The 57,671-nt window shown below is 38.1% G+C and carries 46 protein-coding genes (2 of these 46 running past the window's edge); 21 read left to right on the top strand and 25 right to left on the bottom strand.

Annotation, left to right across the window (positions count from 1 at the left end):
* Positions 1 to 528: the 3' portion of a hypothetical protein gene (locus tag ACFSR6_RS05125; protein WP_379075848.1), read on the top strand. 207 nt of this gene lie to the left of the window's left edge; the window shows 528 of its 735 coding nt (coding positions 208-735); its start codon lies off the left edge, out of view; the stop codon is at positions 526 to 528.
* Positions 529 to 735: 207 nt separating this feature from the next.
* On the opposite strand, the gene ACFSR6_RS05120 is transcribed toward ACFSR6_RS05125, so the two are convergent.
* The 4 genes from ACFSR6_RS05120 to ACFSR6_RS05105 all read right to left on the bottom strand — a co-directional run bounded on the left by ACFSR6_RS05120 (position 736) and on the right by ACFSR6_RS05105 (position 4,088).
* Complete coding sequence (locus ACFSR6_RS05120; protein WP_379075845.1) at positions 736 to 2,094, bottom strand: MATE family efflux transporter; 1,359 nt, start codon at positions 2,092 to 2,094, stop codon at positions 736 to 738.
* A 273-nt stretch (positions 2,095 to 2,367) separates the two neighbouring features.
* Positions 2,368 to 2,997, bottom strand: a complete 630-nt coding sequence (locus ACFSR6_RS05115; protein ID WP_379075842.1) for an AlbA family DNA-binding domain-containing protein — start codon at positions 2,995 to 2,997, stop codon at positions 2,368 to 2,370.
* 10 nt (positions 2,998 to 3,007) lie between these two features.
* On the bottom strand, positions 3,008 to 3,493 hold the full coding sequence (locus tag ACFSR6_RS05110; protein ID WP_379076154.1) for a DUF4442 domain-containing protein: 486 nt from the start codon (positions 3,491 to 3,493) through the stop codon (positions 3,008 to 3,010).
* Positions 3,494 to 3,773: 280 nt separating this feature from the next.
* Entirely contained in the window at positions 3,774 to 4,088 is a 315-nt protein-coding gene (locus ACFSR6_RS05105; protein ID WP_379075840.1) for a hypothetical protein, read from the bottom strand.
* Between the two features lie 79 nt (positions 4,089 to 4,167).
* Here ACFSR6_RS05105 and ACFSR6_RS05100 point away from each other — a divergent pair, with 79 nt between their 5' ends.
* Positions 4,168 to 5,400, top strand: a complete 1,233-nt coding sequence (locus ACFSR6_RS05100) for an MFS transporter (RefSeq protein WP_379075837.1) — start codon at positions 4,168 to 4,170, stop codon at positions 5,398 to 5,400.
* 113 nt (positions 5,401 to 5,513) lie between these two features.
* Positions 5,514 to 6,428 carry an oxygen-dependent coproporphyrinogen oxidase gene (gene hemF / locus ACFSR6_RS05095; RefSeq protein WP_379075834.1) on the top strand — a complete coding sequence of 305 codons (915 nt, stop codon included), beginning with the start codon at positions 5,514 to 5,516 and terminating at the stop codon, positions 6,426 to 6,428.
* A 37-nt stretch (positions 6,429 to 6,465) separates the two neighbouring features.
* Here the strand turns inward: hemF and ACFSR6_RS05090 are convergent, their stop codons facing one another.
* The 5 genes from ACFSR6_RS05090 to gyrA all read right to left on the bottom strand — a co-directional run bounded on the left by ACFSR6_RS05090 (position 6,466) and on the right by gyrA (position 13,572).
* Positions 6,466 to 7,164, bottom strand: coding sequence for an endonuclease V (locus ACFSR6_RS05090; RefSeq protein WP_379075831.1), 699 nt, complete (start codon positions 7,162 to 7,164; stop codon positions 6,466 to 6,468).
* A gap of 51 nt (positions 7,165 to 7,215) precedes the next feature.
* Positions 7,216 to 8,388, bottom strand: coding sequence for an alpha/beta hydrolase-fold protein (locus ACFSR6_RS05085; protein ID WP_379075828.1), 1,173 nt, complete (start codon positions 8,386 to 8,388; stop codon positions 7,216 to 7,218).
* Positions 8,389 to 8,623: 235 nt separating this feature from the next.
* The gene (locus ACFSR6_RS05080) at positions 8,624 to 9,769 is read right to left on the bottom strand and encodes a tetratricopeptide repeat protein (RefSeq protein ID WP_379075825.1); all 1,146 of its coding nucleotides are present in this window, start codon (positions 9,767 to 9,769) and stop codon (positions 8,624 to 8,626) included.
* 99 nt (positions 9,770 to 9,868) lie between these two features.
* Positions 9,869 to 10,957 carry a tetratricopeptide repeat protein gene (locus ACFSR6_RS05075; RefSeq protein WP_379075822.1) on the bottom strand — a complete coding sequence of 363 codons (1,089 nt, stop codon included), beginning with the start codon at positions 10,955 to 10,957 and terminating at the stop codon, positions 9,869 to 9,871.
* Positions 10,958 to 10,983: 26 nt separating this feature from the next.
* Positions 10,984 to 13,572: a DNA gyrase subunit A gene (gyrA, locus tag ACFSR6_RS05070; RefSeq protein WP_379075819.1), complete on the bottom strand. Its 2,589-nt coding sequence runs from the start codon at positions 13,570 to 13,572 to the stop codon at positions 10,984 to 10,986.
* Between the two features lie 272 nt (positions 13,573 to 13,844).
* Here gyrA and ACFSR6_RS05065 point away from each other — a divergent pair, with 272 nt between their 5' ends.
* Positions 13,845 to 15,056 carry a TCR/Tet family MFS transporter gene (locus ACFSR6_RS05065; RefSeq protein ID WP_379075816.1) on the top strand — a complete coding sequence of 404 codons (1,212 nt, stop codon included), beginning with the start codon at positions 13,845 to 13,847 and terminating at the stop codon, positions 15,054 to 15,056.
* 216 nt (positions 15,057 to 15,272) lie between these two features.
* Here the strand turns inward: ACFSR6_RS05065 and ACFSR6_RS05060 are convergent, their stop codons facing one another.
* Positions 15,273 to 16,625, bottom strand: coding sequence for a PhoH family protein (locus ACFSR6_RS05060; RefSeq protein ID WP_379075813.1), 1,353 nt, complete (start codon positions 16,623 to 16,625; stop codon positions 15,273 to 15,275).
* 828 nt (positions 16,626 to 17,453) lie between these two features.
* Between ACFSR6_RS05060 and ACFSR6_RS05055 the strand changes: the two genes are divergently transcribed.
* Positions 17,454 to 19,613: an FUSC family protein gene (locus ACFSR6_RS05055; protein ID WP_379075811.1), complete on the top strand. Its 2,160-nt coding sequence runs from the start codon at positions 17,454 to 17,456 to the stop codon at positions 19,611 to 19,613.
* A gap of 105 nt (positions 19,614 to 19,718) precedes the next feature.
* A complete protein-coding gene (locus ACFSR6_RS05050; protein WP_379075808.1) occupies positions 19,719 to 20,129 on the top strand; it encodes an organic hydroperoxide resistance protein in 411 nt (136 codons plus the stop codon).
* 157 nt (positions 20,130 to 20,286) lie between these two features.
* Here ACFSR6_RS05050 and bioB read toward each other — a convergent pair whose 3' ends face one another.
* Together bioB and mgtE are read right to left on the bottom strand one after the other, a co-directional pair.
* Positions 20,287 to 21,288 carry a biotin synthase BioB gene (gene bioB, locus ACFSR6_RS05045; RefSeq protein ID WP_379075805.1) on the bottom strand — a complete coding sequence of 334 codons (1,002 nt, stop codon included), beginning with the start codon at positions 21,286 to 21,288 and terminating at the stop codon, positions 20,287 to 20,289.
* A gap of 98 nt (positions 21,289 to 21,386) precedes the next feature.
* The gene (gene mgtE, locus ACFSR6_RS05040) at positions 21,387 to 22,736 is read right to left on the bottom strand and encodes a magnesium transporter (RefSeq protein WP_379075802.1); all 1,350 of its coding nucleotides are present in this window, start codon (positions 22,734 to 22,736) and stop codon (positions 21,387 to 21,389) included.
* Positions 22,737 to 23,359: 623 nt separating this feature from the next.
* On the opposite strand from mgtE, the gene ACFSR6_RS05035 reads away from it, so the two are divergent.
* Entirely contained in the window at positions 23,360 to 24,355 is a 996-nt protein-coding gene (locus tag ACFSR6_RS05035) for a serine hydrolase (protein ID WP_379075799.1), read from the top strand.
* Between the two features lie 104 nt (positions 24,356 to 24,459).
* On the top strand, positions 24,460 to 25,863 hold the full coding sequence (locus ACFSR6_RS05030; protein WP_379075796.1) for a sigma-54-dependent transcriptional regulator: 1,404 nt from the start codon (positions 24,460 to 24,462) through the stop codon (positions 25,861 to 25,863).
* Positions 25,864 to 26,155: 292 nt separating this feature from the next.
* Here the strand turns inward: ACFSR6_RS05030 and ACFSR6_RS05025 are convergent, their stop codons facing one another.
* From ACFSR6_RS05025 to ACFSR6_RS05000, 6 genes are all read right to left on the bottom strand, one after another.
* Positions 26,156 to 27,946: a chloride channel protein gene (locus tag ACFSR6_RS05025; RefSeq protein WP_379075793.1), complete on the bottom strand. Its 1,791-nt coding sequence runs from the start codon at positions 27,944 to 27,946 to the stop codon at positions 26,156 to 26,158.
* Between the two features lie 76 nt (positions 27,947 to 28,022).
* Entirely contained in the window at positions 28,023 to 28,745 is a 723-nt protein-coding gene (locus tag ACFSR6_RS05020) for an RluA family pseudouridine synthase (RefSeq protein ID WP_379075790.1), read from the bottom strand.
* 215 nt (positions 28,746 to 28,960) lie between these two features.
* Positions 28,961 to 29,650: a response regulator transcription factor gene (locus ACFSR6_RS05015; RefSeq protein WP_379075787.1), complete on the bottom strand. Its 690-nt coding sequence runs from the start codon at positions 29,648 to 29,650 to the stop codon at positions 28,961 to 28,963.
* Positions 29,651 to 29,753: 103 nt separating this feature from the next.
* Complete coding sequence (locus tag ACFSR6_RS05010) at positions 29,754 to 30,866, bottom strand: redoxin domain-containing protein (RefSeq protein WP_379075785.1); 1,113 nt, start codon at positions 30,864 to 30,866, stop codon at positions 29,754 to 29,756.
* On the bottom strand, positions 30,866 to 32,329 hold the full coding sequence (gene gatB, locus ACFSR6_RS05005) for an Asp-tRNA(Asn)/Glu-tRNA(Gln) amidotransferase subunit GatB (protein ID WP_379075782.1): 1,464 nt from the start codon (positions 32,327 to 32,329) through the stop codon (positions 30,866 to 30,868). Before gatB ends, ACFSR6_RS05010 begins: the two co-directional genes overlap by 1 nt.
* A 109-nt stretch (positions 32,330 to 32,438) precedes the next feature.
* The gene (locus tag ACFSR6_RS05000) at positions 32,439 to 33,587 is read right to left on the bottom strand and encodes an ATP-binding protein (RefSeq protein ID WP_379075780.1); all 1,149 of its coding nucleotides are present in this window, start codon (positions 33,585 to 33,587) and stop codon (positions 32,439 to 32,441) included.
* Positions 33,588 to 33,890: 303 nt separating this feature from the next.
* Between ACFSR6_RS05000 and ACFSR6_RS04995 the strand changes: the two genes are divergently transcribed.
* Both ACFSR6_RS04995 and ACFSR6_RS04990 read left to right on the top strand, forming a co-directional pair.
* The gene (locus ACFSR6_RS04995; protein WP_379075777.1) at positions 33,891 to 34,388 is read left to right on the top strand and encodes a hypothetical protein; all 498 of its coding nucleotides are present in this window, start codon (positions 33,891 to 33,893) and stop codon (positions 34,386 to 34,388) included.
* Between the two features lie 124 nt (positions 34,389 to 34,512).
* Entirely contained in the window at positions 34,513 to 35,019 is a 507-nt protein-coding gene (locus tag ACFSR6_RS04990) for a hypothetical protein (RefSeq protein WP_379075774.1), read from the top strand.
* An 88-nt stretch (positions 35,020 to 35,107) separates the two neighbouring features.
* On the opposite strand, the gene alaS is transcribed toward ACFSR6_RS04990, so the two are convergent.
* Positions 35,108 to 37,726: an alanine--tRNA ligase gene (gene alaS, locus ACFSR6_RS04985; protein WP_379075771.1), complete on the bottom strand. Its 2,619-nt coding sequence runs from the start codon at positions 37,724 to 37,726 to the stop codon at positions 35,108 to 35,110.
* Positions 37,727 to 37,842: 116 nt separating this feature from the next.
* Between alaS and ACFSR6_RS04980 the strand changes: the two genes are divergently transcribed.
* The 6 genes from ACFSR6_RS04980 (at position 37,843) to ACFSR6_RS04955 (ending at position 46,341) form a co-directional block, all read left to right on the top strand.
* Positions 37,843 to 38,178, top strand: a complete 336-nt coding sequence (locus ACFSR6_RS04980; protein ID WP_379075768.1) for a MerR family transcriptional regulator — start codon at positions 37,843 to 37,845, stop codon at positions 38,176 to 38,178.
* 327 nt (positions 38,179 to 38,505) lie between these two features.
* On the top strand, positions 38,506 to 40,536 hold the full coding sequence (locus tag ACFSR6_RS04975) for a ComEA family DNA-binding protein (RefSeq protein ID WP_379075766.1): 2,031 nt from the start codon (positions 38,506 to 38,508) through the stop codon (positions 40,534 to 40,536).
* Between the two features lie 3 nt (positions 40,537 to 40,539).
* A complete protein-coding gene (locus ACFSR6_RS04970) occupies positions 40,540 to 42,627 on the top strand; it encodes a ComEC/Rec2 family competence protein (RefSeq protein WP_379075764.1) in 2,088 nt (695 codons plus the stop codon).
* Between the two features lies 1 nt (position 42,628).
* Positions 42,629 to 43,405, top strand: a complete 777-nt coding sequence (locus tag ACFSR6_RS04965) for an enoyl-CoA hydratase/isomerase family protein (protein ID WP_379075761.1) — start codon at positions 42,629 to 42,631, stop codon at positions 43,403 to 43,405.
* Positions 43,406 to 43,427: 22 nt separating this feature from the next.
* Positions 43,428 to 44,075 (top strand): hypothetical protein, encoded by a 648-nt coding sequence (locus ACFSR6_RS04960; RefSeq protein ID WP_379075758.1) that lies wholly within the window; start codon positions 43,428 to 43,430, stop codon positions 44,073 to 44,075.
* A 97-nt stretch (positions 44,076 to 44,172) separates the two neighbouring features.
* On the top strand, positions 44,173 to 46,341 hold the full coding sequence (locus tag ACFSR6_RS04955) for a S9 family peptidase (RefSeq protein WP_379075755.1): 2,169 nt from the start codon (positions 44,173 to 44,175) through the stop codon (positions 46,339 to 46,341).
* A gap of 33 nt (positions 46,342 to 46,374) precedes the next feature.
* Here ACFSR6_RS04955 and ACFSR6_RS04950 read toward each other — a convergent pair whose 3' ends face one another.
* Together ACFSR6_RS04950 and ACFSR6_RS04945 are read right to left on the bottom strand one after the other, a co-directional pair.
* Entirely contained in the window at positions 46,375 to 47,082 is a 708-nt protein-coding gene (locus ACFSR6_RS04950; protein WP_379075752.1) for a DUF3307 domain-containing protein, read from the bottom strand.
* The gene (locus ACFSR6_RS04945; protein ID WP_379075749.1) at positions 47,082 to 47,693 is read right to left on the bottom strand and encodes a SatD family protein; all 612 of its coding nucleotides are present in this window, start codon (positions 47,691 to 47,693) and stop codon (positions 47,082 to 47,084) included. Before ACFSR6_RS04945 ends, ACFSR6_RS04950 begins: the two co-directional genes overlap by 1 nt.
* Before the next feature lie 155 nt (positions 47,694 to 47,848).
* Here ACFSR6_RS04945 and ACFSR6_RS04940 point away from each other — a divergent pair, with 155 nt between their 5' ends.
* From ACFSR6_RS04940 to ACFSR6_RS04920, 5 genes are all read left to right on the top strand, one after another.
* The gene (locus ACFSR6_RS04940) at positions 47,849 to 48,877 is read left to right on the top strand and encodes a ligase-associated DNA damage response exonuclease (protein WP_379075746.1); all 1,029 of its coding nucleotides are present in this window, start codon (positions 47,849 to 47,851) and stop codon (positions 48,875 to 48,877) included.
* Between the two features lie 2 nt (positions 48,878 to 48,879).
* A complete protein-coding gene (locus ACFSR6_RS04935; protein ID WP_379075743.1) occupies positions 48,880 to 50,469 on the top strand; it encodes an ATP-dependent DNA ligase in 1,590 nt (529 codons plus the stop codon).
* Between the two features lie 246 nt (positions 50,470 to 50,715).
* Positions 50,716 to 53,190 carry a ligase-associated DNA damage response DEXH box helicase gene (locus ACFSR6_RS04930; protein ID WP_379075740.1) on the top strand — a complete coding sequence of 825 codons (2,475 nt, stop codon included), beginning with the start codon at positions 50,716 to 50,718 and terminating at the stop codon, positions 53,188 to 53,190.
* 72 nt (positions 53,191 to 53,262) lie between these two features.
* Entirely contained in the window at positions 53,263 to 53,901 is a 639-nt protein-coding gene (gene pdeM, locus ACFSR6_RS04925) for a ligase-associated DNA damage response endonuclease PdeM (protein ID WP_379075737.1), read from the top strand.
* Positions 53,902 to 53,921: 20 nt separating this feature from the next.
* Entirely contained in the window at positions 53,922 to 55,046 is a 1,125-nt protein-coding gene (locus ACFSR6_RS04920) for a hypothetical protein (RefSeq protein WP_379075734.1), read from the top strand.
* Here ACFSR6_RS04920 and trxA read toward each other — a convergent pair.
* The 4 genes from trxA to ACFSR6_RS04900 form a co-directional block, all read right to left on the bottom strand.
* A complete protein-coding gene (gene trxA / locus ACFSR6_RS04915) occupies positions 55,036 to 55,332 on the bottom strand; it encodes a thioredoxin (RefSeq protein WP_183760438.1) in 297 nt (98 codons plus the stop codon). The genes ACFSR6_RS04920 and trxA overlap by 11 nt on opposite strands.
* 160 nt (positions 55,333 to 55,492) lie before the next feature.
* Positions 55,493 to 56,107, bottom strand: a complete 615-nt coding sequence (locus ACFSR6_RS04910; RefSeq protein ID WP_379075731.1) for a hypothetical protein — start codon at positions 56,105 to 56,107, stop codon at positions 55,493 to 55,495.
* Positions 56,108 to 56,170: 63 nt separating this feature from the next.
* Complete coding sequence (locus ACFSR6_RS04905; RefSeq protein ID WP_379075728.1) at positions 56,171 to 57,532, bottom strand: dihydrolipoamide acetyltransferase family protein; 1,362 nt, start codon at positions 57,530 to 57,532, stop codon at positions 56,171 to 56,173.
* 56 nt (positions 57,533 to 57,588) lie between these two features.
* Positions 57,589 to 57,671, bottom strand: partial view of a competence/damage-inducible protein A gene (locus ACFSR6_RS04900; protein ID WP_379075726.1) — the 3' end only. 1,162 nt of this gene lie beyond the right edge of the window; 83 of the gene's 1,245 nt are visible here — the last part of the coding sequence; its start codon lies off the right edge, out of view; its stop codon occupies positions 57,589 to 57,591.

Raw genomic sequence — 57,671 nt, 5'->3', positions numbered from 1 at the left:
TCGAGGATGAACAGTGAACGGAAAACCAAAGATTTTGGACATAAACTGATTGAGATTGGTGGCGGTTATTTTGATACTTTTGGCCCTGATAATAACCGGATCATCGAAATTTATGGTGGTGTAGGAAAAGGCTGGAGCGATATTACTTTCCGTGATTTTAAGAATGATGTATTGGTTAGCAGTGAATTGCAGGAGGTAGATTACCGCAAAGCTTTTTTGCAGGTTAATTATAGCTCTAAAAAAAAGAACAACCTTCATTTATTTGGAAAGGATTTTCCGATTAATTATGGCACGGCATTAAGGATCAGCCACGTAAAAATGGATCGGTTCTTTTTAAATGGAGTAGTTCAGCCTAAAGAAGATAATATTTTCTTTGAGCCCGTTTTCTTTACGCGTATGGCTTTGAGTAAAACTTTTCAGCTCCAATATACTACGAGCAGCAATATTGGCTTAAAGAGCCGTAAATATATGTCTGCCGGCAATTCTATCTTTACCATTGGTGTAGTGGTGAATGTTGGAGGGAAGTAATACAGTTGCCATGAGTGAGAAATTATGCATTATAGATTTCTCCACTGCTGTCGAAATGACGATTCGTGTTAGGACAAACTTCTCATTTTATTATGCAGCTCGCGTCATTTCGACTGAAGCGTAGCGAAATGGAGAAATCTGTCTCTAAGAAATTATGTATTATAGATTTCTCCACTTCGGTCGAAATGACGGTTCGTGTTAGGGGAACTATCCCTCTTTTAAACTCCTGGTCTTATTCTGAAACCTTAAAAACAATAGGATAGAAGCAGTCAGTAAACCCAGGGTTAACCCGTACCAGATTCCATTTACACCCAGGCCGAAATGAAATCCCAGTAAATATCCGATAGGAATACCTACTACCCAATAAGCTAAAAAGGTAATAATGGTCGGGATGTTTACATCTCCCATACCACGTAAAACGCCTAGTCCCACCACTTGGGTCCCATCAAATAATTGAAAAAACCCGGCTATGATCAATAATTGCGCTGCAATTGGGATAACAATTACATCTTCTGTATAGATAAATGGCATGATGTTATTCGCCAGTACAAAAATGACAGCTGTGCACGACATAAACAGCAAAATAACATGGTAACTGGCTATTGCTGATTTGCGCAGGTCATCAAAATTACGTTTTCCAAAGTTATTTCCGGTTTTAATGGTTGCTGCTGAAGCTACACCACTGGCAATCATATAGGTCATTGCCGCCAGGCTGATTGCAATCTGGTGTGCAGCCTGTTCTGCTGCGCCAATGGTGCCAATCAGCACGGCAGCACCACTAAAAGCACTGATTTCAAATGAATACTGCATCGCCACAGGCATTCCGATCTTTGCAATTTTAATAGCCCTTAACCTATCGTAAAAAGTAGCTCTAAAACTGGTCAGGTATTTTTTAAAATGTTGTGAGCGTAATACATAAACCGACATGACGGTTGCCATCAGCAGCCTATCGATCAAAGTACTTAAGCCTACACCGCTAACACCCATCGGTTTGATGCCAAACATGCCCTTAACAAAAATAATTCCCAGTATAATGTTGAGTGCATTGCCCCAGATGGAAACAAACATGGCCTGTTTGGTAAAACCCAAACCTTCTGCAAACTGCTTAAAAGTCTGAAAAATCAACAAGGGAATGATGGAAACCGATAATAGATTGAGGTAGGGTTTGGCATAATGCACAACTTCTGGTGTTTGTTCAAGGTGATCGATTACAAAAAATATCCCCAACTGCACCAATATGTACAAAAAAATCCCAACACAGATGTTGATCATGAGGCTATTGGATAATAGCTTGCCGCATTCATCGTAATTCTGCCGGCCGTTTTCCTGGGCAATCAATGGTGTTAAACCATAGGAAATACCCAGGCCAATTACTAAAATGAGTATAAATATGCTGTTAACCAAAGATACTGCCGCTAATTGAATGGTATCGGTAAAATGACCAACAATAATACTATCAGCCATTTGCACCAGCGTATGGCCTACCTGTGAGCCTACAATCGGCAATGCCAAATGAAGGTTTTCTTTATAATAGGGCTTATATTTGGTGTAAATTTTAGAAAACATAGGTTTGCAAAGGTCGCATTTTTAAACCTCAAAAAATAGGGATGTAGAAAAGTTAATGTAAGGTTTTTAAAGATAACCGTTATGCTGAATTTAATTCGGCATCTATCATGCAAAAATCGGTTAGTTTAGACCCTGAAACAAGTTCAGGTGACGATCTCGAGTAAAGTCGTCATGCCGAATTTATTTCAGCATCAGTCATGCAAGAAATCGGTTTATTGAGATTCTGAAATAAGTTCTAGGCGACGGGTTCTGGTAAGAAGTTTGCAAGAAAAACTACCTCACAGCTGTGAAGTACTCTTCTTTCTGGCTGGTATGCGATTTAATTACATTGGTTAAAATTAGATTGACCAATATTTTTTGGGCTTTTCGGTACGAACTTCGCAACAGCTTGCTAAATTCTTTCAGTGTTATTTTTTCGTTTTGTTCGAGGTACTCGAGCAATTTTTTTTCGTTTTCAGAATAGGAGATCAGTATGCCGTTGTTTTTGTGTTCCTGTTTTAACACGTCAATAATGATACGGCTGGCCAGTACACTTTTGTCATCAATGCGGATATACGCCCACCATTTTTTCTGATCGTCAAGTGCATAGTGCGGTTTGGTATCGCTTTCAGGGATATTGACCACTAAAACCAGTTTATCATCTACATAAATTTCTTCAAAATGCGGCTCAATAGCAGGTTTACAAAACTGGTGCGCGGAAGTTAAAATCATATATTTTTCTTCTTCTTCCGATTTTACGCCCTTAATCGAGCCATTATCGGCTACACCTATCAATAACTTACCTCCTTTATTATTGGCAAATGCAACCAGGCTCTTGGCAATTTTTTCGGTACTGGTAATGGTTTTCTTAAAATCGAGCATTACACCTTCGCCCTGCAAAATTAAACTCTTAATACTCGGCATAATCTAAAAATTAATAGGCAACCCTTGGCATTTCGCCTTGGTGCAGGTTTCGGATATAGACTTCATTCATCACAGTAGCACACAATTCTCCACTTTTATTGGTAATTTCCATTGGGTAAGCTTTTATAAATTTTCCAACGGTTTTTAAAGCATGCTCGGCCTCGGTCAACATTTCATCTGTTACGGTTATGGTAAAATATAAGGTAGAACGACCGGGTTTTAAGTATTGTATAGATGCACTTTTAAGCCAAACACGTACCTTGAACCCACGTCTCTGCATCAATTGATCAAACAACAAGGCATAAAAAGGATCGGTTGCAGCATAGATGGTTCCTCCAAAAATAGAGCCATTATAATTTTTATTCAGGAAACTCTTGCTTAATTTAACCGTACAGCTTCTAAATTCATTTTCAAATTTCTGAACCCAAATGCGCTGGAAAAATAAAGGCGGGTAAAAGCGCATTACCCATTTCAGGGTGTTTTGAGAAATAATCATATTCACTAATATCAGAAAGTTTTATCATCTTTTAAAGTTTTGGCCATGTTGTTTCAGTAATATTTCGGTAATTTACCTCATTTGGTATTCAGGTTAGTCTTATCGACTTATGAATAGCTTGATGGAATATGCTTACAATTTAACTTTCTGTTTAGTACCTGGTTGTATTGATGGATAATGTGGTGGGATGTGCCCAAAATAAACCTTCAAATCCGCTGAATAATTTAAAAATCTATATCAATAGCATTTATTTTGTATTGTAATCTATTAACAATCAGTGTTATATATTTAAAAATTCTGTTTTTTGAAGAAAAAAACAAAACCAAATGATTAAAAGGTTGTTAGGTTGATAGATAACAATAAAAACTATGAAAAAAATAATCTTAAGTCTTGCTTTTGCGGGTTCTCTTATGATAGCCACATCAGCATGCAATTCGTCAAAAAATATGGCTGGTTCCTCAGACAGTACCAAGACGGATTCGACCACTACGGCTCCAATGGACACGACAGCTAAAAAAGTGCCAGATACAACAAAAACGCCACCTGACACTACAAAGAAGAATCCAATGTAGGATTTTAAAAGCCACTCTGACACGGGGTGGCTTTTATTTTTAAAAATCTATTTTAAATATTTGTGTTATTGTGTACTTTCAGCGATTAAACCAGATATTTAAATGGATCATCAAGCAAAAACCAACAACCGTAATGTAATTTTCTTAGTTATTGTTGCCGCCCTAGGCTATTTCGTTGATATTTACGACCTTGTTTTATTCTCTGTAGTTCGTCTGAAAAGCTTTACCGACATTGGTGTTTCTGCCGAGCACATGCGTACTGAAGGGGAGTATGTAATTAATATGCAGATGTTCGGTTTATTGCTTGGCGGATTGCTTTGGGGTATTATCGGCGATAAATTTGGCCGTATTAAAGTATTGTTTGGTTCAATCTTAATGTACTCTTTAGCCAATATAGCCAACGGTTTTGCAGCTGATGTGCATACCTATGCCATTATCAGGTTTATAGCCGGCATTGGCCTGGCTGGAGAACTTGGAGCCGGTATTACTTTGGTTACTGAAACCATGGACAAAGAAAAACGCGGTTATGGAACTATGGTTGTGGCCGGAATAGGGTTATTGGGTGCAGCTGCAGCTGCTACCATCGGAAAACATTTTAGGTGGGAAACCGCTTATTTTGTAGGTGGGGGAATGGGTCTGTTGTTGTTACTTTTACGGGTGGGTACATTCGAATCGGGGATGTTTAAACATGCCGAACAAAGTTCGGAGGTTTCGAAAGGCAATTTCTTTATGCTTTTTTCTAACCGCAAGCGGTTCTTAAAATACCTGGCCTGCATCTGTTTAGGGCTTCCGCTGTGGTTTATTGTAGGGATTTTGGTTACCCAATCGCCAGAGATCGGAAAAGCACTTGGTGCAAAAGAACTGCTTAATGCCGGCACCGGCATTATGTATACCTACTTTGGTATAGCCGTTGGCGATGTGGTTTGTGGTTTTTTAGCACAGGTATTAAAATCACGCAAGAAAACGGTACTCATTTTTCAAAGCCTTTCGGCCATAACCGTAATTGTTTACCTCACGAGCACGGGCTTAACTGAAAGCAGTTTTATCCTGATTTGTTTATTTATGGGCTTTGCAGTGGGTTATTGGGCTACATTCGTAACCATTGCAGCGGAACAATTCGGTACCAATATCCGTTCGACGGTAACCACTACTGCTCCAAATTTTGTACGCGGTGCCTTGATTCCGATTACTTTCGTTTTTGAATTCTTTGTTCACCGTTATGATATAGTATCGGCCGGATTTATTGTAATGGGAATTGTAACTGTAATCGCCATGATTTCGGTTGCTTCGCTAAAAGAAAGCTTTAATAAAGATCTTAATTATTTAGAAAAATAGCGTTTGATTAGGCTCCGGACTTCTGACTCTGAACTTCGGACTAACAGCAATGTCAATAAAATGTACTATATCAATATAAATCAGCTTTGCTGTTCGAATAGCCTTAAATTTGTATGGAAATAGAAAAAGCCATCATGTTTAAAGAAGAAGTAGCAGAGCGGTATAAACAGATTCAGGATGAAATCTGTCGCGGATTGGAAATTGCCGATGGCAAGGGGAAATTTGAAGAGGAACTTTGGGAAAGAAACGGTGGGGGAGGCGGCCGCACGCGGATTATGCAGAACGGTGCCATCATCGAAAAGGGCGGTGTAAATTTTTCTGCCGTACATGGCAAATTGCCTGAAGCGGTAAAAAAAGCTTTTAATGTAACCGAAGATGATTTTTTTGCAACGGGAGTTTCTATCGTAATCCATCCAAACCATCCTCTGGTGCCGATTATCCACATGAACATCAGGTATTTTGAACTAAACGAGGAAACCCGTTGGTTTGGTGGCGGCATCGATTTAACCCCGCATTATGTGTTTGAAAATGATGCCCGCTTTTTTCACCATAAGTTAAAACAGGCCTGCGACGAGTTCAAAGCTGATTTTTATCCAAAATTTAAAACCCACGCTGACGATTATTTCTTTATTAAACACCGTGAAGAAACCCGCGGAATCGGTGGTATTTTTTATGACCGCTTAAAACCTCAAAACACCGGTTTATCGTGGCAGGAGATTTTGGATTTCTCTATCAATATCGGCGAAACATTTTTACCGGTTTATACCGAACTAATTGACCGTAACCGGGATAAAGAATTTACGGAAAAACATAAAGAATGGCAATATCAGCGCCGTAGCCGCTATGTAGAATTTAACCTGGTTTACGATTCAGGAACAAAATTCGGATTGGAAACCAATGGCCGGATCGAATCTATTTTAATGAGCTTGCCTCCTCAGGCCAACTGGGGGTACAATGTTCAACCAAAAGAAGGTTCAGAAGAGTATAAAACACTGCAATTGCTTAAAAAAGGCATAAATTGGGTGTAAAGATTTTTGCGTGAAATAGTGACTGGCGAGTTCTTTATTAAAATAACGTGAGTGGCGCTTGTACTTCATGGAAACCGGCTTTCAGTTTTCCGATTCTAAAATCGTTTACAACATTGTGTGCCATACGTGTGGGTTCGGGTATACGGTAATTTCCTGTACATTTTTTTATGATATTCAGACTTTGATCAGCGGTAATTAGATAACCAGCCGATACAAAAACAGGAGCAGAATTGATTTTTGTACGCAAAGCAAAGCCCAGGGTTTCGCCATGGCTGTTGATCTCTGTGCTGCTTAATTTCCTGTTTTCAGGAACATGGTTTTCTCCGTATAAAAGGCTTTTGGCGCATCCTATGGTAGCCTGGTTGGCCAGGATTCCGAAATGCGAAGCAACCCCCATGCGGCGCGGATGCAAAATCCCGTTGCCATCCAATACTACCACATCTGGTTTCATGGTTATCAATTCCCAAACTTTTAATAAGGCCGGCACTTCTTTAAATCCCAAAAAACCTGGTTTATAAGGAAAATTAGTTTCGTAAGTTTCGAGTGCAAAAGATTTCAGGACCATATCAGGATAACTTAATATCACGATTCCGGCATACATCGTTGAACTATTTTTATTAAATGAGATGTCTGCACCCGCAATCGTTTCGATTTTTCGGACCGGCTGAAATTTTAATTGCCTGGCAAGCTGGATCTGATAAGCAGTAGCCTCTTCGAAGCTATAATGATCGTACATGGTTTTAGTACAGGTTAGGGCTGCAAATTGTTTTATTGCGGCTATAATATACTAGTTCTGAAGTTCTTTTAAGCGCAATTTAATTTCATCTGAGGCAGGATCCAGTTTGCCGGCTTTTTTATATGCTGCAATTGCCTTTTGTTTTTCCCCATTTTTGGTATATGCTGCGCCCAGCGCCATAAATGCTCTCGAAGAAGAGGGATAGTTAACGGTATTCATTTCCAGCAAATCAATGCCATTTTTTAAAGTTGCCGGATATTTTATGAGCCATTGCGCCCAACCGTTAAAATACGATTCATCCGGTACAATCGGGTATCCAAACTTTTGGGATAATGCTTTATAATGGTTCATAATAATCCCAGAATTTATTTTTTCGTCGTTTATTGGTGGGAGTTCCCATTGGCGATAAACGAACCGGAGCCCATCATAATAGGATATTATGGGAACAGCCATATGACTTTCGTTAGGATAACCCGTGTATTTAAAATCTAATCCTTTGATATTCTGTTTTTTGAGCAAAGAATCAAACTTTAGCACGTCGGTATGGAACTGAGGGTCAGATGAAGCACCCTCATTGCCATCACTAAAAAAAAGTGTTTTTGGTAAAACTGTGGTAGTTTTCAGTTTTTTATCAGCAACCTTGAGCAGGAATTTCTGATCCCACCAAAAAGAAGGACTTGCTGCAATATACGCATTAAACAAATCCGGGTGATTAATCAGGCAATTGATAACGGTGAGCGCTCCAAAAGAATGCCCGGCAAAAATGCTATAAGGAAGCGTTTTGTAATTCGAATTAACATAGGGCTGAAGCTCTTTCTGAATGAACTGAAAAAACTGTTCATTTCCTCCACTGTTTTTGTACGGAGACTTGCCAGAGGTGTCAGCTTTTCCAAAATAATCCAGAATGCTATGCGATGGAGTGAGGTCACGATTACGGTCTGTATTGGTAATTCCAACCACAATGAGTGGTGGAATAGCATATACATCTTGCCAGCTAAGATATTTAGAATATTCTACCATTTGGTTAAAATGGTTGTCAGCATCAAGAACATAAATTACCTGGTACCGTTTCTCTGATTTTTCAGGTGCATAAATCAGTAGTTTTCGGTCTTCGTTTAAAATGTCGGAATGCAGTGTTACAATTTCACCCAGGTTGGCTTTAATGGGTTCTGATTTTTGAGCTTTTGATTTGAACGAAAAAAGTAGAATTATAAAAACAGACATGAATTTAAAACAAGTCATCATTTTTAGGGAATTTACCTTTGACAATAGTTTTTGCATAATTGCTTGAGCGTTTATAAATTATAAGGATACTTAAAGCTACATAAAAATATAATTAATGATTATTTTTTTGATTTTTTATCCTTTAGAATCTTATACTATATTTTGTCTTATAATTAATATTATGTTAATTTGTATTTTGCACTACATCCCTATTTAGGTAAATTTCAATATAAATTTAGAGTTCCTGAAGCCTACGGTTAAGCTCCTGAACTTTGTCGGTAAGTTTCTTTTTGGTGTAGATATCGATGAGCAGCTGTACGGTTTTTTTGTCGTTCGGGTTAATTTCATTTGCGCGCTGCAAGGCAAATTGAGCATGGTTAATTAATCCATTATATTTGGCCGCTTTATCGGCTTCATTTTTATTCAGCGTTTCATTTGCAGTATTGATATACGCCAAACTCAGTTGATACAATGCGTCGAAATAATTTTGATCTGTAGATAAAGCTTTGTTGTAAGCCAATATGGCTGTAGCATTATTTCCGCCAACCTGTTGTAAATAGCCGTAAAGAAAATACAATAGTTTATTTCCTTTTTCTACTTTTAAATTATTTTCAATGAGTCCCTGGGCTTTACTGTAATTCTCGGTATCAAGTAAAAGATTAATGTAATCGTTAGTTAGAAAGCGATTGAACGGATTAAGTACAAGACCATCTTCCAACGTTTTAATAGCGGTTTCATTTTCCGATTTCACCACGTACATCTGCGCCATTTTCTGAAAAACAGACGGATTTCTGATTCCATTTTCTTTGGCACGTTTAAAATAGGTTAAAGACTCGTCGTAAGATTGGATATTTAAAGCACAAATCGCTGTATTTAAGGCTAATGTAGTGTCAGCAGGGAAATTATCGGATACTTCTTTCAGATCGGCAAAAGCTTCTTTAAATTCGTTGTTGAAAAACGCTTCATTGCCCTTCTCCTGTTTTTTGATCAGAATATTATGGCTCGAAGCCTTGATCATTCCGCCATTGTCGTTATAGCGGTCTAAAGATTTTGCTTTTTCTACCGCCTCTACCGCACTATCGTAAAATTTATTGGAATTGTTTGGGTCGGTATCAATTAATGATGCAAATGACGTGAGGTACGATTTTATCGACCAGGTTTCTGTCCAGTTTTTTGTCTTATTGTCTTTTTCTGCTGATTCTATCGATTTTAAACCTTCATTAATAATCGATAACTGTTTTTTCTCGTCCTCTTTATTGGCTATCGAGGCCTGCAGCTTACCAACAGCGTTCCTGGCTATCAGAATCTGACTTTTTTGAGCTACAGCGTTAGAAGAGATGAAAATTAAAGCGGTTAAAGATATTTTAAGGCAGTTTTGCATATATTAAATGTGATGAAGTAACCGTAATTAAAGCATAAAAATAAACATAAAAAAAAGAGCCCCGAAATTTCAGGGCTCTTTTTTTGTACCGGCAGATCATTATTGCTTAGGTAAAGCATCTAAACGTTTCTTGATCTCGTCGTAATTTTTAGTATCGTTCCTGAAAGCATAAATTGTTTTCAGGGTTTCCAATGCACCTTGGTTTTTAGGATCAACCTCTAAAGCCTTTTTGTAAAATGGAAGCGATTTATCTAACAAAGCATTCATTTTGCCAGTTACTTCGTTAAATTCTTTCACTTTTTTAGAGTCAATTTTATTTCTGTCGGCCTGTAATTTTAAAGCCTGACTGAAATAGATATTACCCAATAAAACCTGATAGTTAGCATTGTTTGGCTCTTTTGTTGCCAGTGCTGTTAACATTTGCTCAGATTTTGCGGCATCACCCCTATCGATATAAATCTGTGTTTCAGTCTTGATCCAGTCGGTATTATCAGGAAATTTTGCCGAAGCTTCTTTAATTAAGGCTAATGCAGCAGTGGTATCCTTTTCTTTGCTTAAAACAGCATTGATAATTTCTGAATATAAATCTTTAGACTGTGGTGAGTTAAAAGCGATCACCTTTTTAAACTGGGTAATCATATCAGGGTAATTTTCGATATTCCTTGCTGCAATACCTGCATTTAAGTACATAGAAGTATCCTGAGGGTTGATTAGCGTAGCTGCTACAAATTTTTCGTAAGCTGTTTTATAATCTTTTTTATTGTAGGCGATTATACCACCATTTCTAACTGCATTGCTGATATTGGTTTCAGCCAGATTGATGTTGTCTTTTTCATTTCCTTTGGTATCCAGTTTTTTAGCTTCGACAACCGCATCCTGAGCAATTTTCAAATTGGCATCGGCATTTGCAGTACTGGTTGAATCTAAAATCGCTATAGAAGAAGCGAATAGAGCACGGTATGACCACGCTTCTGGCATTACCTTAGATTTCTCATCAGCGATGGCTTTATCGGTATGGGCCAGTCCTTTTGCTAATGATTCCAGTTTTTTTGCCAGAGGTGTTGATGCACTTGAAGAAGTTAGCTGGAATAATCCCCAATCGTTCTTTGCGGCGGTTACTTCACTTTTCTGAGCAAAAGCAGCACTTACCGCACCTGCTAGAAATATACTTAGAAATACTCTTTTCATAATTTTTATTCTAATCTTAATTTTAGTTAATTTTCCTCTTCGGTTTCGTTATCTGCGTCGTCTTCCTCTTCAGTATCATCTGCTTCAGGAGTTGTATCAGCCTCTAATTCTTCACCATCAACCACAACACTATCTAAATCAACTGTTTCTTCTTCATCCTCTTCATGGTCGATTTTGGTTACTGATGCGATTTCATCATCACCTTTTAACGAGATCAAACGTACACCTTGGGTTGCACGTCCCATTACCCTTAAAGCTGATACCGGAATCCTGATCACAATACCCGAACGGTTAATGATCATCAGGTCTTCACTATCAGTAACGTCTTTAATAGATACTAATTGTCCCGTTTTCTCGGTCACATTAATGGTTTTCACCCCTTTTCCACCACGGTTGGTTACACGGTAATCTTCAATATCAGTCCGTTTTCCGTAACCTTTTTCTGATACCACCAGCACAGTAACTTCAGGATTGTTAACAGCAATCATGCCAACAACTTCATCCTGGTCGTGAGCCAGCCTAACACCGCGTACACCAGTAGCTGTTCTGCCCATCGGACGCACGGTTTTTTCGTTGAAACGGATAGCTCTTCCTGAGCGTAAAGCCATTACAATTTCGCTTTCGCCGTTGGTTAAACAAGCTTCCAGTAAAATATCGCCTTCATTAATGTTGATGGCGTTGATACCATTTACACGCGGACGTGAGTAAGCCTCAAGAGAAGTTTTCTTAATGGTACCTTTTTTAGTACACATAATGATGAAATTGTTCTCTAAGTATTCCTGGTCTTTAAGGTTTTTAACCTTGATATAGGCTTTGATTTTCTCTTCTTTCGGGATATTGATGATGTTTTGGATAGCCCTTCCCTTGCTGGTACGCGAACCTTCAGGAATTTCGTATACCCTTAACCAAAAACACCTTCCGGCTTCGGTAAAGAACAGCATGTAATTGTGGTTGGTTGCCACCAGCATGTGCTCTATAAAATCTTCATTCCGAGAGGTACTGCCCTTCGATCCTTTTCCACCCCTTCCCTGTGCTTTAAATTCGCTTGCAGGTGTACGTTTAACGTAACCTTCATGAGAAATGGTGATGACAACTTCTTCATCATCGATAAAATCTTCCATACTCATGTCTTCAGCAGAATGAACAATTGTAGTTTTACGTTCATCGCCGAATTTCTGTTTCACTTCCTCAAGCTCATCTTTGATGATTTTCATACGTAAACCTTCATCTGCGAGAACAGATTTCAAATATTCGATGGTTTTCATCAATTCTGCATATTCTTCTTTGATTTTATCACGCTCCAGTCCTGTTAAACGACGTAAAGTCATATCGAGGATTGCACGTGCCTGAAGATCGCTCAAACCAAATTTTTCCATCAAACCCAGACGTGCATCCTCAGGGGTTTGCGAAGCACGGATTAATTTAATTACTTCATCTAAATGATCCAGAGCAATTAAATAACCTTCTAAAATGTGTGCACGTTTTTCGGCTTCAGCCAGCTCATATTTGGTACGGCGAACAATAACATCATGACGGTGATCTACAAAATGTGCAATCAGGTCTTTAAGGTTAAGCATCTGTGGACGCCCTTTTACCAATGCAATATTGTTTACACTAAAAGAAGTTTGTAGCGCAGTATACTTATATAAGTTATTTAATACGATAGAGGCATTGGCATCGCGTTTAATTTCGTACACGATACGGATACCATCTTTGTTTGATTCGTCTTTAATGTTGGCAATACCTTCCAGTTTTTTCTCGCCTACCAATTCGGCAGTACGTTCAATCATCTGGGCTTTATTTACCTGGTAAGGAATTTCGGTTACGATAATTACCTCGCGGTCTTTAATACTTTCGATTTCGGCTTTTGCACGCATTACAATACGGCCACGACCGGTTTCAAAAGCTTCTTTAACACCGGTATAGCCATAAATGATACCGCCCGTAGGAAAATCTGGAGCTTTTACAAACTTCATCAGTTCTTCTACTGTAATTTCGCGGTTGTCGATATAGTTAACAACACCGTCAATTACTTCTGTTAAATTGTGTGGTGCCATGTTGGTGGCCATACCTACCGCAATACCGCTTGATCCGTTAACCAGGAGGTTAGGGATTTTTGAAGGCAAAACAGTTGGTTCCTGCTCAGTATCGTCAAAGTTTAACTGAAAATCAACAGTATCTTTGTTGATATCGGCAACCATTTCTTCGGCAAGTTTACTAAAACGTGCCTCGGTATAACGCATTGCAGCTGGCGAATCGCCATCAATGTGACCAAAGTTTCCCTGGCCATCTACCATTGGGTAACGCAAACTCCAGTCCTGGGCCATACGCACCATGGTAAAATATACAGATGCATCGCCGTGCGGATGGTATTTACCCAATACCTCACCCACAATACGGGCTGATTTTTTATAAGGTTTACCGCTGGTTACACCTAAGCCCAACATGCCGTAGAGTACACGGCGGTGTACCGGTTTTAATCCATCGCGTACATCAGGCAAAGCCCTCGAAACGATTACCGACATTGAATAATCAATGTAGGCCGATTTCATCTGCTCTTCTATGTTAATTGGAATGATTTTGTCGTTCTGTTGATTCTCTAAATCTTCTGCCATAAATTATTATTCTCGTTGCTTAAAACGATATTAAAAAAGGTGTTACTATAACCTTGCGAATTTAGCAAAATTATGCCGAATTAAGGCATTGTGGAAAAGTTTTGACCTTTGTTATAGGTTTTTTATTCCCGGGTAGATTTTAATTTACTGAAGGCCAGTTTATGAGTTTTTGATTTAAATTCATCTGCTTTCAAAAACCTGATAGATTTGTAGAGAACTAAAATTGAGTTTGTGGCTTAATTCTGATACTTTTGCCTTTCAACCCCAAGATAATGGCAAACGAGAAAAAATCTGCAATGAGTTTTATTATGATTACCCTCCTGATCGATTTTACAGGTTTTGGGATCATTATTCCGGTTTTACCAAAACTAATCCAGAGTTTTACCGGTGGCGGTTTTGGGCTGGCAGCTGAATATGGTGGCTGGCTTACCTTATCGTATGCCTCAGTGCAGTTTATATTTTCGCCCATTATTGGTGCCATGAGCGATCGTTATGGCCGGCGGCCAGTATTATTAAGTTCCCTTTTCGGCCTGGGCATCGATTACATTTTTCTGGCTTTTGCCCCTTCTATTATCTGGTTGTTTGTTGGACGTATTATTGCCGGCATTACCGGTGCAAGCTTTACCACTGCCCAGGCTTATATTGCCGATATTTCAGCACCTGAAAAGAGGGCGCAGAATTTTGGTCTGGTAGGTGCTGCTTTTGGCGTAGGATTTATTTTAGGCCCGGTGCTGGGCGGTGCTTTCAGTCATTTTGGTACACGTGTACCTTTTATGGTAGCTGCTGGATTATCATTGATTAACTGGCTTTATGGTTATTTCATTTTACCCGAATCGTTACCGGTAGAAAAACGCAGGGCCTTTGATTGGAAAAGGGCAAATCCTATTGGTTCATTGCGTAGTATAGGTAAATATCCGGCATTAATGGGATTAATGGCTACCTTATTCTTATTGTATTTTGCCAGCCATTCGGTTCAAAGTAACTGGACTTTCTATACCATGGAAAAATTTAACTGGGACGCATCATGGGTGGGTTATTCATTGGGCTTTGTAGGTTTGGTTATTGGCGTTGTGCAAGGTGGATTGATCCGGATTATTCTACCTAAGATCGGGGAAAAGAAAGCAGTATATTTTGGTTTAATGCTATATATTATTGGTTTTGTGGCTTTTGCTTTTGCAACAAGGGGCTGGATGATGTTTGCCTTTATGCTTCCGTATGGTTTAGCCGGAATCGGCGGACCTGCCATGCAGGGTTTAATTTCGAACCAGATACCGGCAAATGCACAGGGCGAAATGCAGGGTGTTTTAACAGGTCTACAGAGTCTGGCTGCTATTTTTGCACCCTGGGTTATGACACATATTTTTGCTTATTTTATTGAAGGCAAGGCACCTGTTTATTTTCCCGGAGCTCCGTTTATATTGAGTGCGGTTTTAACATTGATCGGTTTGTTTATCGCCTTCAGATCGTTGAAGAAATACCACTAGCGCATTTATTTTTATTTCCCGGCAGATTTAAGAAGATCAGCGCAGATTAAAAAAGCGTTCAAAATCTGCGTTCTCTGCGAAATCAGCGGGACACAAAATAATAAGATTAGCACTTAACAATTTACCCGCAGATTTAAGAAGATTAACGCAGATTAAAAAAGTATGCTTATATCCACGTTTTCCGTGTAATCAGCGGGAGGTAAATGCGATTAAACTTTATAACAACTCGTTCGCCAAATTAGCCAACTCACTCCGCTCCCCTTTTTGCAAGGTAATATGCGCATATAACGGATGATTTTTCGCATTTTCTATTAGATATGATAAACCATTACTTTCTGAATCGAGATAAGGCGTGTCGATCTGATAGATATCACCCGTAAAGATAATTTTAGTGTGCTCCCCTGCCCTCGAAATAATGGTTTTCACTTCATGTGGGGTTAAATTTTGTGCTTCGTCTATAATAAAGAAAATTTTGGTTAAAGTTCTTCCGCGGATAAAAGCCAAAGGTGCGATGGCAATTTTTTCGGTGGTAATTAATTCGTCTATTTTATCCGACATTTTTTCATCACCGATAAATTGTTCCTTAATAAACCGCAGGTTATCCCAGATTGGCGCCATAAAAGGATCTGTTTTCGATTTGGCATCGCCCGGTAGGAAACCAATATCCTTATTGCTTAAAGAAACAATGGGTCGGGTAACATAGATCTGCCTGAAGTTTTTTCGTTGCTCTAAAGCGCTTGCCAAAGCCAATAAGGTTTTACCGGTTCCGGCATTACCCTGTATACTTACCAGTTTAATGTTGGGATCAAGCAGCGCATGTATAGCAAAAGCCTGTTCAATATTTTTGGGTTTGATTTTAAAAACAGGGTTGGTAGAAACTGCCGATATGGTTTTTAAGCTGTTATTATAAAACACACTGGCACTTTTTCGTTTATTTTTTAAAATGTAAAAATGGTTGGCATTTTTTGCCGGCAATCCGATATCGCTGGCCGCTAAAAAGGGCTGTTGTTTTACTGCTTCAATAATTTCAGGCGAAAAATCGAGTAATTCGGTTTTACCGGCGTAGAGTTCATCCACATTTTTAATTTTGCCGGTTTCATAATCCTCGGCATTTAACGAAAGTGCTTTGGCTTTTAACCTTAAACAGATATCCTTTGAAACCAGTACCACATGTTTATGTGGATATTCGGCTTTTAAGCTTAAAGCAGCATTTAAAATTTTATGGTCGATTTTACCTTTCCCGTAAACTTCTTCGGCATTTACAGCCAGCTGATTTTCATTCAGTATCACCTTAAATTTACCCGAATTGGCTTTTTTCAGTGGCGTCCAGTCGCTGATGAGCTTCTGCCGGGCGGTTTCGTCAATTAAACGGATAAAACTCCTCGCCTCAAAATTACGGGTATCGTTTCCACTTTTAAAATTGTCGAGTTCTTCGAGTACCTGGATCGGGATGGCTACATCATGCTCGTGAAAATTGTTGATTGCGTCATGATCATACAGGATTACGGAGGTATCTAAAACGAATATCTTTTTTGACGGATTGGAAGTTAATTTACCTTTTTTGGCCATTTGGTAAATTTAATATTTTAGTGATAAAATAAGGAAAATTTATCGAATGATCTTTATTATTTAACCACAGGTAAAAAGGATAACCACAGGTAACTGATTTTAATCCTTGTTTATTTGTGTCCATCTGCATTTAAAAGTATACGATGCATAGGGGCAAAATAAAAACGGGGACTTCTTCTTTCGATTCTTTCCCCGTTTTAACTCTAAAAACAACCGTGGTCGTATTTTAAAGCATCAAATCGTTACTACTTTGATCTTTCCGTTTTCGTTAGGTTTTGCAACTTTTACGATCCGTGAAAATTTATTTCCAACTTTTCCATCCGTAAACTTCGTAGTTTTCCATAAGCTCTGTTTGGGCCTTTTCGATCTTCTTATCCTCCAACCTTGCGGTGGCAATGTATATTCTTAATCGGTTTAACCCTTTCAGAAATCAATCGTTTTCCCTGTAAACATTCCGAAACAATTTCCCTTTCGGTTCTTTATCTCTTTTGGATTGTTTTATCAGAATTCAAAGTACTTCGTATTTGATATGATCTAATTTATAACGAAAAGCTTCATTTGTCAAGTCAAAAATGTATCTTTTTATAAACAAAGTTATTCACTTAAAAGTATTGGTTATCAACATTTTGTATTTTTAAAATAGTGATCTACATCGTTTTTTAGGCGTATTGGTCAAGGTTATTAACAATTGATCAGTATTTACTTATAAACAATTATTATTGTTTTGTTAATCAGTTGTTTACCGTTTTTCTGCCTAAAAATTAAAAAAAAGCAAAAAACTTATTTTTAATCGCAACAAAAAAAACGCTATTATGTTATTTTTGTAAGATGCAGATCAGGCAACCCATTAGAAATATACAGGACTTTTTATTGAGTACTTATTTTGCCGACGGTCTCCGTATTACTATTGGTGTACTGCTCCCCTCTTTAATTCTTGCCCAGTTCGGTATGTTAAAGTATGGGATGACTTTGTCGCTCGGTGCTTTATGTGTAAGTGTGGTCGATACTCCGGGACCAATGGTACACCGCAGAAATGCGATGCTGATTACCACTGCTTTAATTTTTATCTTTTCAATTATTACAGGCTTGACCAATAAAAATCATTATTTTATTGGATTCTTACTGGCCGTATCGAGTTTTGTTTTTTCGATGTTTTATATCTACGGTGTCAGGGCGGCATCTGTAGGTACTGCTGTACTGTTAATCATGGTGTTAAGTATTGATGACATCAGGCCTTGGCAAGAAGTATTATTATCTGCTTTTATGGTACTTATGGGCAGCCTTTGGTATACCGGTTTAAGTTATTTTGTTTACCGGTTACGCCCATTTCGTCTCGTACAGCAATCGTTAAGTGATTCTATTATAGAGGTTGCAGAGTTTTTGCGTGAGAAAGCCAAATTTTATCACCAGAACAATAACTACGATAAAACCTATTCTGAACTGTTGCAACTTCAGGTTTCTGTTCATGAAAAACAGGATGCTGTACGTGAATTATTGTTCAGGACACGTGAAATTGTAAGGGATTCGACACCAGAGGGACGTTTTCTCTTGCTGGTTTTTGTAGATATGGTTGATTTGTTTGAGCAGGTAATGTCTACCTATTATAACTACCAGCAGCTGCACGTTCAGTTTGATAAAGCAGGGATCTTACCCGACTACGAAATGGCTATTAAAAGGATTTCGTATGCTTTGGATGATATAGCCTTTGCTTTAAAAAGCGGTAGAACTCCTGTTCTCTCGAAGCGTTTACTGATCGAAATTGAACGGTTGAAGATCAAAATCAATAACCTGGAAAAAAATAATCAAAACCAGGAATACAATACCCTGGGTATTATTGCACTCAAGAACATTGAGGTTAATATCGAAAATATACTGGCCAGGGTAAAAACCATTTTCAGTTATTTTAAGGTAAGGAACAGCAAAGAAATCCGCCAGGCAGAATTGGATACCGAAAAATTTATCACCAGGCAAAATTTCGATTTTAAACTGTTTACCGAAAATTTGACCTACAGTTCGTCAACTTTCAGGCATTCGTTAAGGGTTACAGTGGTAATGCTTTTGGGTTTTGTGGTGGCGCAGCTCCTCAATTTTTCGCATAGCTACTGGATCCTGCTTACTATCCTGGTGATCTCTAAACCAGGTTTTAGTTTAACCAAAGAACGTAATTATCAACGTTTGATAGGCACCACCATTGGTGCTTTTATCGGTATGGGCGTAGTAACGTACGTAGACGATAAAAATACGCTGTTTATCATTCTGTTGGTCTGTATGATCGGTTGTTATAGTTTTCAGCGGAAAAACTATGTGGTAAGTGTACTTTTTATGACGCCCTATATCCTGATCCTTTTTGATTTTTTGGGTATGGGATCTATCGCTTTGGCCAGAGAAAGGATTTACGATACCTTTATTGGTTCCGGGATTGCTTTGCTGGCCAGTTACTCGCTATTTCCAACCTGGGAACATGAGAAACTTAAAGAGGCCATGCTCGATATCCTAAGGGCAAATAAGGCATACTACGAGCAGGTGACTAAATTATATTTCGAAAAAAACTATAACCGTACCGAATACAAACTTGCCCGGAAAGAGGTTTATGTAAGTACCGCAAATCTGGCTTCCTTATTCCAACGGATGTTCTCTGAACCTAAAAGTAAACAATTGTTTATTAAAGAAGTGCATCAGTTTACCACACTGAACCATTTATTATCTTCTTATGTTGCAACGCTCTCGCTATATAATAAGGAACATCAATTTATTTTCGAAAGTTTCGATAGCTTAAAACCGATTGCCAATAATACCAATTACTTGTTGGATACATCTATTGATAATTTAGAGCAGGGAACAGACATAATTGATAACGTGCCATTAATCAGGTTAAATGATGGCGGTTTAACGGCAAATAAAGGCGAAGATTTGGTTCCAGAGCAGTTTGATCTTATCCAAAAGGTAGCTTATGATATTTACAAACTATCGGTAAAAATTAAGATTTAGTTTAAAATTTCAGCCTTTAGCACTGCATCCCCCTCTTTAATAGAACAAACATCATATTAAAACAAAGACCAGTGTAAAGTTGTTAAATAATGATATTAAAAAATTATGGAAAAGCTATATACTGCTGAAGTTACAGCTACTGGAGGAAGAGACGGGCATGTTAAATCGAGCGATGGAATTTTAGATTTCGATTTAAGAAAGCCAAAAGAGCTTGGCGGACAAGGTGGTGCCACCAATCCGGAAGAATTATTTGCTGCTGCATGGGGGCCATGTTATTTAGGGGCCTTAGGTAGCGTGGCAGAGCGCGAAGGTGTTGACATTAGTGAAGCAAATGTCAAAGTGCTGGTTTCTTTCAATAAAGATGGTAATGCCTTTGTTCTCTCTGCAGATCTCGACGTACACATTCCCGGTATTTCGCGTGAGGAAGCACAGCTTTTAGCCGATAAGGCCCATCGGGCATGCCCATATTCTAAAGCAACAAAAGGAAATATTGAAACAAGGGTAACTGCAGTGTAACGTTAAGTTAAACAATATGAAGTCAGATACTGCCATCTGACGCTAGAGTAGATTATAAATCAGGAGCTTAATTTAGTGTCAGATATTACTATCTGACACTATTTTTTTCCAATTTCTGCCAGTTGGAAACCGCTGACAGCACAGATATATTTCGCGATTAAACAGCTTCTTCTTTAATTCTTGTATTTTCTGGGCGACCATTTTTGAAAGCATCGCGTGTTTTTAAACCCAATAGCTCAAACATGGCCATATCATCTGTAAATGCAGGATTTGGGGTAGTTAATAATTTATCGCCCGCAAAAATAGAACTTGCACCAGCCATAAAGCAAAATGCCTGCTCCAGAGTGCTCATCTCATTTCTACCAGCTGACAAACGCACCACCGAATTTGGCATTACAATACGCGCAGTAGCAATCATTCTCACCATATCCCAGATCGGAACCCGTGGCTGGTTTTCTAAAGGCGTACCTTTTACCGGAACCAAAGCATTAACCGGAACCGATTCAGGATGTTTCGCCATGTTTGATAAAGTCTGTAACATCGACACGCGGTCTTCTACCGTTTCGCCTAAACCGATAATACCACCACTGCAAACTGTTAATTTTGCTTTACGCACATTTTTAATGGTATTTAAACGGTCATCGTAGGTTCTGGTAGAAATAATACGTTTGTAATCATCTTCAGAAGTATCGATGTTATGATTGTAGGCATATAAGCCGGCATCAGCCAAACGCTGTGCCTGATTTTCGGTAAGCATGCCTAAAGTACAGCAAACTTCCATATCCATATCGTTCACAGCCTTCACCATTTCAATAACACGATCAAAATCGCGGTTATCGCGTACTTCGCGCCAGGCCGCACCCATACACAAACGTGATGCACCACCTTCTTTAGCTTTAACAGCAGCACTAACAACCTGGCTAACCTGCATTAAAGGCTGTACTTCTAAATCAGTATGGTAACGGGCAGCCTGTGGGCAATATGAACAATCTTCGGCACAACCTCCTGTTTTTATAGAGATCAATGAACTAATCTGAACTTCATTGTAATCTTTATTTTCCCTGTGGATAGTAGCAGCTTCATAAACCAGATCCAAAAAAGGTCTGTTATAAATTTCGTATATTTCTTCTTTTGTCCAATCGTGTCTAGTTGTTTGCATGTGGATCAGATTTAATTTTATTCGTCTTTGTTTAATTCGCAGGCCGCCCATTTAGTTTTTCAGATATATCCTGAATTCCTAAATCAAGCTGATCCTGATTATAGTAAAAGTTTACTGGCCAAACCTAAAATCAATAGGAAACCAAAAACGTCGGTAAAAGTAGTAATAATTATAGATGATGCAATGGCAGGATCGATACCTACCCTTTTTAAAATAAGTGGAATGCCGGCTCCTGTAATGCCTGCAATAATCAGATTGCCCGTCATAGCCAGGAAGATAACCAAGCCGAGCATTGGATTTCCATCAAAAAAGAAAGCAAAAATAAATACAATTAATCCGTTGGCAGCACCATTGATTAAACCTACAGTAAACTCTTTTAAAACTGTTCTGTAAGCTTGTTTATCCGTTAAATCGTAAAGTGAGATACGCCTTACCGTTACAGCAAGCGCCTGTGTGGCCGCGTTTCCGCCCATACCCGCTATAATAGTCATATAGGCAGCCAAAGAAGGAATCAATTTAATGGTTGGATCGAAATAACGCACTACTGATGAAGCTAAAAAAGCTGTGCCAAGGTTAATAATCAACCATGGTAAACGTGATTTTACTGCTTCTATCCAGTTACCACTTAATTCCTCATCTTCTGATACCCCTGAAATTTTAAGGATATCCTCAGTGCTTTCTGCCTCGATTACATCGATCACGTCGTCGAAAGTTACCCGTCCCAATAATTTCTGGTGTTCATCTATTACCGGGATACTGGTTAAATTATATTGAGAAATGAGGTTGGCTACTTCTTCCTGGTCAGTATCGGGATGAACATAAACAGCATCTATTTTAACCAGTTCGGTTATTTTGGCATTATGTTTTGCCTTAATAATGTCTTTTAACGAAACAATGCCCTTAAAAATTTCCTGGTCATCTACCACATAAATGGTATAAAACTCTTCCATCTCCTCACTTTGACGGATAATTTCGTCAATTGCATCTTTTTTGGTTAGGTTAATATTTACAGAGATTAGCTCCGTATTCATCAAACCACCGGCAGTTTTTTCGTCGTAGGTTAAAAGGTTCCTGATTTCTGAGGCATGATCTTCGGTAAGGTCTTCCAGAATTTCTTTTTGTTCGTGATCTTCCAGTTGAGAAATAATATCCGTTGCATCATCATAATCAAGCTCTTCAACAATTTCGGTCCGTTTATCGGGGTGAAGCTCAAAGAGTAAGTCCTCCGGGTGGGATTCTTCGTCCATTTCAGAAATAATCTCTGAAGCGATCTCTGCCGGAAGAAGGTTTATAATGTGCCGCTGTTCAGATTTATCCAAACGTTCGAACAAAATCGCGATTTCTGAGGCATGGTACTCCTCTAAAACTACCTTTAAAGTCTCATCACCAGCTAAAATTGCATTTTTAACCTTGAGTACGTCGCTTTTATCTATTTCGAATGACTGCATTTATAACCTAACCAAAACGCCCTAAAGCTGTAAATATTAAAAATTGATTTAAAACCTCTTCAAATTTATTCTAATCTTTTTATTTATCCTATTGAATAGTAATTATTCATTTAAGGTTAAGTACAGGCCTGCTATAATTGTGATTAAAATAGGAGTATAAATCCATAATATCTCTAATTGCCATTATTTAATTGAATTGTTTTTACAACCTTCCTGAATGATAATGCAGAGGTATTGAACAATTGCATTGCTGATATTGACACAGGAAACTAAAAATGCTGTCCAGTAACAAAATTAAACAACATGTAAAATGCATGATGGAAAACCGTCTTTCTAACAGAAAAACTTAAATTAGGAAACAAATTACCACCCATGAAGAGGATTTTAATTATTGCATTTTCGTTGATCAGCTTATCTGTTATGGCACAAAAAACCGACACTGTTTTTTTAAAGAAATTAATGGAAAGCAAACCCAATCTTTTTAACGGGGTGCTCAATCACCCAGATCATAATCAAATACAGATACTCTATACCCAGATAAACCGAGATGCAAGGAATAACCCCACTTTTAATGCTTTAGTTATCATTTAAATCCGGAACATTATTTTTATCCTGCAAGTACCGTGAAACTTGCTGCCGTAATTTTTGCCCTCGAGAAGGTAAATACATTAAAAAGTACTGGTTTAAGCGTTAAAAGTACCATGATTACCGATAGTGCCTATAAAGGGCAGACAAAAGTTTTAAAAGATAGCAGTGCCAGAAACGGCTTGCCTTGCATTGAACATTATGTTAAAAAGATACTGCTTACCAGCGATAATGATGCCTTTAACCGTTTATTTGAATTTATTGGACGGGCAGAGATCAACAAAAAATTAAAAGCTAACGGATTAAACAATAGCCGGATCCTTAACCGCTTGGCCATTGGCGATTCTGGCGAATCAGCCAGGCATACAAATCCTGTTAAATTTTACAATGGCAGCGAATTGGTGTACGATCAGCCAGCGCAGTACGATCCTGAAGATTATGAACTGAAGCTAACTAACCTAGTAATGGGTAAAGGCTATCTGGACAGTGCCGATAAACTGGTAGATAGACCTTTTAGTTTGGCCGGAAAAAATGCCTTTTCCATCAGCGATCAGCAGAAACTGATGCAGAAACTGATTTTTCCTGAAGCTTTCCCGGTTAATGAACGATTTAAACTGACTGCAGAAGATTACAAGCTGATTTACACTTATATGAGCAAATACCCGACAGAAAGTGATTACCCCAAATATGATCCAAAAGAATTTTGGCCTACCTATGCAAAAATGCTTTACTACGGACGCGAACGGATAGTTCCAGATCCAAACATCAGGATTTTTAACAAATATGGCGACAGTTATGGTTACATTATCGACAATTCTTATTTTGTTGATTTTAAAAATGGAATTGAATATTTCTTAACAGCTGTTGTTCAGAGTAATGAAGATGGAATTTTTAACGATGATAAATATGAGTATGACACGGTTTGCTTCCCTTTTATGAAAAATTTGGGGCGAAGTATTTACGATCTGGAATTAAAACGGGTAAAAAAGTATAAACCAAACCTGAACAAATTCAAAGTTGACTATAATCGTTAAAACCTTTCTCATGTTTAATGGTTTATAGCCTATAAATTGTCTAAAAAACTATACATTAATTAAAAAATAATATATTCGCATTTCAAATAGAAGATACATCTATAATGGCTAAACTATTAATAATTGACGATGAGCGTGCGATAAGGAGTACCTTACGCGAAATTCTGGAATACGAAAATTACGATGTGGAAGATATCGATAATGGTATCGATGGCCTCGAAATGATCAAAAAGGGAAATTTTGACCTGGTTCTTTGCGATATCAAGATGAATAAGATGGACGGCATGGAGGTGCTCGAACAAGCACAGATCATCAAGCCTGACCTGCCTTTCATTATGATATCTGGACATGGAACGGTTGAAACGGCCATTGAAGCCAGTAAAAAAGGAGCTTTCGATTTCATTTCAAAACCACCTGATTTAAACCGTTTACTAATTACTGTTCGAAATGGTTTAGATCGCGGAACCTTAGTTACCGAAACCAAGGTTTTAAAGCGTAAAGCAAGCAAAACCCGCGAAATTTTAGGAGAATCAGAGAGTATTTCTAAAATTAAGGAAACTATTGAGCGTGTTGCCCCTACTGATGCCCGTGTACTGATTACCGGAGCAAATGGTAGCGGTAAAGAGCTGGTAGCCCGCTGGTTACATGAAAAATCGAATCGTGCAGATAGTTCATTAATTGAAGTGAACTGTGCTGCAATTCCATCAGAACTGATTGAAAGTGAATTGTTTGGTCATGAAAAAGGTTCATTTACCTCTGCCGTTAAACAACGCATTGGTAAGTTTGAGCTGGCCAATGGAGGAACTTTGTTCCTTGATGAGATTGGCGACATGAGCCTATCTGCCCAGGCTAAAGTGCTGCGTGCCTTACAGGAACATAAAATTACGCGCGTAGGTGGCGAAAAGGAAATTGAAGTAAATGTGCGTGTTTTAGCCGCAACCAATAAGGACTTGCTAAAAGAAATTGAAGAAGGTAATTTCCGTATGGACTTATACCACCGGTTAAATGTAATCAATATTCATGTTCCACATTTAACAGAACGCATTGATGATATTCCTGTAATTGCACAGAACTTTTTAGAAAGCATTTGCAGCGATTATGGCATGCCTGTTAAGAAAATAAATGATGCGGGAATGGCTGCATTACAGGCTTTACCATGGACAGGTAACGTACGTGAGCTGCATAACATGATCGAACGATTGATCATTCTGAGCGATAAGGTAATTACCGAAAATGACGTACGTGCTTTTGCCAATCCGGGTGGAGGAACAAATATTGGTGCGGCAAGCAGTACGCAGATCGCTGCTGCTGGTGGTTCGGCGTTAACCTCATCTTTTGATTCATTTAGCAATTTCCAGGATTATAAAGACCATGCTGAACGTGAGTTTATCAAATTCAAGCTGGAAAAAAATAACTGGAATGTATCAAAAACTGCTGATGAGATTGATATTCAGAGAAGTCACTTATATAGTAAAATTGAAAAATTTGGCTTGAAAAGAGCGGAATAGCCCTCGTACAAGTTAAAAAGTTATCGAGTTGGAATGTTTGAAGGTTCTCCGGACAACATTCCAATTTTTTTATACATTTCCTTTTTTATACATTTCGTCATCTCGACTGAAGTGCAGCAGAATGGAGAGATCTGTTAAATATTATATATTTAAGATTTCTTCCTCCAGCTTTGTGATCTAATAAGATCATTTGAAACTTAAAGGTGCTTGGAAAACAGCTGGTACCTGAACAATTCTTAGCGACTAATGTATTGAATTTTATAACATTTCAACTTTCCAACATTAAACAATCTTAACTCATATAATCGTTCTGCCTCATTAGTAATGCCCTGTATTTATTAAAGATAGCTGTTTTAGAAACAAAGCCTAAATATTGGTTCTGTGCGGTGAGTACAGGTAAAATCCAAACATTATCCCGCTCCATTTTCTCTAGTACCATTTTCAGGTCGTCATTTTCTGTAATGGTATTCGGTGCAGGTTGAACCAGGCTTGATGCCAGTAAATTATCCCTATCCGGATGACTGATCATTTCATTAAACAGCTCTTCGATATAAATAATACCTTTAAAATCACCCAGTTCATCGGTAACGGCACAGATATTTTTATGCGATTGCAAAATTTCATTCATCTTAACCGGAATAAGGTCGTTCATCTGTAACTGGGGATAACTTTTCTCGATCAGGTATTTCAGTTTCATCTGGTTTAAAACCGTTGTGTCCTTATCCTCATGAGATAGTAATTCTCCCTTATCGGCTAGTGCTTTGGTGTAAATGGAGTGTTTTTGCGAGCTGCGGTTAATCGCATAAGAAATCGCAGTGGTGATCATCAAAGGAACCATTAAAATATACCCTCCTGTAATTTCAGCAATTAAAAAAATACCGGTTAAGGGCGCATGCATAATGGAACCTAAAGCAGCGGCCATACCCGCCACAATAAAATTGGAAATATTAAGCTGTGCTATTCCCGACAGGTTTACCATGTAAGCAAAGATAAACCCGATTAAGCCTCCCATAATTAAACTGGGCGCAAATGTACCGCCATTGCCACCTGCACCTAAAGTAACAAGGGTGGCAATAGATTTCATAAAGATGGTAACTACCGTAAACAATACAACCACAGCCGAAACCGAACTATAATCGGCAAAAATACTATTATTGATTACCGTATGATAATCGCCTTTTAATAGCCCTTTTATGGTAATATATCCTTCACCATATAAAGTTGGAAATAGAAATACCAGAACTCCCAGCATCAAACCGCCTACTATTACTTTGGTATAAGGATGTTTAATTTTATAGAATAATCCTTTTACAGCATAATTTGCTTTGGTAAAATAAATAGAGAATAAGCCAATAAAACAAGCCAGTATAACATAGTAAAATAAAGCGTTAACCTTCCACCCTTCTGTAACCAAATAGAAAAGTTGCTGGGTGTAAAACAATCTTGCCACTACTGCTGCAGTTGCTGCCGATAATAGAAGCGGAATAAATGCAGGAATGGTAAATTCGGGCAATAGGATTTCGATGGCGAAAACGATCCCCGCTACCGGACTGTTAAAGGCACCTGCAATACCCGCTGCTGCACCACAGGCCACAAGCATGGTAACCTCACGGTACGATAAACCTAATACGCGGCCAAGATTAGATCCGATTGCTGATCCGCTCGTTACAATTGGGGCTTCCAAACCTGTCGAGCCACCAAAACCAACGGTAATTGCTGCGGTTATAATCTGAGAGTAAATATTATGTGCTTCTACCTTACTGGATTTTTTTGAAATAGCATAGAGCAAAGGGGTTAAGCCTGTTTCGAATTTCGTTTTACGGATAAAGTATTTAATGTACAAAACCGTTAAGAAAATACCGATCATCGGAAATATAAAGTACAGGTAATATTTATATTTCCAGTGCCAATCTGACTGAAGAAATTCTTCGATATGGTGGGTTAAACTTTTTAGAGCAGCGGCGGCCAGTCCAGCTAAAATCCCAACAATTACAGCAAGGATAATTAAGAAATTACGATTTGATATTTTAGATTTCCGGTACTGGTTGATCTTATCAAGGTAATTTACAAATCTGATGTACATTCTATTGTTTTTTTAAATAGAGGGCGATGCCCAAAAGTAGCAAAAACAAAGATAGAAGCCAATTTAAAGCCTCCTTTTATGCATCAAACTTGTCCAGTAGTTTAATTAATGTTGCAAAATCTTTAGGGTATGGCGCATCAATCACAATATCCTGGTCGTTAAGTCCCTTAAAAACCAAATGGCGGGCATGTAAAGCAAAACGTTTCATGATTGGTTGTTCATCTTCGCCCTTGGTTAATTTATAGCCTCTTTTAATCGAAGAAAGAAAAACCGGTTTACCTTTATACATTTCATCGCCAACAATAGCAGCTCTTTGCGTGGCCAGGTGAATACGGATCTGGTGCATTCTGCCGGTAATGGGTTTGCACTCTACCAAAGTATAGTGTTTATAATATTTTAAAGAATTGAATATCGTTTCAGCCCGTTTTCCTTCGGCCCTATCAATGGTTACATTTTTATTGCCATCATTTAAAATCGGTAAGTCAACAGTTAAATCATCAAAAATAACATGTCCATCTACCACTGCATGATAGGTTTTACTTACCTTTCTTCTTTCAAATTGCATAGAGGCATGACGGTAACCTTCAGGATTTTTTGCAATAATTAAAGCACCGGATGTTTCTTTGTCTAAGCGGTGACAAACCTGGGCATCGTCACTGTATTGTTTTGCCAAACGCAACACATTGGTTTCACCAGACCCACCACGCTCATCAAGTGATGCTAAAAATGGTGGTTTGTTGATCACAATAAAATCATTGTCTTCAAAAAGAATAAGGTCTTTAAAATTTGTAAATTTCAAACTGTGTTTTAATTAATGAGGCACAAAAATACGATTTTATTTTTTAAGGCGGTCGTTACCCTGAATTTATTTCAGGGGCTTATTAAGAGGAGGTGCTGAAGTGAATACAGACAAGAGGTCCTTCTTGTCTCAGGATTGACAGCATAAAAAAAACACAGATTAATCGTCAGAAAAAATATCTGCATTAATCTGTGTCTATCTGTGATGGAAATTATTTAAGAAAGTTCGAACTTATAGCCTACTCCTTTTACTGTTGAAACATAAGATTCACCCAGTTTTTCCCTTAACTTACGAATGTGCACGTCAATGGTTCTATTGGTTACCACAACCGAATCTTCCCAAATATTTTTTAGGATCGACTCGCGGGTATAAACCTTTCCGGGTTTCGAAGCCAATAAATACAGCAGTTCAAATTCTTTTTTAGCCAGCACTACTTTGTTTCCGCCTTGAAAAACCAGGTAAGCTTCACGGTCGATCACCAAATCGCCAATTTCCAGCTTGTTTTCTGATACTTCTTCAGTACCAGTATTTCTTCTTAATATTGCGTTAATGCGGCTAACCAAAGCACGTGGTTTGATCGGTTTTGCAATATAATCATCAGCACCAACATTAAAACCAGCAATTTCGGAATATTCTTCACTCCTGGCAGTTAAGAATACCATAAAAGTGTTCTTAAATTCAGGAATTGCACGCATTAAACGGCAAGCTTCTATCCCATCCATTTTAGGCATCATAATATCCAGGATAATTAAATCCGGATGAACCTTTTTCGCAACAGTAATTCCTTCCTGGCCATTGGTAGCTGTGAAAACCTGATAACCTTCTTTTTTTAGGTTATACTCAATAAGTTCCAGAATATCTGGTTCATCATCAACAATTAATATTTTCTGACCTGCGTTGTTCATAGTTAAATATTTGTTACGAAAGTAGCATCTGTGATGCAGTAATTGGTTAAGCTTAAGTTAAGAAATTGTTAATTACTTAAATTAGTTTAACATGGATTTTTTTTTAACGTAACGTTTTAGCTAAAAATGCTTCTAATTCATCTCCGCGTAGGTTTTTAGCTATAATTTTTCCTGACGGATCAACAAGATAAGAAGTTGGGATTGCCTGTACCTGGTATTTTTTTACCGTTTCTCCGTTAAAATCTTTCAATTCTGAAACGTGGGTCCAGGTTAAGCCATCAGCCTTTATCGCACCTAACCATGCTGCTTTGTCGGTATCCAATGAAATTCCAATAATATCAAAGTTTTTGCTTTTATATTTATTGTAAACTTTAACTACATTAGGATTTTCCTGACGGCATGGTTGGCACCATGAAGCCCAAAAATCAATCAGCACGTATTTTCCTTTATAATCTGATAAACTTACCGGTTTATGATCAGCAGTATTAATAGTGAAGGCAGGTGCAACGTGACCTACCTGAACAGCTTTTAATAAAGCCATCTGTTTTACAAAGGTATCTACAGTGGCATTGCCTTTAATTTCTTCTTTAACCTCATCGGCAAACTGCACCAGTTCGGCTTCAAATTCTTGTGGACTTAAAGTATTCATTGCATAAAAACTTGCAAGTGTTCCTTTATTATCTTTCGCAAATTTAATGATCTGTGTATTTAGCTGATTGATGTACGATTCGTATTGTGGTTTCATAGATTCTAATACGGCCGCCCTATTTTGTGGCTGTTTTGCAACTTTTGCATCAAAATCTGCCTGTAGCTTTTCCACCTGTTGGGCAAAATTATTTCTGATGGCATTCAGTTCAGATAGTTTATCTACCTCATTTGCACCAGAAATTTTGTAGGCCATAGATTTATCTGCTATATCAGCCTCTAATTTGATTTCATCGCCATTTTTTGCAATCAGCATAAATTCATGATTGCCCAACGATATCCTGAAAAAATCAACAGATGGAGTTTTGCGTGTAAACTTAAATTCTGCTTTTTCTGATAAATTGGTCGAATCAATGGCAACCATATTGCTGTTTTGCATACCATATAAAAGTACCTTCTTCTCCGTTCCGGGGTTTTTGAAAGTGCCATCAATGGTAAAGCTATCTTCTGGTTTACATGCCGTGAAAGCAATCGCGATCAGCATGATCAGGCTCATTTGTTTTAGTCTCATTATTTCAGTTTTTCAAGTATTAATCCATTTAATTTTTTAGCATCGGCCTTACCCTTGGCCAGTTTCATTACATCGCCAACAAATAAACCTAAAACGCCTTTTTTCCCTTTCTTATACGCTTCTACCTGTTGAGGATATTTATTTAACACTTCATCAATAAAACCACTTAATTCATCTCCGTTTTCAGAGATGAGTAAATTTAATGATTGCGCTAAATCAGTCACTTTTGCATCTTCCTGTAATTCAACAGCTGGTAATAATTGCTGGATTGCAATCTGCTGCGTAATTTTTTTATCATCGACCAGGTTGATTGTCTCAGCCAACTGTGCGGGCTTTACTTTAAATGATGCAATGCTAATCCCTTTTTCATTCAAAACAGCCCTTATCGGCCCGATTAACCAATTAATCAGGCTTTTTTTGTTATTTACGATGGTTTTGGCCGTATTAAAATAAGTAAGCAGATCCAAATCTTCTGCAAATAATGCCGAATCGGCCTTACTGATCCCGAATTCAGCAATCATTTGCGCTGAAATTTCATTTGGCAAAAGTGGCATCGAAGATTTGATCTCTGCAAGCCAATCATCTGAAATATAAATAGGCTGCAGGTCAGGATCTGAAAAATAACGGTAATCATTGGCTTCTTCTTTGGTTCGCATTGGCGAAGTAGTCCCTTTATCTGCGTCAAAATTTAAGGTGCTCTGAATAATCTGTCCGCCATTACTGATTACTTCCAACTGACGGCTAAATTCGAAATCCATAGCCCTGCGTACGTTACGCATGGAGTTTAGGTTTTTTACCTCGCAGCGGGTTCCAAATTCAGTACTACTCTTCTGGCGTATAGAGATATTGGCATCGCAACGCAAACTACCCTCTTCCATATTGCCGTCGCTTACATTTAAATGCCTAACCAATTTCCTGATTTCGCTTAGCAGTACTGAAGCTTCTTCCGAACTCCTGATATCAGGCTCGGTTACAATCTCAATCAAAGGTACCCCTGCGCGGTTTAAGTCAACCAGCGAATAGTTGTCATCCTGATCGTGAATACTTTTACCTGCATCTTCCTCTAAATGGATCCGGTTAATGCCAATCTTCTTTTTAGAACCATCGGCAAGCTGAATTTCCAAAAAACCATTTACACAGATGGGTTGATTATCCTGGGTAATCTGATAGCCTTTCGGCAGATCGGCGTAGAAATAATTTTTTCTGTCAAAATGATTCACCTGATTGATGGTGCAGTTTAAGGCCAGCCCTATCCGGACAGCTTTTTCTACCACTTCTTTATTCAGCTTAGGCAATGCTCCGGGTAAAGCCAGCGAAACGGTTGAAACATTTTGATTGGGTAAAGCTCCAAAAGATGCACTATCAGCTGAAAATATTTTCGTGTTTGTATTTAACTGAACGTGGATTTCTAATCCTGAAACGAGTTCGAAGGCAGTTTGGGGGCTTGTTTCTTGTAAAGGCATTAAAGCTTTGTATTATTGTAAATTTTGTTAACCACGGTTTACCTTTCAATACAGGTTTAACTATGGTTAAATATTATTGTGTCAAATATAGTTATTATTTAGTTTTTCGTTAGAAAAGGCTCGAAGGAGAAATTTTTAGAAATTCCTGCCAAGGTAATCCTCCGGCTCCGACTAAAAGGATTTTATCGGGCTTATACATTTTGCTAAAAGCATCCATGCCCGATGTACCACTAATCAAGCCTGTACTTTTAACCTCCAGGCCAATTGTTTTTCCTCGTTTTTCTAAAACAAAATCTATCTCATCATTCCTATGCCGCCAATAAAATACCTTGTACCCTTCTGCAAAAGAAGAGTTTAGCAGATGTGCCCCGATTGAAGATTCGACCATTCTCCCCCATTCTGCCGGTTGTTTCCTTATTTCCTCAAAAAGCTCATTTCTCTGCGCGCTCACCAATGCGTTGTTATGTACCTGGAATTTTGGGCTTGACGAACGTTTACGAATTACATCAGCCGCGAATTTTTCGATACCACCCAATAAGCCTGCAGTATCTAGCAGTTGTAGGTAATGAGACAAGGTAGTGGTATTACCGGCGTCAGAGAGTTGTCCTATTATCTTAGTGAAAGACAGTATCTGGCTTGAATATAAACAACCCAGTTCGAACAAACGTTTCATTAAAGCAGGTTTATCTACACGCGTAAGCATTAAAATATCTTTCGAAATACTGGTTTCTATCAAAGCATTTGAAACATAATTTTTCCAGCGCTCTTCTTCTTTAATTAAACCTGCTGAGCCAGGATAACCTCCGAACCACACATATTCTTCGGCTGTAAAACCAAAAGCACTTTCCATTTCTGTAAAGCTCCAGTGCCCCATATAAGTTAATTCGAAACGACCGGCAAGCGACTCAGTGAGGCCCTGTTGGATAAGCAGTCTTGAAGATCCCAATAAAATTACTTTTAAGTTTACTCCATTCCGCATGTCTTCGTCCCAAAGACGTTTCACAATTTCACTCCAATTATCAATTTTCTGAATTTCATCAATCACAAGAAGATATTCATCAACCCCTGGTTCTTTTAATAGTTCTCTGGTATTATACCATATCAGTTCTATCCATGTTCTGTCAGAAGCTGCAACAGTATCAGCGGATTCGAATATATAAGGCGTATTAATTTCCTTGACCAATTGACTGATCAATGTTGTTTTGCCTATCTGTCTAGGTCCCACAAGCACTTGAATAAACCTCTTTGGTTCATTCATTACTTTAGTAAGCTTCTGTAAATAAGATCTTTGGAACATAATTTACAATTTACTCAATGTATTGAGTAAAATTACTCAATACATTGAGTAAATCAAAATAATATTTAAATCCCTGTTAGTTAAGTAAGCTTTATTTTTATATAAATATAAAGGTAATGGCACTAAAGAGATAATAACCAGGTTAGCCGCTATAACAAATGCTCTAATATGTATAATAAGAAGATTCGAAAGGTGTTCCTTTTTTATTTAATGATTTTTGGCACGCATTTGGTATTGAATAAGAACACACAAATTAAATTGATTATGAAAAGATTATTTTTAATTGCTGCATTAATGATGGTTTCATTTTTCAGCATTCCGGCAAAAGCTCAGTTAAACGTAAATGTGAACATCGGCTCACAGCCCTTATGGGGACCTGTAGGGTATGATCATGTTGATTATTATTATCTGCCTGATATAGAAAGCTATTATTATGTTCCAAAAAGACAGTTTGTATACCTGAACGGAAACGATTGGGTTTTTGCGAATTCTTTACCAAGCAGATATAGCAATTATGATTTATACAGCGGTTATAAGGTAGTAGTTAATTCGCCTAGACCCTATTTGAATTTCAGAAACGACAAGGTAAAGTATTCAAAATATAAAGGCAATAAAGGTCAATTGATCATCAGAGATAGTCGCGATAGTAGATATTATGAGGTAAAAGGACACCCACATGGTATGCCTCCAGGACAAGCTAAAAAAATCTTTGGAAAAGAGAATAAAGGCAAAGGCCATGGAAATGGCAAAGACAAACATTAGTCTATCATATTAAATTAAGTTAAAGGGAGTTTCGAAAGATGCTCCTTTTTTTATATCTCTGTTACAATAGAAATTTTGGCACAGCGTTTGAATTACTGAAGCACACACAAATAAATAGATTATTATGAAAAAGTTATTTATCATTTCCGCGATTTTAAGTATCGTGGCTTTAACAGCTAATCAATCTAACGCTCAGGTAAGTATTAATTTAAACATTGGCACGCAGCCTGCATGGGTTCCGGCGGGCTATCAGAGTGTTGATTATTATTATCTCCCAGAAGTACAATCCTATTATTGTGTGCCGCAAAGGCGATTTGTTTATTTAAGCGGAAGTAGGTGGATACGGTCGAGATATTTACCGGCCAGGTATAGAGGTTATGATCTGCATCATGGAAGGAAAATTGTAATGTATGGAAATAATCCATATCGCAATTTTAATGAACATCGGGTAACTTACATTAGTCATAACAATTACTACCGTTCATCTTATGGTGGTGGAAACAGGATCAGATACAATTCGCCTCGATATGATTACAGGCCTTACCGTGAAAAAAACTGGCATCGTGAAGGACGGGGAGATTTCATGTCAAGGGGCCATGGTCATGGTGGCGGAAAACACGGCAGACATTAACATACAAAACAAAAAAGAGGCCTATGGCCTCTTTTTTTATGCTCAGTGTTACCCAAAATTTGCATTTTTAGGGATCTCATTTTATATATTAATGATGAGGTATAAAGTTTTCGGCTTTTTCCAGAACAGCCTTTAACCCAGCTGGATTTTTACCCCCTGCTGTTGCATAAAAAGGCTGTCCACCCCCACCACCCTGGATTTCTTTGCCCAGTTCGCGTACGATGTTTGAGGCGTTTAATCCCTTTTTAACCAAATGATCTGAAAGCATTACGGTTATACCAGGTTTCCCGTCAATTTCTGTTGTAAAAATAAGGAATAGGTTATCGATCATATCTTTTAAGGAGAAGGCCAGGTTTTTAACTGCTTCTGCACTTTGCAGGTCGATATGTTTTGCAATTAAGTTGATTCCGTTAATTCCCCTAACATGGTGTACAATTTCATGTTTTAAATTGTTTACACGTTCCAATGTCGATTTTTCGATTTCCTTTTTCAGCTTTGCATTTTCATCCAATAAAGCCTGAACAGATGCAGATAAATCTTTGCTTCCATTTAATAAAGCCTTTAAATGCCCTAATTCTCTTCTCTGATCGAGGAAAAATTGTTCAGCTTTATCGGCAGTGATGGCTTCGATACGGCGAACACCTGCTGCTACTGCACTTTCTGAAACAATTTTAAAAGAACCGATCTGTCCGGTGGCTTTTACATGCGTACCACCGCAAAGCTCCTTAGAAAAATGATCATCAAAAGTAATCACACGTACGAAATCACCATATTTTTCACCGAATAAAGCAGTTACACCGCTTTCAATCGCATCCTGATAAGGAACATTACGCTGTTCTTTCAACTTAATGTTTTGACGGATTTTTTGGTTTACAATAACTTCAATCTGGGCCAACTCTTCATCGGTTACCTTTGCAAAATGAGAAAAATCAAAGCGCAGGTAATCGGCATTTACCAGTGAACCTTTCTGGTTAACATGCTTGCCCAGCACCTGTTTAAGCGCTGCATGCAATAAATGCGTGGCTGAGTGATTATCTTCTGTCAAGATACGTTTATCTTCATCTACAACCGCCCAGAATTTACCTTCTAAATTATCAGGCAAAATGTCGGTAAAATGAACTGTTAGTCCGTTTTCCTTTTTGGTATCAGTGATATCTACCCAGAACTGGCGGCTATGGTCTTCCAAACGGCCGGTATCACCTACCTGGCCACCGCTTTCGGCATAAAAAGGCGTTTGGCGCAGCACAATCTGGTATTGCTCTTTGCCCTTAGCTTTAACTTTACGGTATTTTAAAATCTCTGTTTCAATTTCCAGGTCGTCGTATCCTACAAATTCACTTTGATCTTCGGCATTTACTACAATCCAATCGCCTGTGTCAATAGCTGTTGCGGCCCTACTGTCGTCTTTTTGTTTTTTCAACGCCTGTTCGTAACCAAGCAGATCAACACTCCAGCCTTTTTCCCTGGCCATTAGCTCAGTTAAATCGATCGGGAAACCAAAGGTATCTGATAATTCGAAGGCAAAAGCTCCTTCAACTACATGATTGGCAGCCTGGTATTTTTCGAAACGCTGAATCCCTGTCGACAAGGTTCTCAGGAAAGAAACTTCTTCTTCTAAAACTACTTTCTGTACAAAATCCTGTTGTGAAATCAGTTCATCAAAAACTCCCTTAAACTGATCAGCCAATAAAGGAACCAGCTGATTTAAAAATGGCTCTTTAAAGTTTAAAAATGTATAAGCATAACGCACAGCCCGGCGTAAAATCCTGCGGATTACATAGCCTGCTTTATTATTAGATGGCAACTGCCCATCGGCAATAACAAAAGAAATGGCGCGGATATGATCGGCCATTACGCGCATGGCAATATCAGTTTTCTCGTCAGCCCCATATTTAATACCTGCTTTATCAGAAATAAACTGGATTAGCGGCTGGAAAACATCGGTATCGTAATTGGATGTTTTATCTTGTAAAACACGTACCAAACGTTCAAAACCCATCCCGGTATCTACATGTTTTGCCGGTAAACTTTGCAATGAACCATCTTTTAAACGGTTAAACTGCATAAATACGTTATTCCAGATTTCTATCACCTGTGGATGATCTGCATTTACCAGCGAAGCACCGTCAACTAAAGCTTTTTCTTCGTCGGTACGGCAATCTACATGGATTTCTGAACATGGTCCGCATGGTCCGGTATCGCCCATTTCCCAGAAATTATCTTTTTTGTTTCCGGGTAAAATATGGCTTTCATCAACATATTGTTTCCAAAGATCGTAAGCTTCCTGGTCTTTTTCCAGGCCTTCTTTTTCATCGCCTTCGAAATAGGTAACATAAAGTTTTTCTTTCGGGATTTTATAAACTTCGGTCAATAACTCCCAGCTCCAGGCAATGGCCTCTTTTTTAAAATAATCGCCAAAGCTCCAGTTGCCCAGCATTTCGAACATGGTGTGGTGGTAAGTATCAATACCTACTTCTTCCAGGTCGTTATGTTTACCGGAAACGCGCAAGCAGCGTTGCGTATCTGCAACACGAGAATATTTTACAGCGGCCTCTCCTAAAAACAGATCTTTAAATTGGTTCATACCTGCATTGGTAAACATCAATGTAGGGTCGTTCTTAACTACAATTGGTGCTGAGGGAACAACATGGTGCTGTTTCGATTCAAAAAAACTAAGGAATGCCTGTCTAATCTCTTTTGCTGTCATTTCAATATTATTGGAGGCAACAAAATTAAAATTTTATTGCGTTATTAAGGAAAAATCGACCTACATTTGAATACTTTAATTAATCGATATAAAACACTCATAATCAAGCACAAGTTATGCCGTATAAAGAAAGAGACATTAATAAAATGTATTATACCATGGGCGAGGTGACTGAAATGTTTAATGTAAACGCGTCGCAGATCCGTTTTTACGAAAAAGAATTCGATATCCTGCAGCCTAAGAAAAACAAGAAAGGCAACCGCTTGTTCACACCAGAAGATATAGAAAATCTGAAGATCATCTTTAATTTGGTTGATGAGAAAGGCTTTACTTTAAAAGGTGCTAAAGAATACCTGAAGAACAATAAATCGGATGTAAAAGAGAACCAGAAAATTATTGATTCTTTAGAAAAATTGAAAAGCTTTCTGGTCCATCTGGCTGAAGAACTTTAAGTGAACTGTTTCATTTATTATCTATTTTATTCATTAACTTAAGTAATTAAAACATACGTTTTTTGTAGTTTTTTAATTATTTCCCTATCTTAGTATTATCAATACAAAAAAATCACCCTATTTTTTATTAACCAGTTTAACTCCTGCTTATGAAAATATGGTGTGCATTGTTGCTCTTCTTTTTTTCTTGTTTTTTATTTTTCCATAACCATTTGGGTAGCTATTCCTTAGCAATAGTTAATCATTTAATTGTGCATACAAATCCTCCTGGAATTGTATTGGCCACTAACTATGAAATGATAACTAAATTTCTAGCTGGAGGTGCTTATGCGGTTTAAAGGATTAATTGTTGGCTTTGTAATGATCGGATTCATGGCAAATGCCCAAACCGGCACACAGGAAACAGAAATACGTGATATTTTGGAGAGTATGGCCGAAAGCCTCCCCGATGATTACGATATGACTGAGTTGGTTGAGTTATTAGAAAAATATCGTAAACACCCAATTAACCTGAACCGTACTACAGTTGAAGAATTAAAGACCCTGGTTTTTCTATCACCATTGCAGATTGGTAATTTCTTTACATACATCAGGGAAAATGGCCAGCTTGAAGATGTGCTGGAACTACAAAGTATTGATGGTTTTGATGTTAAAACCGTGAGTAACATCCTGCCGTTTGTAACGGTGAACAACATCACCGAATACCAGCAACTCCGTTTTAACAATATGGTGTATGCTGGAGGAAATGATTTGATGATGCGTTTTGCGCAGACCTTACAGAAACAGAAAGGTTATACAGATTTGCCTGGCAACAGGTATTTAGGTTCGCCAGAAAGATTTCAGATGCGCTACCGCTACCATTATGGTTCAATTCTATCAGCAGCTCTTACTTTTGACAAGGATGCCGGTGAAAAATTTATGGGCAAGCCTTTTGATTTCTATTCAGGCAACATCACACTATTAAAATTAGGTAAGCTAAAAAGATTGGTAGTTGGCGATTATGCATTGCAATTCGGGCAAGGTTTAACTTTGTGGTCGGGTTTTTCTTTTGGTAAGGGTCCTGATGTAACCAGTGTGGCCAAAAAAGATTTAGGCTTAAGACCTTATAATTCTACTAATGAATTTTCTTTTTTTAGAGGAGGCGCTGCAACAATTAACCTGTTTAAGAATATAGATATCACTCCTTTTCTTTCGTTTCGCAATCTTGATGCCAGTCAAAAATTAGATTCGGAAGGAAATTTAACTCAGACCACCATCAATCAGACCGGTTTACATAGAACACCCACCGAGATTAAGAATAAAGGTGTTTTGGCACAAAGGGTATTTGGTACAACAGTTCAATATACCAAAAATGAATTTGCAGTTGGTGCAATTGCTTATCAAACGCATTATAAGAACCGTTTTGTTACACAAACAGCAGCTTATGACCGTTATAGTTTTACGGGCAAATCGTTAACCAACCTGGGGTTGTTTTATAATTATACCTATAAAAACATGTACATCTATGGCGAGATGGCTAAAGGTTCAGGTGGTGGGCTTGCCTATATTAATGGCATTCTCATGAGTTTGTCTCCAATAGTTTCTGCAGCTTTAACTCATCGCAATTATGCTAAAGATTATCATAGTTTCTTTAATCAGGCGGTATCAGAATCAACCGAAGCGGTAAATGAAAAAGGATTGTATATTGGCTTAAATGTTAATCCAAATAAACATTGGGCTTTTTCCTTCTATGGCGATTATTTTAGGTTTCCCTGGTTAAAATACCGTGTAGATGAACCTTCAAAGGGTTATGAGGTCTTAACTCAGGCTGTTTATTCACCTAGTAAAACCTTTAAAGTTTTAGTTCGATTTAAAACGGAACGTAAACAACAAAATACCGATTTGGATGTAGCTGTAAATTTTTTAGACCGTGTACAAAGAACGGGATACCGGGCAGAAGCAACCTGGCAACTGAATAATAATTGGCAATTTCAAAATCGGATAGAGGTTTCGCAATATAAAAAAGGAAATGCCAAAAGGGAACTTGGCTACCTCGTTTATCAGGATATTGACTATTCGCCAATGTTTGCCAAGCTAACAGGAAATGTGAGATTTGCCTATTTCAATACGCCAAGCTACAACAGCAGAATTTATGCCTATGAGGATGACGTTTTGTACAGTTTTGCTTTTGGAATGTATAATGGAAAGGGTTTTCGGACTTATCTTAATCTTAGATATAAAGTAATCAAGAAACTAAGTTTTTGGATTAGATATGGTTTATTTGTTTATAAGGATGTAGAAACTGTAGGAACATACCTGGATGAAATTGATGGCAATAAAAAATCGGAAGTTAAAATTCAGTTACGCTATCAATTTTAAAAAATGTTTAAATCTGAATATGTTTTTGTCAGGATCCTATCCCCTTTTCTTTTGGGTATCAGCGTTTTTTACTTTTTTCAGGACTGGGTAAATATTCAGTTATTGGCTGTAACATTATTTGTTATTTTACTGGGTATTTTATTTCTAAACGTTACCTATAAAAGATTAAGTATATATCGTTACAAAGGAACTATTGGCCTTTTAATTTTTTTGCTTTTTTTCACTCTTGGTGCTTTGCTTTGCCTGCTCAATAATGAAAGACTGGACCAAAGTTACTTTGCAAAAACTCCATGCAATTACTTAAAAGTTTGGGTGAATGATGAACCTCAGCAAAGTGGTAATGTGCTGCGTTTTAAAGCAAAGTTAGTATCGGGATACCAAAAAGATAAACCGATCCGCTTAACGGGACAGATACTAGTTGCCATAAGATTAGATAGTGTAAAACCAATACAACTAAAGTATGGCGACGAAATCATCATCCCGGCCAGGTATACCGATGTTGAGCTTCCATATAATCCTGCAGAGTTTGATTTTAAAGCCTGGTTAGGCAGTCAGAATATTTACCATCAGGCATTTATGGACCAGGGTCATATTGTAGTCGACAAAAACAATGTTGGCAACCCCATGATAAAGATGGCTTTAAATTTGAGAGAGAAGCAGGTTGCAAAATACCGGAGTCTGATTAAAAGTGACGAGGCTTTTGCTGTGGCCTCTACCCTTATTTTGGGCTACCGCGCCGATTTAAATAAAGAAACTTTATCAGCATATTCCAAAACAGGAACCATTCATGCCTTATCGGTATCAGGAGCACACGTAGCTATTATCTATGTCGTTTTAGATTTTCTGTTCTTCTTTTTAAATAAAAATAGGGCATTACAGACGCTGAAACTGCTGCTCATCTGTACTTTAATTTGGGGATATGCTTTGCTAACCGGATTATCACCTTCAGTAGTACGTTCTGCGATAATGATTACCGTTTTAATCACTGCGAAAGGTTTATCTAAGAAAACAAACGGTTATAATGTTCTGGCCTTTTCAGCTTTTTGTCAGCTGGTTTACAATCCATTCTTAATCTGGGATGTTGGCTTCCAGCTCTCCTATCTGGCGGTATTCGGGCTAATTTATCTTCAACCTAAAATTTACAAGCTTCTGTATACCGAACGTAACTGGATAGATAAATTATGGCATTTTACCTCTATGTCTTTAGCTGCACAAGTTGTTACGTTTCCGTTAAGCATTTATTATTTCCATCAATTTCCGCTTTACTTTCTCTTCGCGAATCTTTTCATCACCATTCCATTGATCTTAATGATGTATTTAGGGATTGTGATATTGATTCCATTATTCGGATTTCTCGCTCCGGTTTTCGAAGGGATCATAAATTTTACCAATGCTGTATTAAAATGGATGGCCGGTTTGCCATATGCCAGCTTTTCCTCAATTTGGATTAATTTGCCTGAATTTATCTTATTGAGCCTCTCTTTGGGACTGTTTATTTATGCATTGTCAAAATTCAACAAACAACTTTTGTTCAGCGCCTTATTTCTATTTGTTGTTTACCAACTTTTGGTTTTGCGAGATGATCTGACCGCTTTTTACCAGAGGAAAATCATTTTCTTTTCCCTGAGAAAAAACTATGCAGCTGCTTTCATTAATGGAAAACAGGCCGTTTTAATTTCAGATTTAAATAGAGAAGATAAAAATTATACCTTTTCTGTTGAGCCCGCATTAAACCAGTTGCAGGTAGATAAAATATCCTTCATTAATCCAAAAAAAGATACCATTTCAGGACATTTTATATTAAAGAATAACCAGATTGCCTTTTTTCAGTATAAGATACTCCTGCTTGATGAAAACCTGAGTGGTAAAAAGATAAATGGAAATGCTACTTTTTCGAGTATTTGGTTAAGTGGAAATAAAAAATTTAATCTTGCCACTATGGACACGGATATAAAATATAAAACTGCTATAATAGATGCTACTCATAAAGATTATAGAATTCAGATTTTAAAAAAGCATTTCTATAATAATGGTGTAGAAGTACATGTTTTAAAGAAAAATAAAGCATATTTGGTACAACTAACACAATAGCATGGAAAATTTGGTTTTATATCAGGTTGCTGAAAGAATAGCAACGATAACAATCAACAGGCCCGAAAAGAAAAATGCGCTAAACCCTCAGCTTATAGCCGAATTAACTTCTGCGTTTATCAGGGCATCAGAGGATGACCTGGTAAAAGTAGTCATATTAAATGCAAATGGCGATGCTTTTAGTGCTGGTGCAGATTTAGCATACCTTCAGCAATTACAGAACAATACATTTGAAGAAAATGTTGCCGATTCTAATGCGCTTAAAAAACTCTTTACAACCATTTATTATCTGCCAAAAGTGGTTATTGCCCAGGTAGAAGGTCATGCTATAGCCGGTGGCTGTGGTTTGGCAACAATATGTGATATTATTTTTGCCACTCCTGAAAGCAATTTTGGTTATACTGAAGTAAAAATTGGTTTTGTACCCGCTATCGTTTCCTGCTTTTTAAAACAAAAGGTAAGCGAATCAATTGCCAAGGAAATTTTACTCACCGGAAAAACTTTCTCTGCTGAGCAGGCACTTAAATATAATTTGATAAATTTTGTAACAAATTCATCCGATATTCATCAAAAAACAAGAGAATTTGCACTAAGTTTGTGCACAGGTAGTTCGGGTAATTCATTAATGATTACTAAACAGCTGATTACCCAAACTGTTAATCCTTATTTAGAAAAGAGTTTAGAAACGGCGGTACAGATTAATGCCAGGGTAAGGGAAAGTGACGATTTTAAAAAAGGAATCTCTTTATTTTTGAAAAAGGAAAAAATCAATTGGTAAATAACTAAAACTTAAATAAAAAATGTTCAAATCAATCAAAACTAGTATTGTAGCTTTAATCTTAGTAAGTACAGCTATAATTGCACATGCACAAAAGAAAGTAGCAGAAGGTACCCTTGTATTTGCAGTAACTGCTAATGGTTCGACAACCGATATCAAAACCAAATTTAATGGCAGTTTAACCAAAATCGAAATTGAAAATGGCCCTGCTATGGTTAACATCATTTCGAACACAGCAGATAAAACCGGATTATTATTAATAGATGTTCCGGTAGCACAAAAACAATTTGCGGTAAAGGTAAGTAAAGCAGAAACGGAAGCACAGGAAGCATTGTTGCCAAAATATTCTGATTACAAAGCAACTGGCGAAAAACAGGTAATTGGTGGGCTTAATGCCGAAAAATATACTTACAAAGACGACAAAGGTGGCGCGCATGAATTATGGGCAACAAAAGATGTTGATATTTCAGCTGTTACAAATGCCGGTTTCTTTAAAGGCTTAGGTGCACTTCCGGTAAAGTATTCGGCAGTAATTAATGGTGTAAATTCTGACCTTGTTCTAAAATCTCTTTCTGAAGCTAAAGTAGGTGCCATTAGCACTGAAGTTCCTGCCGGTTACGAAGTAGTAACTATGGAAGAATTGAAAGCAATGCAGGGTGGTGGTGAATAATTAGCCAATACCAGATAATTTACAGCTTTTCAACTTTAGGCTTTTTATTTAAATTAGCCGAAAGTTGAAAAGCTTTTTTTATGTCCAAAAACTAAATATGATTAAAAACTTATTTTTAAGATTATCAATTGCTTGCATTGCGATATGTGCACTCATTGATGCAAAAGCCCAAAGTATTAACTGGGCAAAAGATGGGAACTCCTATTACCAGATTGCAGGCGGAGAAATTATTGCAGTCAGCCTCCCTAAAAACGACAAAAAAACAATTATATCGAGAGCTTTGTTAACGCCTGCCGGAAAAAATAATGCCATTGCAGTAAGAAGTTTTCAATTGTCTGATGATGGTACAAAAGCACTCATCTATACCAACAGTAAAAAAGTTTGGCGTTATGATACCCGTGGCGATTATTGGCTGGTTGATTTAACGGCTAACAAGATTACCCAGATTGGGAAAGATAAACCTGCATCATCGTTAATGTTTGCCAAATTATCACCTGATGGAAGCAAAGTGGCCTATGTAAGCAAACACAATTTATACGTAGAAAATATTGACGGGACTGGAGCTAAAGCTTTAACTACTGATGGTACAGACCGGATGATCAATGGTACCTTTGATTGGGTTTACGAAGAGGAATTTAATTGCCGCGATGGTTTTAGGTGGAGCCCTGACGGAAAATCAATAGCTTACTGGCAGATCGATGCTACGAAGATCAAGAACTTTTTAATGATCAACAATACCGATTCTATTTATCCTTACACCATCCCGGTAGAATACCCAAAAGTAGGCGAAAACCCGTCTGCCTGTAAAGTTGGGGTTGTTGATATTGCTTCCGCAAAAACAAATTGGTTAAATGTTCCGGGCGATAATATCCAGCATTACATTCCACGCATGCAGTGGGTTCCGAACAGCAATAATATCATTTTGCAGCAGCTTAACCGCGAGCAGAACGAAAGTAAAGTATTTATCTGCAATGCCGGTACAGGTGATGCAAAAGTTGTTTATACTGAAAAGGCAAAAGCTTGGATCGACGCACAGGATGACTGGAAATGGCTTAATGACAATAAAGAATTTACCATCGTATCAGACAAAGATGGTTGGGACCACCTGTACAGAATTAGTATTGATGGAAAAAAGGAAACTTTGATTACGAAGGGCAATTATGATGTGATCGACGTAAAATTGATCGATGTAAAAAACAACATGGTTTATTTTCTTGCATCACCAACAAATGCCACTCAGAAGTATCTTTTTAAAACCAGATTGGATGGAAAAGGTAAATTAGAGCAGGTTACACCTTCTGTTTTACCTGGAACACACAATTACGATATTTCGCCTAATGCTGCTTTTGCACGTCATTCATACAACAGTTCACTTGTTAAATCCATTACAGAATGGATGAACTTTACTACAGGGAATCCATTTACCATGGATGGAAGCATTACTACACAATTAGCTAAACAGCCGGCAACCAAAAACAAAGTTGAGTTTTTTAAAGTAACCACTGAGGATGGCATTGAAATGGATGGCTGGATGAAAAAGCCTGATAACTTTAATCCAAGTAAGAAATATCCTGTTTTATTTTATGTTTATGGTGAGCCGGCAGGTGCAACGGCAACAGATGTTGAGGGTGCAGGTACAAATCGTTTGTATGATGGCGATATGGCTAAAGATGGTTATATCTATATTTCGATGGATAATCGAGGCGCACCTGTTCCGAAAGGAAGCGTATGGCGCAAAAGTATTTATAAAAACATAGGTGTAATCAATATCCGCGATCAAGCTATGGCTGCGAAAAAATTACTGGCTACCTATGCTTATATGGATAAAGACCGTGTGGCTGTTTGGGGCTGGAGCGGAGGTGGTTCTTCTACGTTAAACCTGATGTTCCAATATCCTGAAATTTATAAAACAGGTATTGCCATTGCGGCAGTAGGCAATCAATTAACCTACGATAATGTTTACCAGGAGCGTTATATGGGGACACCTTTTCCAAGTAAAGAGGCTTACATTAAAGGTTCTCCGGTTACTTACGCTAAAAACTTAAAAGGTAATTTATTGTATATTCATGGTACAGGCGACGATAATGTACATTATCAAAATGCCGAAATGCTGATTAACGAGTTAATTAAGAATGGAAAGGTTTTTCAATTGATGAGTTATCCAAACCGTACCCACAGTATTTCTGAAGGCGAAGGAACCGGTAAACATTTATCTTTAACTTATACTAAGTTTTTAAAAGAAAATTGCCCTCCAGGAGCGAGATAGAAAAATTTAAAAGCAGCTATAGGGCTGCTTTTTTTATGCGATAAGCCTTTGGGTAAGCATAGCGGTTACAATAGCTATTCCAAAGCTTAATAAGGTTCCGATCAGCACATATTCAGTAAGTTTCAGATCATGTTTTTCTTTTAGATCGCCAAATCTGAATATTGATTTTGCAGCAAGTAAAAAACCAACAGCCTCAAAATGATTGGTAAGAATGAACAGAAAAATTAGGGTCCGTTCCAGTATCCCGATGTATTTACCTGCATTCTCTAACGATTTAGGACTATCCGGCTGATCAGGGATCCATTTGGCGATAATGACCCTCATAACAATTGATGTGGGCAGGGTTAAAAACAAAGTACCCGAAATTAATATCCAGGTATGCAAATCATTTAAAAAAACAATATTCAAGTTCCCTTTATAAAAGAGATGCCACAGGGCCACAATTGAGCTAAAGTGTAATACCTGATCAACAAAGAATAATATGCGGGCATTTTTATTACTTTGAATGACCGATTTTAATGCATCAATGATTAAATGGGCAACACCTATTGTTAAAGCTATTTTCCAAACATTAAAGCTTAAAAAAACAAGAAATATCAAAGCCACGTGCACCGCTACATGCAGGTACAGCTTTGTTGATTTTAACTTTTTCTGCTCTTTATCTTTTACCCAGGTATTTGGTTGCAAAAAGAAATCTCCAATTAAATGGGCAATAATTAGCTTGATTAAATAGATATCCATTATTTTAAAATCATTTGGTTCAGTTTTTTACGGTATAGCTTATCCATTTCCATTATTTCGCTGTAATGAGCACGTTTTAGTGCCTCGCTTACAGAAGATTGTGTTCTGCCAGAAATTGCCGCCAGTTCGCTCTGCAGCCGGTTTTCGTTTTCCAGTGCAAGTTTTACCATTTCGGCAGCTACCTCTCCCCAATTATCCATTGCAATAAGTGCAAGTTTGATCAGAACATTCATCTCTTCATCAAAATCAGGGTTATCGGTTTTGATGGCCAGATTGGTTTTAGACTGTTTCAGTGCATCAAAGGCTGTACCCGAATGAACAAATGCATCGCCGCTGGATTCTGATAGTTTCTTTCTTCTATTTTTCATCGCACCGATGCCAATGCCCATCCTTACGTCGGCAGGTTTATTTGTCCTGATACAAGCTTTGATGTAGGCTGCAAGTTTGATGGCTTCTTCTATCTCCACTCCCACCTGGAAGCTGTCTCCGCGGAAAATTTCCCATCTGTTAAATTCGCCCGCTGCCAATCTCAATGCAGATTTTAGGTTTGATAACCAACTATCTTTAATCCTTCTCGAGCCTATAATATCACCGGTTATAATACAAATCATACTACAATATCGGATTTATTATCCATATTACAAAAACAATATCGGGTAATTAGCCGATATTTCGATTTATCGGGTAATTAGCCGATATTTTAAATTATCGGGTATTTACCCGATATTCATTAAAAACTAATCTTTAGATTTATTGTTTAGTAACTATGGCGTTGATCGAATTTACCAAAAAAGGCATTTATTGTGAGCAAGGCGATTTTTATGTAGATCCCTGGTGGCCTGTAGATTATGCCGTAACCACACATGGGCACAGCGATCATGTTCGTTTTGGAAACAAATATTACCTATGCCATACTTTAACCAAACCCATCATCAAACGCAGAATCAGTGAAGATTTAAATGTAGAAACGTTGGAGTATGGAGAAAGCATTAGCCGCAATGGCGTAGACATTTCTTTTTTCCCTGCCGGGCATATTATAGGATCGGCACAGGTACGCCTGGAATACAAAGGAGAAGTTTGTGTAATCTCTGGTGATTATAAAATTGAAAATGATGGTATTACTACACCCTTTGAGCCTGTAAAATGCCATTCTTTTGTCTCAGAAAGTACTTTTGGCTTGCCGGTTTATAAATGGCAAAAACAGGAAATTGTTTTTAACGGAATCAGGAACTGGGTAAATGATAATATCAATCAACAGAAAACAAGCGTGTTGATTGCTTATAGTTTGGGCAAAGCGCAGCGTTTAATTAAAAACCTGGCCGGCGATATCCCGATTTATGTACATAACAGTATTGCCAATTTAAATGAAGTGATTATAGAAGCTGGTGTAAAACTTCCGGAAACTGTAAGGATTACACCTGAAACAACCAAAGATGAATTACGGAAAGGAATTGTAATTGTACCTCCTGTGATGCGGGATAGCCGATGGATCAAAAATTTATCCCATCCGGTTACCGGTATATGTTCTGGCTGGATGCAGGTAAGGGCACACCGCCGCTGGCAAAGTGCCGATGCTGGTTTTGCACTCAGTGATCATGCCGACTGGCCGGGCTTAATGGAAGCCATTAAGGCAACAGGTGCCGAAAAAGTGTATGTTACCCATGGTTTTACCGCTGCTTTTAGCCGCTTTTTAAATGATGAAGGTATAGAAGCGGCAGAAGTTTTAACCAGGTTTGGTCAGGAAGATGACGAAGAAAATAAAGTAGATTTAGCCGGGCAAAACGAAAATAAATAGTGATGAAACGTTTTGCTAAACTAATCCAGCAGCTTGAACTGAGCAATAAGACCAACGATAAAATCGAGGCCCTGGTTGATTATTTTAATTACGCCGACGATAAAGATAAAGTATGGGTAATTGCCTTATTTACCGGTAAAAAACCTAAGAGGCCAATTAAATCGGCGCTGTTGAAATATTGGGCGATAGCCATTACCGAAACTCCCGAATGGCTATTTGCAGAAAGTTATGCCAATGTTGGCGATTTAAGTGAAACCATTGCTTTGTTGCTGCCCCCTGCCGAACACACATCTGATTTTCAATTGCATACCTGGATCGAAGAATTGCATGATCTCGATGGTAAAGATGATGAAACCAAAAAAGAGTTCATTTTAAATGCCTGGAACAAATTAGAAACCCAGGAACGTTTTATTTTTAACAAACTGATTTCCGGAAATTTCAGGATAGGTGTTTCCAATAAATTGCTGGTAAATGCATTGGCCAAACAAAGCAGTTTGGACAGCGCCCAGATTATGCATAGCATTATGGGCAAATGGGATCCTTATACCATCACTTTTCATGAACTGATTAATGGTATCCATGTAAATACCGATAATTCCTGGCCTTACCCCTTTTGCCTGGCTTATGCTTTAGAACAGGAACCTGAAAAACTGGGCGATATTTCGGAGTGGCAGGCTGAATGGAAATGGGATGGCATCCGTGGGCAGCTTGTAAAAAGGAACGGCGAGCTTTTTATCTGGAGCCGCGGTGAAGAGCTGGTTACAGAACAATTTCCTGAACTGCATTTTATGATCGATGTTTTGCCCGATGGCGTGGTTTTAGATGGTGAAATACTGGCGGTGCAAGATAAGCAGGTGTTATCATTCAGCACCCTGCAGCAACGCTTAAACCGTAAAACGATCAGTAAAAAACAGTTGGAAGATGCTCCTATCGGCTTTTTTGCTTATGACGTTTTAGAATATGAAGCAAAAGATTTTAGAGAGGAACCCTTAAGCGTAAGAAGAAAGATACTTGAGCAACTGATGCGTGGTTTAGAAGGAAGTCCGGTGATGATATCGCCCGTAATCGATTGCAACTCGTGGGAAGAATTGGCTGATTTAAGACAAACTTCGAGATCGATCAACAGTGAAGGAATTATGCTCAAAAAATTGAGTTCTCATTATCACAGTGGCCGAAAAAGAGGTGATTGGTGGAAATGGAAAATCAATCCTTATACGGTTGATGCAGTGATGATCTATGCTCAAAAAGGAAGTGGCAGAAGGGCCAATTTCTTTACCGATTATACTTTTGCTGTTCGTGATGGAGAAAACCTCGTTACAATTGCAAAAGCCTATTCTGGATTAACGGATAAGGAAATTAAAGAAGTAAACAGCTTTGTAACCCGCAATGCGATTGAGAAATTCGGCCCGGTGCGTACGGTAAAGCCTGAACTGGTTTTCGAAATTGCTTTTGAAGGAATTGCAGAAAGTAAACGGCACAAGGCAGGCTTAGCTTTACGTTTTCCACGTATATTGCGGTGGCGAAAGGATAAAAAGGCAGATGAAATTAATACCTTGGAGGATTTAAGGCAATTGTTGCAGTCAACCTTGTAGGGCACCATTAAACCTCGCAGGTTTTGAGACACAGACCGGGGAGTCAGATTTAGTTATGTAGGTTTGCCTCGCTATTTAAACCCGACAGCAGCGATACCCTTTTTTGTTATTGATAATTAACATTTAAGGATAATCACAAAAAAGGTAAAGCATATGGCGGGACTGCTGTAACCCAAAGCGCACTGTTATTGCTTTTCAAAAAACTAAACTGATCAATATAAAATCAAAAAAGGATAAACATTAGGCATGGATCAAACCAAAACCAAAGGTTATAAAAAGATAAAAACCTGGTTAAAGGCTAATAAACGCAGGCCTTTTCAGTTTCAGGAAGATGCCTGGCAATATTATCTTAACGGTTATAGCGGTTTGGTAAACGCGCCTACAGGTTTCGGAAAAACTTTTTCCCTTTTCCTGGCTGTAGTGATTGAGGCGTTAAACGCATCGGAAGCCAGCAATAAAAAAGCAAAAGACCGCTTACAGTTGATCTGGATTACGCCACTACGTTCCCTGGCAAAAGATATTGCAAGGGCAATGCGCGAAACTTTATCTGAACTGGAGCTGGATTGGTATGTAGGCGTACGCAATGGCGATACTTCGCAGGCTGAAAAAGTACAGCAGAAAAAATCGATGCCGGAAATTTTATTGATTACCCCGGAAAGCCTGCACTTGTTACTGGCACAAAAAGGCTCTTCCACCCTGTTCCGGAATCTTAAATGCATTGTGGCTGATGAATGGCATGAACTTTTGGGCAGTAAACGGGGGGTGCTTGTTGAGTTAGCCATTTCGCGGATCAAAGGACTGCAAAAACTGGAAAAAAATCAGTTTTTAAGGATTTGGGGAATATCGGCTACCATCGGTAATATCGATGAGGCTTTGGATGTCTTAGCACCAGATTTAGAAGCCAAAAGAACTATTGTTAAAGCCGATCTGGAAAAGAAGATCCAGATCAAATCAATCTTACCTGATGATATTGAAACATTGCCCTGGGCCGGGCACTTAGGTTTAAAACTGGCTTATAAGCTATTACCGATTATTGAGAAAAGTAAAACTACCTTAATTTTTATCAATACCAGGGGGCAATCCGAAATGTGGTACCAGCATCTGCTGAATATCGAACCTGAACTGGCCGGACGTATTGCCATACACCACGGATCTATAGATTTCGAGCTCCGTAACTGGATTGAAGATGCGCTGCATACCGGACAGCTCAAAGCAGTTATTGCCACTTCATCGTTAGATTTGGGCGTAGATTTTAAACCCGTTGACACCGTAGTTCAGGTAGGTTCGCCAAAGGGAGTAGCCCGTTTTTTACAAAGAGCAGGTCGCTCAGGCCATTCCCCGCACGAAACTTCTAAAATTTATTTCTTACCCACCCATGCCTTAGAACTGGTAGAAGCTGCTGCCATTAAGGAAGCTGCCAAAACCAACAATATAGAAAGCCGTGAACCGTTTATCATGGTATTTGACACCCTGGTTCAATACCTGGTTACATTGGCCGTAGGCGATGGATTTGATGACAAAATTATTTACAATGAAATCAAAAACACCCATGCTTTCAAACATATTCTTCACGAAGAATGGAACTGGGTAATGCAGTTTATTACCTCGGGTGGCGATAGCTTAAGTGCGTATACCGAATTTAAAAAGGTAGAGAAAGAGGATGGACTTTGGAAGGTTAAAAGTCGCCAGCTGGCTATGCGCCACCGTTTGCACATCGGAACCATTGTTAGTGATGCGATGTTAAAAGTGAAATTCATTTCGGGTGGATACATCGGCATGGTGGAAGAATATTTTATTACCCGTTTAAAAGCTGGTGATAACTTCCGTTTGGCCGGGAGGGTTCTGGAATTTATCCAGGTAAAAGACATGACAGTTGTGGTAAGGGTAAGCAAGCAAAAAAACGCCATTTCGCCAAGCTGGAACGGCGGGCGTTTGCCGTTATCTTCCAATTTAGGGTCAGTTTTAAGAAAAAAATATAATGAGGCTTTAAATAAAACCCACCAGGATGAGGAATTGGATTCTGTTTACCCATTATTTTTATTACAGGAGAAACGTTCTCATGTACCTCGAAACGACGAATTGTTAATTGAGCTGATCAACAACAAGGAAGGTTTTCATTTATTTGCATATCCTTTTGAAGGGCGCCTGGTGCATGAGGTTTTGGCGGCTCTTGTAGCTTATCGGTTAAGTAAATTGCTGCCAATCAGTTTCTCTATTGCCATGAACGATTATGGTTTCGAGCTTTTAAGTGAAACGGAAATTCCTATGGATGAATCGATTGCCTACGAAGTTTTCTCTCCTGAAAATTTAACGGAAGATATTACTTTAAGCATTAACGCTACGGAAATGGCAAGGCGGAAATTCAGAGACATTGCCTGTATTTCAGGATTGGTTTTTCAAGGGTACCCCGGAAAATACGTAGCAAATAAACACCTCCAGTCATCGGCAGGTTTGTTTTTTAATGTTTTTAGCGATTACGACAAACATAATTTACTTTTGCGACAGGCTTACGATGAGGTTTTTTATCAGCAGCTGGAAGAACCCAGGTTAGCAGCCGCTTTAGAAAGAATTCAGCATGGAGCAATTATTATTACCCATCCAAAGAGTTTTACGCCACTCTCTTTTCCGATTAAGGTTGACAGTTTAAGAGAGAATATGAGTTCGGAGGAATTGGAACAGCGGATTGCCAGGATGAAGGCTGAATCAGAGAAAATTAAATAGATATACTTGGCCTGTGGCCTGACGAACTAAAAGATCCTTAGACAAGCCCAGGATAACAATAACATCAAATAAATGACCATTACTTGCCAAGGTGAAAAACTAATTTTAGATAAAGAAAGGGCTTTATTTTTGCCTAAACACCAACTTCTGGCCATTAGTGATATTCATCTGGGCAAATCGGCACATTTCCGTCAGGCAGGTTTGCAGGTGCCTGCTACCATTGCGCAAACCGATTTGCAACGTTTAAGTTTATTAATTAAGCAATACCATCCCAAAACACTGTTAATTAACGGAGACATGTTCCATCATGGTTTGAATACCGATATTGATGAATTTTCTGCCTGGAAAAAGCAATATCAGGAACTTAATTTTTTATTGGTAAAGGGAAATCACGACAGGCTTTCCGATGCGAATTATGCTGCAATGGATATCGATATACATGAGTCTAGTTTTTGCTTAGGGCCATTTTGTTTTATACATCAAGCGCCAAATTATACAGAAGAAGAATTATATCCCATCAGTGGCCATATCCATCCGGGCGTTACCATTGTTGGAAAAGCAAAGCAAAGATTAAAATTCCCTTGTTTTTATTTTGGAAAGGAATATGCTCTTTTGCCTGCTTTTAGCTTATTTACGGGCTTATATAATATTTATCCTAAAGCTAGCGAAAGAATATTTGCTGTAACACCTAAAAGTGTTTTGGAGGTGTAGAAAACTTTTATATTAGCAGAATGTTTTTACGACGCCTGATTTTCGGCCTATTTCTCATCGCTCTCAGTTATTCAGCTAATGCTCAAAAGGCATACATAAATCCTGGAGTAGATACAACAGATGTAAGGATAAAAGAAGTTATTCAATTCTATCAAAATTATTTGGGCGATTTTAAAGGTAAAAAATTACCAGATTTTAATAAATATTGGTCAGCAGAAGACTGTAAAAACTTTAAAATCCCCGATCCATCAGTTTACGGTATCGGCGGCGATTATCCAACTGTTTCTATGGCAACGGTAAAAACTATTTTTTATGTGAAGCCCTTATCCGATTCGCTATTTATCCTTAAAGCTACTGGTGGCTGGATAGACTCTCTTAAAAACTACAATTTGTTGTATAATTCTAATCACTATGTAAAGAAGACGAAATCGAAACATTTGGAATTTATTACACCTTACCAATACTCCATTGATCAATGGGCATCTAAAAAAGTTAGGAATGTTACTTTTTTTTATCCGAAAAAGATAAAATTTAATAGTGCCAGGGCAGATGAGTTAATTAATCAGCTTAAAAAACTGGAAAATGACTGGAGCACCTCTCCCATTGAGATTAAGTATTTTTACACATCAACATATGATGAAATTCAATTTATAAGAGGTTTCGATTTTACATTGGGCTTAGGAAATGCAGACAAACCCACCGGTATTTCAAATCAAACTGATAATATTGTTTATTGTGCCGGAAGCGGCGAGAATTATTTTCATGAGGTGGTTCATATTTACCTAAATCCGATGCATAAGCATTCTCCGCTAAACGAAGGATTGGCAGTATTTTATGGTGGTTCAATGGGGCACCCACTTAAATGGCATATTAAGCGTTTACAGGATTACTTAATGAACCATAAAACAATAGATTTGGGTAAACTGGATAATTTTTACTTTATGGATAATTATACCAACCCCAATAGTACAATACTTGGAATGTTTTGCCAGTTAGCTTATGATCGGGATAAAATAAACGGACTAAAGCGAATAATGACTTATACCTCCATAAAAGAAATATTAAATAAAGAATTCAATATCAGTCCTGAAGATCAAAACGAAGCATTAAGAAAGCTAATTTACAATTACAAAGCTATCGATTAGCATCGATAACCTGTTTCAGCTGTGCTGCCTGTGCCACACCACTTTGCCTCCATACCTGTTTTCCTTTTTTGAAAAGGATTAAAGTAGGAACACTCTGCACATTGAACGATGAAGCAGCGGATTGGTTCTTATCAATATCAACTTTAATAATCGATACTGAATCGCCTACCTGTGATTTTAATTGTTCCAGAATCGGTTTCATCATTTTGCATGGACCACACCACTCGGCAAAAAAATCTACCAGAACTGGTTTATCCCCGTTAATCAAATCTGAAAATTTAGCCATGATATTTGCCTTTATTTATAAACAAGAATGAACCGGATTGGTTTTAAATGAAAAATCCGTCATCTTGAGTGAAGCATAGCGAAATGGAGAGATCTATTTTATATTTCTCAACTGCGTTACTCTCCGTTCGAAATGACGAATTTGACGGTCGATTATTTATTTAAGCACTTATTGGCAGTTCTGCAGTTAAGGCAGCCACCCAATCTTCAAATAAAGCTTTTTCAATTTTGATTACCTCAGCGGCATGGCTTTCCCAATCTTTAGAAAAGCTAACCAATTGGTTCATCATTTCTTCCAAATGCCCTTCTTCTTCTAAGATAATCGATTTTACATTCACCTTGCTTTTTACCTCATCTAAAGCGGCTTGGTATATTGGATAAAGCTCGTCGGCACGTACTTCAATGGCGTAAGTAACAAATAAATATGCCGCAAACTTTAAGTCGTAGCCCGAAAGATTAAATACGGCTTTTAAATAACGGCAAACTGCAATATCTAAAGCATGCAGGTAGTATTTAGTATGGTTTGGCGAAAGTAATTCGGCATTTGTATAGGTTTTACAAAGCGATTCGTCGACCTTCGAAATTTGCTTCTTTAAATAGTAAGCATGGCGGTGTTCTTCTGCCGCATGTTTAAGGATAATCAGGTTTACATCTTCTTTATGCTCAGAAGCCGAAATCTTTTTTGCACCTGCATTTTCCATATAAGACAAAGTGTTTAACCATTTGGCATGCAATACGTTATCTGAAACTATCGATTTTAAATTTGTAGCTAACATTCTTAATTGTTAAACTGGTAATTGTTGGCATCAATCCAACTGTAAACTTTTAACTGTTACTGGTTACACCTCTCTATTCAGGTCCCAGCTTTCTAAATAATCGGCCACCCTGCGCACAAACATTCCTCCTAAAGAACCATCTACTACCCTATGATCGTAAGATAGGGAAAGGAACATCATGTGCCTGATTGCAATCACGTCACCATGTTCAGTTTCTAAAACAGCGGGTTTCTTTTTAATGGCACCTACTGCAAGGATCGCTACCTGGGGCTGGTTAATAATTGGCGTACCCATTACATTACCGAAACTCCCTACATTGGTCAATGTAAAAGTTCCACCCTGCGTTTCATCTGGCTTTAATTTAGAGTTTCTTGCTCTTGTAGCTAAATCGTTAACTGCTCTGGTTAAGCCCACCAGGTTTAACTGATCGGCATTTTTGATTACCGGAACAATTAAATTCCCGCTCGGTAAAGCAGCAGCCATACCGATATTGATATTACCTTTTTTGATGATCTGTGTTCCGTTAACCGAAACATTAATCATCGGGAAATCTTTTATTGCTTTCGCCACAGCCTCTACAAATATTGGCGTAAATGTTATTTTTTCATTTTCACGTTTCTCGAAGCTGTTTTTCACTTTATTACGCCACAAAACCATATTGGTTACATCGGCTTCAACAAAAGAGGTTACATGCGGCGAGGTAGCTTTACTCATTACCATGTGATCGGCGATCAGTTTACGCATCCTATCCATTTCTATAATTTCATCCCCACCGCTAACAGATGTGGTAGATGGTTTACTGGCAACAGCCGGCTGTGCTGCATGCTGAACATCTGGTTTAGGCTCGCTTGATTTTTCAACCGGAGGTGGTGGAGACAAAATAACTGTTTGTGCTCTAATTACGCTTCCGTCATTTCTATTAGCAATATAATTCAATAAATCATCCTTATTTAACCGTCCATCAACACCAGAACCTTTAATTGCATCTAACTCAGTTAGTGAAATATTTTCCTGGGCTGCAATACTCTTAACCAAAGGGGAATAAAAACGGTCTGATGAACTAAAATCAGCTGCTGCAGCTTTATTTTCTGACGGAAGCTGCTCAATGCCTGGAATAGTTTCTGCTTTTTCTTCTATGACAGGTATTTCAGCAACAGGTGTTTCAAGGGGAAGATGATCCCCTCCTTCGGTTTCTATAATGGCAATTACATCGCCAACCTGGGCAATATCGTTTTCCTTGAATAACTGTTTTACCAATTTGCCTGCTACAGGTGAAGGAACTTCAGAATCTACCTTATCAGTAGCGATTTCCAGGATGGTATCATCTAAATCGATTGCATCACCTGGTTGTTTTACCCATTTAATCACGGTTGCTTCCGCAACACTTTCACCCATTTTTGGTAACAATAGTTCGTATTGAGCCATATTAAATTACAGTATTTTATATTGGTAACGCTGCAAAAATACAGTTTTTATTCTTTCTAAACTGTTTCTTTAAGTAGATTTAATAGCATGGTTAGTGCTGATACTGCCGAACGTTCGATGTTCTGAATACGTTTATTGC

This window comes from Pedobacter vanadiisoli, from assembly GCF_042684385.1.
In the GTDB taxonomy this organism is placed as follows: domain Bacteria; phylum Bacteroidota; class Bacteroidia; order Sphingobacteriales; family Sphingobacteriaceae; genus Pedobacter; species Pedobacter vanadiisoli.
Note: the sequence above shows the minus strand (reverse complement) of the source record. Positions and strands in the feature narration are given on the sequence as shown.

Bases quoted from the DNA above. Each gene is read 5' to 3' on its own strand.
- ACFSR6_RS05010 (WP_379075785.1), bottom strand. From the start codon at position 30,866: ATGAGACTAAAACAAATGAGCCTGATCATGCTGATCGCGATTGCTTTC.
- ACFSR6_RS05015 (WP_379075787.1), bottom strand. From the start codon at position 29,650: ATGAACAACGCAGGTCAGAAAATATTAATTGTTGATGATGAACCAGAT.
- ACFSR6_RS04980 (WP_379075768.1), top strand. From the start codon at position 37,843: ATGCCGTATAAAGAAAGAGACATTAATAAAATGTATTATACCATGGGC.
- ACFSR6_RS05090 (WP_379075831.1), bottom strand. From the start codon at position 7,164: ATGTACGATCATTATAGCTTCGAAGAGGCTACTGCTTATCAGATCCAG.
- ACFSR6_RS05025 (WP_379075793.1), bottom strand. From the start codon at position 27,946: ATGTACATCAGATTTGTAAATTACCTTGATAAGATCAACCAGTACCGG.
- ACFSR6_RS04930 (WP_379075740.1), top strand. From the start codon at position 50,716: ATGGATCAAACCAAAACCAAAGGTTATAAAAAGATAAAAACCTGGTTA.
- ACFSR6_RS05060 (WP_379075813.1), bottom strand. From the start codon at position 16,625: ATGGCCAAAAAAGGTAAATTAACTTCCAATCCGTCAAAAAAGATATTC.
- ACFSR6_RS05065 (WP_379075816.1), top strand. From the start codon at position 13,845: ATGGCAAACGAGAAAAAATCTGCAATGAGTTTTATTATGATTACCCTC.
- ACFSR6_RS05085 (WP_379075828.1), bottom strand. From the start codon at position 8,388: ATGTCTGTTTTTATAATTCTACTTTTTTCGTTCAAATCAAAAGCTCAA.
- ACFSR6_RS05075 (WP_379075822.1), bottom strand. From the start codon at position 10,957: ATGAAAAGAGTATTTCTAAGTATATTTCTAGCAGGTGCGGTAAGTGCT.
- gyrA (WP_379075819.1), bottom strand. From the start codon at position 13,572: ATGGCAGAAGATTTAGAGAATCAACAGAACGACAAAATCATTCCAATT.
- ACFSR6_RS04935 (WP_379075743.1), top strand. From the start codon at position 48,880: ATGAAACGTTTTGCTAAACTAATCCAGCAGCTTGAACTGAGCAATAAG.
- ACFSR6_RS05050 (WP_379075808.1), top strand. From the start codon at position 19,719: ATGGAAAAGCTATATACTGCTGAAGTTACAGCTACTGGAGGAAGAGAC.
- ACFSR6_RS04905 (WP_379075728.1), bottom strand. From the start codon at position 57,532: ATGGCTCAATACGAACTATTGTTACCAAAAATGGGTGAAAGTGTTGCG.
- hemF (WP_379075834.1), top strand. From the start codon at position 5,514: ATGGAAATAGAAAAAGCCATCATGTTTAAAGAAGAAGTAGCAGAGCGG.
- bioB (WP_379075805.1), bottom strand. From the start codon at position 21,288: ATGCAAACAACTAGACACGATTGGACAAAAGAAGAAATATACGAAATT.
- mgtE (WP_379075802.1), bottom strand. From the start codon at position 22,736: ATGCAGTCATTCGAAATAGATAAAAGCGACGTACTCAAGGTTAAAAAT.
- ACFSR6_RS04940 (WP_379075746.1), top strand. From the start codon at position 47,849: ATGGCGTTGATCGAATTTACCAAAAAAGGCATTTATTGTGAGCAAGGC.
- ACFSR6_RS04955 (WP_379075755.1), top strand. From the start codon at position 44,173: ATGATTAAAAACTTATTTTTAAGATTATCAATTGCTTGCATTGCGATA.
- pdeM (WP_379075737.1), top strand. From the start codon at position 53,263: ATGACCATTACTTGCCAAGGTGAAAAACTAATTTTAGATAAAGAAAGG.
- ACFSR6_RS05000 (WP_379075780.1), bottom strand. From the start codon at position 33,587: ATGAATGAACCAAAGAGGTTTATTCAAGTGCTTGTGGGACCTAGACAG.
- ACFSR6_RS04960 (WP_379075758.1), top strand. From the start codon at position 43,428: ATGTTCAAATCAATCAAAACTAGTATTGTAGCTTTAATCTTAGTAAGT.
- ACFSR6_RS05100 (WP_379075837.1), top strand. From the start codon at position 4,168: ATGGATCATCAAGCAAAAACCAACAACCGTAATGTAATTTTCTTAGTT.
- ACFSR6_RS04965 (WP_379075761.1), top strand. From the start codon at position 42,629: ATGGAAAATTTGGTTTTATATCAGGTTGCTGAAAGAATAGCAACGATA.
- ACFSR6_RS04950 (WP_379075752.1), bottom strand. From the start codon at position 47,082: ATGGATATCTATTTAATCAAGCTAATTATTGCCCATTTAATTGGAGAT.
- gatB (WP_379075782.1), bottom strand. From the start codon at position 32,329: ATGCCTTTACAAGAAACAAGCCCCCAAACTGCCTTCGAACTCGTTTCA.
- ACFSR6_RS04975 (WP_379075766.1), top strand. From the start codon at position 38,506: ATGCGGTTTAAAGGATTAATTGTTGGCTTTGTAATGATCGGATTCATG.
- ACFSR6_RS04910 (WP_379075731.1), bottom strand. From the start codon at position 56,107: ATGTTAGCTACAAATTTAAAATCGATAGTTTCAGATAACGTATTGCAT.
- ACFSR6_RS04995 (WP_379075777.1), top strand. From the start codon at position 33,891: ATGAAAAGATTATTTTTAATTGCTGCATTAATGATGGTTTCATTTTTC.
- trxA (WP_183760438.1), bottom strand. From the start codon at position 55,332: ATGGCTAAATTTTCAGATTTGATTAACGGGGATAAACCAGTTCTGGTA.
- ACFSR6_RS05115 (WP_379075842.1), bottom strand. From the start codon at position 2,997: ATGCCGAGTATTAAGAGTTTAATTTTGCAGGGCGAAGGTGTAATGCTC.
- alaS (WP_379075771.1), bottom strand. From the start codon at position 37,726: ATGACAGCAAAAGAGATTAGACAGGCATTCCTTAGTTTTTTTGAATCG.
- ACFSR6_RS05080 (WP_379075825.1), bottom strand. From the start codon at position 9,769: ATGCAAAACTGCCTTAAAATATCTTTAACCGCTTTAATTTTCATCTCT.
- ACFSR6_RS05055 (WP_379075811.1), top strand. From the start codon at position 17,454: ATGCAGATCAGGCAACCCATTAGAAATATACAGGACTTTTTATTGAGT.
- ACFSR6_RS05110 (WP_379076154.1), bottom strand. From the start codon at position 3,493: ATGATTATTTCTCAAAACACCCTGAAATGGGTAATGCGCTTTTACCCG.
- ACFSR6_RS05120 (WP_379075845.1), bottom strand. From the start codon at position 2,094: ATGTTTTCTAAAATTTACACCAAATATAAGCCCTATTATAAAGAAAAC.
- ACFSR6_RS04990 (WP_379075774.1), top strand. From the start codon at position 34,513: ATGAAAAAGTTATTTATCATTTCCGCGATTTTAAGTATCGTGGCTTTA.
- ACFSR6_RS05030 (WP_379075796.1), top strand. From the start codon at position 24,460: ATGGCTAAACTATTAATAATTGACGATGAGCGTGCGATAAGGAGTACC.
- ACFSR6_RS04945 (WP_379075749.1), bottom strand. From the start codon at position 47,693: ATGATTTGTATTATAACCGGTGATATTATAGGCTCGAGAAGGATTAAA.
- ACFSR6_RS04970 (WP_379075764.1), top strand. From the start codon at position 40,540: ATGTTTAAATCTGAATATGTTTTTGTCAGGATCCTATCCCCTTTTCTT.
- ACFSR6_RS04920 (WP_379075734.1), top strand. From the start codon at position 53,922: ATGTTTTTACGACGCCTGATTTTCGGCCTATTTCTCATCGCTCTCAGT.